The following is a 56,870-nucleotide window of genomic DNA, read 5'->3' on the forward strand; positions in this document are numbered from 1 at the left end:
CATCCTGCGGCAAGCGCTTCTCGGAGATATCGAGCCCCGCCACCAGCTTGAGACGCAGCACCAGCGCCTGGGCGATGCGCACCTCGTTCAGGATATTTTCGTGGAGGATGCCGTCGATCCGCTGGCGAATGCGCAGCACCTTTTCGTCCGGTTCGATGTGGATATCCGACGCCCCCACCTGCACCGCATCTTCGAACAGGGAGCGCAGCAGCTTGGCCACTGTCGCCTCCCCCTCGTCATTGGCCCCCAGATTGCTGGAGCCCAGCTCGAAACCGGAGTCCTGATACTCCTCCTGCAGCTGTTCGGCGAAGCTCTCGATCTCGCGGGTGCGGCGATAGAGGCGGTCGAAATACTCCAGCAGCTGCCCTTCCCGCGCCACTGCCAGCACCATGATGCGCGGGCTGAGCAGAGCGGCGATGGCATCCAGTGCGCTCAGATCCGCAGGATCCGACATCGCCACCGTCACCTTGTTGTCGGTGAGATTGACAGCCAGCGCCCGATAACGGCGCGCCTGCACTTCAGGTAGCAGCGGCACCGCGGCGGCGTCGATGGTGAGGTTGTTGAGATCGAAGAAGGGCACATCCAGCTGGCGGGCGAGGAACTGCAACAGCTGTACCTCGCTGATAAAGCCGAGATCGATGAGGGTGGTGCCCAGCTTGCGGCCGGTCTGACGCTGCTGCTGCAGGGCAAGCTGCAGCTGATCATCAGAGATGATCTGCTCTTGTACCAGCAGGTCGCCGAGGCGCATTTTCAGTCTGGGTTGTGCCATGTTTGCTCCGATATCTGTTACTTCACACCCGTTGCCGCATTCGATTAGGCTTCGCTAACCGAAATTGCGGTTTATCAAGGGGTTAGTTGGCCAATTCGTTGTTCCAGCCAGTTGGTCGACGCCTCGCCGAGGTTGCCGTGCAGCAGGGCGTTGCGATAGGCATCAAGCGCTCGCTGGCTATGGCCCTGACCATCCTCGGCCACGCCGAGGCCAAGCCACCAGCGGCCCTGATCCGGCTGCTGGCGCAACAGCTTCACATAGAGCACCGCCGCATCGGCATTCTGACCCAGCTCCTGGGTCAGCCCGGCCCAGGTGGCGTAGTAGTCCATGTTGCTGGCGAGATCCGGCTGATAACCGGACAACCAGCCAAGCGCCTGCTGCTGCTGACCCTCGCTGATGGCAAGGCGAGCCAGCAGCAGACGAAAATCGGCCTGCTGGGGATCGAGCCGGATCCCCTCCTCCAGCAGCTGACGCGCCTCGGTCAGGCGGCCCTCACCGTAGAGCAAACCGGCCAGCTGCTCGCGCGCTCCCTGGTTGTAGGGATCGTGGGCCAGCACGTCGTAATAGTTGTCCTGCGCATCCCGCAGGCTTCCCTTGGCCATGGCGGTGGTCGCCTTGCGCTCCGCCAGTGCCGCCAGCTCCTTGGCCGACAGCTCCACCGTCTCGATCTTCAATACGCCCGGTTTACGCGGCGCGCTAGCGACCGCCTGCTGCTCTGCCGCCAGTTCGGCGTAAAGCTCGGGCTGCAGCTCTTCATCGGTCGGTTCCGACTCGTCAACATCGCTGGAGGCATCAAAGGGCGCACCGTCGGCCGTGTCGCCAAATTCACTCTCCCCTGCCTCGTCATCTACCTCATCCTGACTTGGCAGCGGCAGCGCAGCGGTCACCTCAACCGGCTCGGACTGACTGACGGGCGCGGCGGCCCTTGTCACTACATCGGGAGTCACCGCATCAGGAGTGACCACTTCACTGGCGGCGACTACAGGGTGAGTTTGCTGCCAGTAGATCCAGGTTCGCCAACCGAGGATCCCCAGAGCCAGCCCGCAGATCAGGGTCAGCAGCAACATCCACCATCCCTGCTGGCGTGCAGGGGCAATATAGAGGGCAGCGCCATCGGATCCTTGTTGGCGCTGATCCAGATCTTTCAGCATCTGGTTGATAACGCTCATGGCCAGACTCCATAAGCCAGGGCGCACCCCAGCAACAGTAACAGGGGCCACCAGCGCCGTGGCGCAAAGCGGCTGGCATCGTCGGTATCGCGAATGGCGAGCCGCACCAGACGGCTATCGATCTGGCGCAAACCCTGACCATAGGCCAGCATCAGGCACTTCTGCGCCAATATATTGATAAGTCTCGGGATCCCTCGCGATGCCCGCCACAACAGGCGCATGGCTCGACCTGCAAACAGCGGTGCCCCGCGATACCCGGAGACAAGCAATCTGTGCTCCAGATAGGCACGGGTCTCGTCAAAGCGCAGCGGCCGCAGGCAATAGGAGAAGCCAATCCGCTGGCGCAGTTGGCGCAGATGTGGCTTGGCCAGTCTGGCATCCAGCTCGGGCTGACCGAACAGCACGATCTGCAGCAGCTTGCTCGATTCGGTCTCGAGATTGCCGAACAGGCGGATCGCCTCCAGCGTCTCGTCCGGCAGCGCCTGCGCCTCGTCGATCAGCACCACCACCCGACTGCCCTGCTGGTGCAGGCTGATCAGGTGACGATGGATGCGATCGGTGAGATCCAGCTCGCTCTGATCCCGCACCGCCAACCCCAGCTCCAGTGCCAGCGCGATGCGCAGCTCGGCTGGCGTGAGGTGGGGATTGGGCAACCAGGCCAGGCGCACCGGGCGCGCTTCCGAACCCAGCTCGCTGAGCAACTTGCGGCAAAGCAGGGTCTTGCCGGTGCCCACCTCGCCGGTCACCTTGATAAAGCCCTCCCCCTGCGCCAGCGCCCAGTTCAGCACCTGCAGCGCCTCTTCGTGAGGCGGCAGACCGTAGTAGAAGCCGGTATTGGGGGTGAGGCCAAACGGCGCCTCCTGCAGGCCGAAGTGGGTCAGGTACATGAGACCTCACCTGCCACGGCGAGCACGCGGCCTGTGCTGGCAAGGCCGCACAGGCCGTTCGGGATAAGGGTGACCGTATCTGGTGTCATGGGTCAGCCCTTGGCCGGATACCACTTGTCGAGCAGCTCGGAGGAGCGTTTCAGCTCGTTTTGCCAGGTGTCTTTCTCCACCACGGTCGGTTTGAGCATGATCACCAGCTCCACCTTCTTGGTGCTCTCGCGGCGGTTGGTAAAGGCTTCGCCCACCCAGGGGATATCACCGAGCAAGGGCACCTTGCTGACAATCTCCTGCTTGTCGGTCTTCATCAGACCGCCGATGACGATGATGTCGCCGTTATTGGCCTGCACCACGGTATCGGACTCGCGGATCGAGCTCTTGGCGAGCGGCAGCGTCATCTTGCCCCCCGTGGTGCCCAGATCGATGGTCTTGTTTTGTTCTTCGGTATCAATCACTGACGGATGGATATGAAGCAGCACCTTGCCCTCTTCATCAATCTGGGGAGTCACATCAAGCGCGATCCCGGAGAAGAAGGGGGTCAACTCAACATTTGGCGTCCGCTCAGTCCCTGTGGTGGTTGAGGTAATCGTCGTCGTCGCGTTGGTGACGAAGTACTCGTCCGTCCCCACCTTGATAACCGCCTTCTGATTGTTGGTCGCAGTGACACGGGGGCTGGAGAGGGTATTCACATCCCCCTGAGTCTTGAGCAAGTTGACCGCCACGTTAAAGTTGCCGTCAGTAATAGTGAAACCAGCCCCCCCACCAATTGCGTTAAAAATCGGATTTACTGCACCAACCAGACTCTCGCCAAGGGATCCTCCTCCATTCAGCAAGTTGTACTCTGGAGTAGCCCCGGGAGCCACCAGCTTAGGTTGAGCAACCTTGGGAATACCTTTATTTCCATCCCAACTAGCTGTCAAACCGCTCCAATCTACCCCCTGCTCATAACCTTCACTAAGAGCTACTTCCATAATTCGCGCTTCGAGTACGACCTGACGTTTTAAATGGCTTTCGGATTGAGTCAGGAATTCACGGACTGCTTTTAGCTCTTTCGGATAGGCGCGAATAGTGACCAAGCCTGCCTGTGGGCTGGTGATGACAGCCCGACCATCACCATTTCCAATCAGTGTTTGCAAAGTGTCACGTAGGTCGGTCCAATAATCACTGTTGGTATCAGTTTCAATCTGGGTACCATTCGATGTGGTTTGAGTATTGGAATTACTCGAAATACCTGTGCCATTCTGGCTAGATGATATTTCGGTATTGCTGTTGGAATTCAACCCGCTGTTGTTTGAGTTGTTCTCACTAGAAGTCACCCCGCCGGTACTGACCGAGGTACGGGAGAGGCCACGACGGGACATCATCAAGTAATTGACAGGAATGGTTTCGGTGCGCAGACCCGCCGGATAGATGTGGAAGACATTGCCCTTGCGCTGCACGTCAAAGCCGTACATGTCGCCCACCACCGCCAGCACTTCCGGCAGGGTCACATCCTTGAGCTCGACGGAGACCAGCCCGGCCACCCCGGGGTGCACCGCCACGCTGTAGCGGGACCCCTTGAACAGGGAACCGAAAAACTCCACCGCCTCCACATCGTGAGCCGCGATCCGCAGCCGCTTCTCCGGCATGCCAACCGGCATCTGCGGCCGGTTCAGCTGCAGCAATTCACTTTGCACCGATTTAGGCAAAGCGGTCAGAGGGGCAGCCTGTTTCTGCTGTTCGTTCATGGCCTGTTTGAGCGCATCCTTGGCCTGGGTCGGCTCGGGGTGCTGATACGTGGTACAGCCTGCGGCCATCATGGCCACGGTGATCAGACAGAGACGGTGTTTTTTCATGTAATTAGGGCACCCTGACTTGCAATTAAACTCGATAAAGCCGGCTCACCTGCCAACGGGCAGCTGCGACTCAAACCCGGATCTTGCTGGCAAACAGTGTTACCGCATGGCGTTTTCCCGCCTTTTCCAGCACCACGGCATCGGCATTGATGGTCACCAGCGTATAGCCGTCCACCTGTTGTCCGACCTGATAACTCTTGCCATTGAGCACCGCCAGTGCCGGGCCATTGCCCAACACCACGCTCTGCAGCTTCGGCAAACCGGCGCTGCTCTCGCCGGTCGCACGGGCGCCAACCGCCACATCCGCCAGCGGCGCGGTGGGATCCTGCAATACTTCGGCCTGCTCCGCCTGTACCAGCACGCTGAACAGGCAACAGCACAACGCAAACACTCTAGCCACGGATAAACTCCTTGCTGGTACTCAGGGTGTAGATCTCCATCTCCACCACCGCGCCGGGATAGGCTTTGACCTGATAGTCGAACTGCTTCCAGTAGAAGTGGCGCGGCAAGGCTTCCAGCGCTTTAAGATATTGATACACATCGAAATAGCCGCCTTCAAGCTGAAGCCGGATACCGTGCTTGTAGAGATTGACCTTCTGTTCTCCCGCCATCAGCGGGGTCGGCTCCAGCGAACTGAGCGCCAGCATATGAAGGTTGGCGGAGCGGGAGAGCAGCGCCTCCAGCACCAGCGGCATCTCGTGCGCCGGGATCAGATCGACGGTCTGGGCCTTCAGCTCATCGTCGATCCGGGCCAGATCCACCTCGACCTGCGCCAACTGGTCACGCACTCCCTGATTGGGATCCCGCTTGAGCCGAGCCTGTTTGCCGAGGTTTTCCAGCTCCATGATCTCGAGGTCGCGCTCGGCGGCGCTCAGGGCCATGCGATCCTGTTGCAGACGGGTATCGGCACCATCGATCCAGCCGTAGAGTCCGGCCGCACCCAGCAGCACCAGACCGGTCAGCAGGATCAACACCCGCTCCCGCTGGCTCAACACGGCGATACGCTGGCCCCATGCCTGCCATTGTGCTTTCAGGTTCATCAGGGTTTCTCCCGCGCAATGCCGCTCAACTGGAAGGTCAGGCGACCCTCCTTGTCACGGCTCAGGATCAGTTCACCAAACTCCTTGCCCACCAGACTCGGGGTCTGCTTGAAGCGGTTGACCCAGGCCGGCACATCCTGACTGCGGCCAGCAAAGCCGGAGAGGTTGATCCGCCCTTCGTTGATCTCGATGCGCTGCAACGAGAGGTTGCTGTTGCGAATGCGGGAGAGATCCGCCATCACGCTGGCGTAGCCCTGGGATTTTTGCAGGGTCAGACTGCCCAGCTGGCGCATCAGTCCCTGCTTGGCCGTCAGTTCATCCTGCTTGTTAACCAGTTGCTGTTGCAATCGGGGATCTGCCTGATGGCGCGCCAGCTCGGCATCGAGCCGTTGCGCCTCGCTGCGCTTGAGCTCCAGCTCGGCATGACGCTGTGCCAGTGACCGGCTGACCTGTTGCTGTTGCCAGCCGTAACCGACTCCCACCAACAGCATCAGCAGCAGCGCAAAGCCCCATACCAGCGCCATCTGGTTGAGGCTGGCCCACTGCCGTTTGGGGCGAAACTCGGCACCATAGAGGTTTATCTGACGTTTCATCACGCATCCTCCCCGATGGCGGCGGCATAGGCCGAGAGGTATTCGACACCGGCCAGCACCGCTTTGTTAGCCATGGCGGAGACGGCAAAACCAAAGGTCTGCTCCATGTGGCGCACCAGAGTACCGATAAAGGGCGAGGCGACGGCAAACTGCATCTGCCCCAGCTCGGGCAATTTCAGCTGGCCCGCCAGATAGTCGAGGGAGCGCTGGATCTCCAGCGCCAGTGAATCGAGTTGCATGCTGTCCGGCTCATGCTCACCGGTCAGGCTGGAAAAACCGCGCAGCTGGCGAGAAAAACAGAGCCCCCCCTGATGAAAGACCAGCAGTTGCAGATCCAGCCCCTTGGGCTGCCACAGCAGCATGCGCACCACATCATCAGACTCATAGAGAGAGGTGAGCGCCAGCTCGTCGCTGATGATGGATTGCAGGGTAGCGATGCCGTTGATAGCATCGGCCAGCTGTTGCACCCGGCTCTTGGGCAGGCAGACCACATTGATGCGCGGGCGACCGGCCGGCGGGGTGGGCAAATCCACATAATCCATCGCCAGTTGCAGCACGGGTTCGCTGACATAATCCTTGACCGCCCAGGGGAGTGCCCCCGCCATCTCGGCGTCAGGCACGGCAGGCTTGTCGATCTGGATCTGCTGATAAAGGCTGGCGGCGAGGGCCACCCGCACTCTGGACTTGGCCAGACCATGGCGGCTGAACAGCTCGTTGATGGCCACCGCCCACTCCTGCGGGCCGTTGATGGTGCGCGTTGCGAAGACGGGGGGATTGCCCACCGCGGCCAGCATGATCCTGTCATTGGCCAGCAAGAGCCCGACCTGGCGGCTTGGCATCGACCGTCTGAACAGTTGTTTCATGTAAGCCCGCCCATCATAATTGGTTAAATGATTGAAATATTAACATAAACAGCAGATTAGCCTCCAGATAAAAGACGGACTCACCATTGCAAGCCAGCCTTTCAAGCGCGCCGGATGGCCATGCCACCCTGCCCTCCCCCCTGCAACGCCTCCACCACCCGTTGCTGACCCGCTATGGCGTCGAGCTCTGGTGCAAGCGGGATGACCTGATCCATCCGGCCATCTCCGGCAACAAGTGGCGCAAGCTCAAGTACCACCTGCTGCATGCCAGAGAGCACGGCAAACAGCACCTGCTCTCGTTCGGCGGTGCCTACTCCAACCATATCCACGCCCTGGCTGCCGCCGGATATCAGACCGGTCTTCGCACTACCGGTATCATACGGGGCGAAGCCGATGCCGTCAGCAACACCACCCTGAGGGATGCCAGACGCTGGGGCATGGATCTCGTTTTCGTCGATCGCCAGAGTTATCGGCGGCGGCAGGATCCCGACTGGCTGGCCCAATTCGATGCACCCGATACCCTGATCGTGCCGGAAGGGGGTAGCAGCCCGCTGGCTATCCCCGGGGTGGCCGAGCTGGTCGGCGAAGTGCCCTTCTCGCCAGATCTCTGGGTACTGCCCTGTGCCAGCGGCGGCACTCTGGCGGGCCTGATCGCCGGCAAGCGGGATCGGGAGCAGATCCTCGCCATTGCGGTGCTGAAGGGGGGCGACTTTATCACCGACGAGGTGTACCGCCTCCATCCTGCGGCCGCCAGCATCCCCGGTTGGCGCATCGCGCTCGATCATCACGACGGTGGCTACGCCAAATTCAGCCCGGCCCTCTGGCAGTGGGTACAGAATTTCAGCGCCGACACCGACCTGCCGCTGGAGCCCATCTACAGCGGCAAGGCGATGTGGGGGCTGTTTCGCGAGCTGGCGGCAGGCCGCATCGCCCCCGGCAGCAAGATCGTCTTTATCCACACCGGCGGCATGCAGGGGCTGGCCGGGCTGCGGGAGCAGGGGCGGCTGTGAGCCCCGCCTGACGGCAACCGCAAACGAGAGAGGGTCGCCCCAAGGCGACCCTCTCTCGTTTATCTCACGCGCCAGCCGGTTCCGGCACCAGCCGCTGGGGTTCGGCAAACCAGGGTCCCTGCCCGGCATGCACCCCGAGGTGGCGCAACATCTTCCACTCGTCGCCACTCTCCACCCCCACCGCCAGCACCCGGGTGCGGGTATTGGCGCAGCCCCCCACCAGACTGCGCACCGCCATCTGGTTGACCTGACGGGCGTGGATCTCCCGCACCAGACTGGGGTGCAGCTTGAGGAAGTTGATCTCGAACTCCTTGATGTACTGGGTGCTCACCACATCCTGACCGGCATGATCGATGGCCAGCTGACAGCCGAGCATCCGCAGGGAACGCAGCGGCCGCTTGAGCGCCTCGAAGTGACGGGTCACCTGGGATTCGGAGAGTTGCAGGATCAGCCGCTCGTTGGTGCTGCGCGGCAGCTGGAACAGGGCGAAAAAGAGCCAGCGCTGGAACTCGCGGTTGAGCAGGCTCTGGGCACTCAGGGTCAGGCTGATGGGGCAGCTCTGCTCGGAGCGCTGGCGCAACAGGGCGAGGGTCTGTTCCGCCACCAGCCGATCCAGTTGCAACAACAGCCCGACCTTCTCCGCCATCGGCATGAAGATCCCCGCCTGCAGGGCTCGCCCCTGTTCGTCGTGCAGGTAGGTGAGCAGCTCCAGCTGCAACACCACCTGTCCCCGATCCTGCTGGATCGGCTGGGTGTAAAATTCGATGCCGTGCTCTTCGAGGCGGCGGCTGATCAGGGTACGCCAGCGCACCGTGCCCTTGCTGCTCTGCTCCTCATCCAGCTGCTTCTCGTAGAGGAACCAGCCGTTGTGCCCCTGCAGACGGGCGCTCTTGAGGGCCAGCTCCGCCTCCTCCTGCACCTTGAGCAGGCTGTCTTCGGCCTGATAGCAGACGGCGCCGAGATAGACCGCCGTGTCGGGATTGATCTCTTGCGGCCAGTGCAGTCGTTGCAGGCTCTTGAGCAGCTGGCTGGCACTATCCACCATCTCGCTCTCGGACATATTGGGCAGCAGCACCGCAAAGACCTGACCGGCGTAGCGGGCCTGCAGGGCGCCGTTATGCTTGCGCACGAAGGCGCCGATGGTGGCGCTCGCCTCCAGCAGCAGGTCGTGCCCCAGCAGCTCGAACTGTTCGGCCTCCAGATCCTCCAGACAGGCGAGATCGATCAGCAGCACGCCGCCGCTCATCACGCTCGCCTCCATGATGGCGCTCTCCAGCCGGTTGTCGAAAAACAGCCGGTTGCCGATGCCGGTCATCTTGTCGACGAAGGCGTTGCTGCGAATGAAGTTGTCGAAGCGGCTGCGCTCCTTGCGGGCATCGGCCAGCTCGGCCAGCAGATGGTCGAGGGCCTGACTGGCGGCCACCGGCCACTCTTCGGCGGGGTCGTGGCTCAGCTTGGAGAGTTTGTCATCGAGGATCAGCTGGGCGCGAATACCCAGCAGTTCGGCACCGCGCAACTGCTGACGCAGCCAGCGAATGGAGTACCAGAGGCCGAACACCACGATAAAGACGCCGAACGAGATACCGGACATCGCCCTGATGGAGTATTCCGCCTCCTTGAAGGGACGCTCCAGCTTGAAGTTGGCCTGCATGCCGGTCTGATGCGGCAGCGGGTGGCTGTATGGTTGCAGCAGCTGTTCGTCGACCGGATTGCGCACATCGCGGAACCAGTAGACCCGCTGGTCGTTCTGGCGCACCTCCAGCTCCACCACATGAGCCGCCCGCAACAGGGTGGGCAACCAGCGACTCATATCCTCCATGTCGTGAGCGACATCGAGCTGCTTGTCGATCACTTCGACCAGCGCATCGACCTTCTTTTGCTGCAACTCCATGCCCAGCTCGCGAAAGCTGAACACCCCGCCAATCAGCACGGTCGCCATGGCCGCGATCACGCACAGGGTGATAAATGAGACAAGCTGTGTTGTGAGTTTCATGCGCCTTTCCGTATGCCCGGCATCATCCATTGGAGCTCATGGTAGCAGCGGCGGAGTCACCATCACTATGGACGGGGATCGCGCTTCTGCAATTTAAGCGGGCAAGCATACCCCAAAGCAGAGGGAGAATACCAAGGATGACGGGCTGCGAAAGCAGGAGAGGACGAAATGACGGGCAGAAAAATGGTCCCTCAACGGGGACCAAAAGGAACACTCATATCAAAACTAACACTCTGTGCTACTGACAAAAAACAGATACAGGAGTATTGAACACACGGTGAGTCAAACCGCAGGGCTACTCTAATGCAGTTCGGATAAGCTGGGCAATTGTCATTTATGACAGGTCAGCGATTGAATCTAGCCAAAGTTAATAATAAACACATTTAAAATCATGTAGTTAAAAAATCAATCAACAAGTGTGACAACTCGGACTCAAATTGATTGCACTAATGCTCTATGATGGCTAAGTCCATTTGTGTCTCATGAAACTGGCAGGTACTTCCTTTGCGTAAATCACCCGTCTGGATCGCTCTGTTGCTGTTCGTCCTGCCTGTTGTGGGCAGCCAGTTTCTCGGCCTGTGGTTTGCCAAGCCGATGGCCTTTCATCTGCTGGAAGAGAAGGTTGCCGAGCTCAAGGGAGCCATGGCAGTACGCCACCGGGAGCTGGATGCCGCCATCAACAAACAACTGGCACAATTTGAGTTCAACTGCGGCGCCAAAGACATGGAGCTGCTGCGCGATCCGCGCTTCTACAGCGCTCATATCCGCCTGCAAGGGTTGGAGCTCGCTTCCGGCAACAGCTGCTCCAGCCTGGGGGTGGAGATCCCGCTGATCAAAGAGCTCCAGAACAGCGGGCAGAAGTTTGGCAAGTTGGGGATCACCGCCACCGTGGCCAAATACAATACCGAGCAGGAGCTGATGGCCTTTTACCGATCCGGCGACAACCTCGCCTACTGGGTGCTGGATAACAGCTGGAGCCACGACCTGCTGCAACACCCCTGCAGCCACTGCTTCTATCTGGAGTTCAGCCGACAGGATAACGATGCAAGCACAGTCCACTTTCCCCGTGGCGACAAGGAGATCAAACAGGAAGAGAGCAATATCAGCCTGAGTTTCTTCGATCCCAATGAACTCACCAAACAGACGGTCTGGGCGGGTAAAGCGCTGGAGCAATATGCCCATGACCAACTCAATCACTACGGTCTCTGGTTCGGTATCGCGCTCGGTGCCCTTTTAAGCGTCACATACTGGCTGCTGCGCAGCTATCGGCGCTCCCTCAAGGGACTGCTGCAAACAGGGTTGATCCGCAAGGAATTTATTCCCCTCTACCAGCCGATAGTGGATGCCCGTACCCACCAAGTGGTGGGATTCGAGGCGCTGCTGCGCTGGCAGCGGGGAAACGAGCTGATCCCTCCGGGCACCTTTATCGAATATGCAGAGGAGCAGGGGCTGATCCTGCCGATGACCGAGCAGTTACTGGAGCAAGTGATCAGCGACCTGCCACTGCTGGCGCCGGAGCAGTGGGTCAGTGTCAATCTGGTAGCAGCCCATATCGAGCCCCCCTTGCTGCGTAACCTGCTCCATCACAACCACAACCCCTCACCCGCCCAACTCACCTTCGAGCTGACCGAGCGCAAGCCGATCCTCGACATCAAGGCGGCCACCGAGGAGATCTCATTGCTGCAGCAGATGGGTTATCACTTCAAGCTGGATGATTTCGGTACCGGTTACGGCGGCTTTGCCTATCTGCAAAGCCTGGGGATCCGCCAGATAAAAATCGACAAGATGTTCGTCGATACCATAGGCACCAACGACCTCAAGCGCAGCGTGCTGGATGCCATCATCGCCTTTGGCCGCGAATCAGCTATGGAGATGATCGCCGAAGGGGTGGAAACCCAACAGCAGGTCGACTATCTGAGGCAGCACGGCGTCTATCTGATCCAGGGTTACGTCTTCGGCAAGCCCATGCCGCTAAAGATGTTGCCGCGCTGGCAACAGGAGTGGCAGCTGCAATCCCGCGAGGCCAGCTAGCGCAGATATTGCAGGATCTGACCGCGAAACGGCTGGGCAAGTTGCTCGACATCATCAGGCTGGTGCTGGCTGTGCCGGTAACCCAGCCCGGCCATCAGCCGGGTAAAGCGCCCCTGCTGACCTCGCCCCGGTTCCACCGTGATGATCTTGCTGCTCGGGTTGGCGTGCAGCCCGATAAAGGCCCCCTCCCTTCCACCCCTTATTTACATTCAGCAACAAAATGATCTGCCCTGACGGGGATAACAGCCTTTATCATAAGGCGCCGGTTATCGCGCAATCGATAACTGCGCAACCTGTTTATGTCGCCCGGTCGTCAAGACCCCCAATAGAGAACCATTGCCTATGAAGACAGTTATCCGGCAAGAGATTGCCCTGCCCGTTGGCCTGCTGACCCTGCTCTTTTTCAAGACCCTGGGCAGTGACCTGCTGACAGAGACAACTCCGCTCGGGATCTATCTTCCGGTATCGGCGGCACTACTGGCCATCGTCACCTGGGCCATCTTCTCGGTGGTACGCCACTCCGATGCCCTCGCCATCAAGCTGGGCGAGCCCTTCGGCACCCTGATCCTCACCCTCTCGGTCATTTCGCTGGAGGTGGTGATGATCTCCTCGGTGATGCTGACCGGCGAGCCCAACCCCACCATGGCCCGCGATACCATGTTTGCGGTGGTGATGCTGGTGAGCACCGGGCTGGTGGGCTTCACCCTACTGTTTGGCGGCTGGCGCTACCACACCCAGAGCTTCAATCTGGACGGGGTCAAATCCTATCTGGTGGCCATCATCCCGCTGGCGCTGCTCTGTCTGGTGCTGCCCAACTTCACCCGGGGCGGCACGGTCGGCAGCATGTCGAGCGCCATGTCCTGGATGCTGATCATCATCTCGATCCTGCTCTACGGGGTCTTTCTGCTGATCCAGACCCGCAGCCACAGCCACTTCTTCGTCGACAGCGATCACGAGGATTACGAGGAGCACCACGGCCCGCTGCAGAGCAACATCTACCACACCATCCTGCTGCTCGCCTACCTGATGGTGGTGATCCTGCTGGCCAAGACCCTGGCCGTGCCGATCAACTTCGGCGTGAAGATCATGGAGGCGCCTCCTGCGCTGGGGGGCTTTATCGTGGCCTGCATCGTGCTGGCGCCCGAAGCGGTCGGGGCCATCAAGGCCGCCTTCAACAACCAGTTGCAGCGGGCGATGAACCTCTACTTCGGCTCGGTGCTGGCCACCATCGCCCTCACCGTGCCCGCCGTGCTGTTTATCGGCGCCATGCTGGGTCAGGAGGTGCGCCTCGGCCTCTCCGCCGCCGACATGGTACTGCTGGTCACCACTCTCATGGTCTGTAAAGTGACCTTCAGCAGCGGCCGCACCAATGTGCTGCACGGCGCTACCCATCTGGTGTTGTTCGTGGTCTATCTGTTCCTGATGTTCGAGCACGAATAACCACAGAATCATCAACCACAGCAACGAAAAGACCGCCCGATGGGCGGTCTTTTGTCATGGGCTGGATGGCCGCTTAGAGGCTCGGCAGCACCCCGGCCGGGATCAGGTCGTTGTAGCTGGCACGGCCCAGCAGGGCGGCGGCCGCCTCGATGTCCGGCGCAAAGTACCTGTCCTTGTCGTAGAAGCTGACCTGCTCCCGCAGCCGGCCCTTGGCCAGCTCCACCAGCTCGGTGGAACGCAGTGGCGCACGGAAATCCAGGCCCTGTGCCGCCGCCAGCAACTCGACCGCCAAAATGCCGCGGGTGTTCTCGGCCATGTCCGCCAGCCGACGACCGGCGAAGGTCGCCATGGAGACGTGATCCTCCTGGTTGGCGGAGGTGGGCAGGCTGTCCACCGAGGCTGGGTGGGCCAGCGTCTTGTTCTCGGAGGCGAGCGCCGCCGAGGTGACCTGAGCGATCATAAAGCCGGAGTTGACCCCGCCGTTGTTGACCAGGAAGGCCGGCAGGCCGGACATGCGCGAGTCGATCAGCAGCGCCATGCGCCGCTCGGAGAGGGAGCCGATCTCGGCGATGGCCAGCGCCAGGTTGTCGGCGGCGAAGGCCACGGGCTCGGCGTGGAAGTTGCCGCCGGAGAGAATCTCCTCATCCTCGGCAAACACCAGCGGGTTGTCGGAGACAGCGTTGGCCTCGCACACCAGCACCTCGGCGGCGTGGCGGATCTGGGTCAGACAAGCCCCCATCACCTGCGGCTGGCAGCGCAATGAGTAGGGATCCTGCACCTTCTCGCAGTTGTGATGGGACATGCCGATCTCGCTGCCATCCACCAGCAGGTGGCGATAGCAGGCGGCCGCGTCGATCTGGCCACGCTGACCGCGCACCGCGTGGATACGGGCATCGAACGGACGGCGGCTGCCAAGGGCGGCCTCCACACTCATGGCACCAATGGTGATGGCACCGGCGAACAGATCCTCGGCGTGGAACAGCCCCTCCAGCGCGAAGGCGGTGCTCGCCTGAGTGCCGTTGAGCAGCGCCAGCCCCTCTTTCGGTGCCAGCGCGATGGGCTCGAGCCCGGCAATTTTCAGCGCCGTGGCGGCATCGATCAGCTCGCCGTTGTGGCGCGCCTTGCCTTCACCGATCAGCAGGCAGCTCATATGGGCCAGTGGCGCCAGATCGCCGGAGGCACCGACGGAGCCCTTCTTTGGCACCAGCGGATAGACTTCGGCGTTGATGAGGCGCATCAGCGCCTCAAGCACAGTTAAGCGGATGCCGGAGAAGCCGCGTGCCAGCGAGTTGAGCTTGAGCACCATCATCAGCCGCACGGTAGCGTCATCCATATAGGTGCCGATGCCCGCAGCGTGGGAGAGCACGATGGAACGCTGCAACTCGTCAAGCTGCTCCACCGGAATGCGGGTGTTAGCCAACAGGCCAAAGCCGGTGTTGATGCCATACACCACCCGGTTCTGCTCGATCACCTTGGTGACCACCGCAGCGGAGGCGTGGATCCCCGGCAGGGCGGCCGGATCCAGTGAAACATGTACCGGCTCGCGGCTGACGCGGCGCAGAGTGGCGAGATCCAGCTCGCCCGGAGTAATAGTCAATTCAAACATGGTGTTACACCTTTCCTTTGACACCGTGGGCGCCGTCAATCATCGGCAGATCCAGTTTCGCCTCGTGGGCACAGTTGATGGCAATCTCGTAGCCGGCATCCGCGTGGCGCATCACCCCGGTGGCCGGATCGTTGCGCAACACCCGACCCACGCGGCGGGCCGCATCGTCGGTGCCGTCACAGACGATCACCACGCCGGAGTGCTGGGAGAAGCCCATGCCGACCCCGCCGCCGTGGTGCAGGGAGACCCAGGTCGCGCCGCCAGCGGTGTTGAGCAGGGCGTTGAGCAGCGGCCAGTCGGAGACGGCATCGGAGCCATCCATCATCGACTCGGTCTCGCGGTTCGGGCTCGCCACCGAGCCGGAATCCAGATGATCACGGCCAATCACGATGGGGGCTTTCAGCTCGCCATTTTTCACCATCTCGTTGAAGGCCAGACCGAGCCGCACCCGATCCTTGACCCCGACCCAGCAGATCCGCGCCGGCAGTCCCTGAAACGCGATGCGCTCGCGGGCCATGTCGAGCCAGTTGTGCAGGTGAGGATCGTCGGGGATCAGCTCTTTCACCTTCTGATCGGTCTTGTAGATATCTTCCGGATCGCCGGAGAGGGCCACCCAACGGAACGGGCCGATCCCCTCGCAGAACAGCGGGCGAATATAGGCCGGGACGAAGCCGGGGAAGTCGAAAGCGTTCGCAACCCCCTCCTCCAGCGCCATCTGGCGGATGTTGTTGCCGTAATCCAGCGTGGCGGCGCCACGGGCTTGCAGGGTCAGCATCGCCTCTACCTGACGGGCCATGGAGCGGCGGGCAGCCAGATTCACCTCCTGCGGGGCGCTTTGTTGCAGCTCGCGCCACTTGGCAACGCTCCAACCCTGCGGCAGGTAGCCGTGGATCGGGTCGTGGGCAGAGGTCTGGTCGGTCACAACGTCTGGCGTGATGCCGCGGGCCACCAGCTCGGCAAAGACATCGGCGGCGTTGCCGAGCAGGCCGACCGAGACGGCGCTGCCGCTCTGCTTGGCCTCCTCGACCATGGCCAGCGCCTCATCCAGGCTGTGGGCCTTCTTGTCCACGTAGCGGGTCTTGAGGCGAAAATCGATGCGGGTCTCGTCGCACTCCACGGCGATCATCGAGAAACCGGCCATGGTGGCGGCCAGCGGCTGGGCACCGCCCATGCCACCGAGACCACCGGTGAGGATCCAGCGCCCCGCAGGCGAGCCGTTGAAGTGCTGGTTGGCCACCGCGAAGAAGGTCTCGTAGGTGCCCTGAACGATCCCCTGAGTACCGATATAGATCCAGGAACCCGCGGTCATCTGGCCGTACATCATCAGGCCCTTCTTATCGAGCTCGTTGAAGTGTTCCCAGTTGGCCCAGTGCGGCACCAGATTGGAGTTGGCGATCAGCACCCGCGGTGCATCCTTGTGGGTCTGGAACACCCCGACCGGCTTGCCGGATTGCACCAGCAGGGTTTCGTCTTCCTCGAGCCGGGTCAGCACCTCGACAATCTTGTCATAGCAGGCCCAGTTGCGGGCGGCACGGCCGATGCCGCCATAGACCACCAGGGATTGGGGATGCTCGGCGACTTCCGGATCCAGGTTGTTCATCAGCATCCGCAACGGCGCCTCGGTGAGCCAGCTCTTGGCGGTCAGTTCGGTGCCGCGCGGGGCACGGATCACGCGGTTAGGGTCAGTTCTGGAATCAGCGCGGGGCTCCTGCTGTTGCACAGACATACACACTCCTTGTTGTATCAATAGGGGGCCTTCGGCGACGTGCGGCCAAAGGGTTAACGGGTTAACGGGTCAACAGATGAACCAGCCGCGCGGCCACGCGGGCACTGCGGTTGTCCTGATCCAGCGTCGGGTTGTATTCGGCCAGATCGGCGAGCCTGAGCTTGCCGCTGGCCCGGATATGGGCGATCAGCGGTTCGATCACCGCCAGCTCCACGCCGCGAGCGGCTGGAGCGCTCACTCCCGGCATCACGGTGGCCGGCAGCACATCGAGATCGATGGTCAGATAGAGGTGATCACAATCGGCGATAAAGGCATCCAGCCCGCTTAGCAAGGCTGGCAACTCGGTCTGAGTCATCGCCTCGTCCAGCACATGCCACACGCCCAGCGCCTCGGCACGGGCAAACAGGGCTTGGGTATTGGCGGTCTCGGCCACTCCGAGGCAGGCGTAGTGAAACGGCGTGCCCTCGGCGGCACACTGCTCGGCGATCTGGAAGAAGGGGGTGCCGGAGCTGGCCTGCTCCTGCTTCATCCGCAGATCGAAGTGGGCGTCGAAATTGATAATGCCGACCTTGCCACTGCCGCCCAAATGGCGGTTAAGGCCACTCCAGCTGCCGAACGCCACCTCGTGACCGCCCCCCAGCACCAGCGGGAAGTGGCCCAGATCGAGCGCGGCGGCGACCCGTTCGGCCAGTCGGCCGTGGGCAGCGTCGAGATCGCCATCGGGGCAACTCACGTCCCCGCCATCGTAGACGGGGCGATTCAGGTGCCAGGCGGTGTTGGCCAGCAGCTTGCGCACCGCTTGCGGCGCACCGGCAGCACCAATGCGCCCCTTGTTGCGGCGTACCCCTTCATCGCAGGCAAAACCAAGCAGCACTACACCAGCTACCTCTTTTGCCCCGGCGGCCCAGGGCTGCACCTCTTGCCAAGGCAGAACTTTGTCGTGCCAGCGCAGTGCCAGTTCACCATCTTCCGGATCCAGGCGCCCCTGCCAGAGCGACATGTCGCTCGGGTTGAACTTATCCATGTAGGGTCTCCTTGCCGTTGAAGATGCGGCCCGCCAGCTGATCGACGCCGACCATGTAGCTCAGCTCGGCCGGATGGGCGCAGTGCCAGATCAGGAAATCGGCCGCCATCCCCACCCTGAGCTGGCCAAGATGATCCTGCTCGCCGAGTGCTTTGGCGGCGTAGCGGGTCACCCCGACCATCGCCTCCACCGGCGTCAGGCCAAACAGGGTGCAGGCCATGTTCATCGCCATCCGCAGCGAGACGATGGGGGCGGTGCCCGGGTTGATGTCGGAGGAGACCGCCATCGGCACACCCGCCTTGCGCAGGGCTGCGACCGGCGGCAGCTTGGTCTCTTTGAGGAAGTAAAAGGCGGTGGGCAACAGGGTGGCGACCACCCCACGGTGGGCCAGCGCCAGGATCCCTTCCGGATCCAGGTACTCCAGATGATCCACCGAGAGGGCGCCAAAGTTGGCAGCGAGCGTGCTGCCCCCCAGATTGGAGAGCTGATCCATGTGCCCCTTCACCGGCAGGCCGTACTGATCCGCCGCCAGATAGACCTGCTCGGTCTGGGCCAGCGAGAAGCCGATATGCTCGCAGAAAACGTCCACCGCATCGGCCAGACCCGCCTCGGCGGCGGCCGGGATGATCTCCTGACAGATGGTCTCGACCCAGCTGTCGGGATCGTCGCGATACTCCGGCGGCACCGCATGGGCTGCCAGCAGAGTGGTCTTGACCCGGATCGGCAACGCCTCACCCAGTCGTCGGGCGACCCGCAGCATCTTGAGCTCGTCCGACAGCGTCAGGCCATAGCCAGACTTGATCTCCACCGTGGTGACCCCTTCGCGGATCAGGGATTTCACCCTCGGCAACGCCAGCTCGAACAACAGATCCTCACTGGCGGCGCGGGTAGCGCGCACCGTGCTGATGATGCCACCGCCCCGGCGGGCGATCTCGGCATAGGGCACCCCCTGCTGACGCTGCTCAAACTCCTCGGCACGGCTGCCGGCGAAGATGAGATGGGTGTGACAATCGATAAGGCCGGGGGTGACCAGCTTGCCCTGCATATCCAACCAGTGGATGGAATGGGGACCCTTCAACTCGGCCATCGGCACCAGCGCGTGGATCTTGCCTTCCTTCACGCCGATAGCGTGGAGCGGCAACAGGCCGTAGTCGGCCAGTTCGTCATTCAGGGTGGCGGGCGTCACGTTGAGCCAGACCCGCTCGCAGTTCAACAGTTCCTTGTTCATAGCGACCTCAAATGTATATACATATCCTTATAGTCGATCTCTATGATGAAAGAAAGAGCGAAGTTCACATCCTGATAACAGCATCAAACTTAGAGTTTAAGCACAAAAAAAGCCCACCAGGAGGTGGGCTTTGAAAAACAGATCTGTATAGACATTTACTCTAACTGAGTCTTGGAGCTGAGCTTGTAGCGGGAACCGGGGGAGAGCAAACGGGCATAGGAGACCAGATGCCCCTCCGACCAGGTACGCCGGTGCAACAATAGGCAGGGGGAATCTACGCGGATCTGCAACAATCCCGCCTCACCGGCACTCGGCAACACGGCTTCCACCACGTGCTCCATCTCGGAGAGGGGGCAGACATCCATCAGATAGCGGTTGGGAGTTTGCTGCGTGAAATCCTGCTCGCCATAGCCCGGCAGGCGCCCGGCATCGACGAAACGCTCCTCCAACTGCAACGGCTCGCCATCGGCCTGATGGACGATCAGGCTGTGAAAGATGGGGGCGCCAACCCGCAGGCCCAGCTGCACCGCCACCTTCTCGTCAGCGGCCAGTCGCTGTAGCCGGATCACCCGGGCACTGTATTCGCCGCCGCGCTCGGCAATCTCGTCGGCAATGTTGCGAATGGCCAGCAGCGGCGACTCGGTGCGCCGGTCCGCCACGAAGCTGCCGGAACCGGCGGTACGCACCAGCCACCCCTCGGCCACCAGTTCGCGCAGCGCCCGGTTAACCGTCATCCGACTCACGGTGAACAGCTCGCACAGGGCCGCTTCGGTCGGGATCCTGTCCCCCGCCTGATAGTGGCGTTCGCGGATCCCGTCCAGAATGTGCTGCTTGATCTGCAGATAGAGGGCTGGCGCCACCATGAAGCTCCCTAGCGCCGACGATGGGGCGGACGCATGTCCGGCCAGGCGCGATAGACATCGGGGATCTGATCCGGCCCGCTGATGCAGAGATCGAGATCGTGCAGCAAGCCATCCTTGATCCCGTAGATCCAGCCATGCACCGCCAGCTCCTGCCCCTTGCGCCAGGCGTTCTGGATGATGGTGGTGTGGCAGACGTTGGCGACCTGCTCGGCCACGTTCAGCTCGCACAGGTAGTCGAAGCGCTCATGCTCATCCTCGATGGCCTCGAGCTCTTCACCGTATTTGAAGTAGACATCCTTGATGTTGCGCAGCCAGTTGTCGATGAGACCCAGCTCCTGGTTCTGCATCGCGGCCTTGACGCCACCGCAACCGTAGTGACCGCAGACGATGATGTGCTTCACCTTGAGCACTTCTACCGCGTATTGCAGCACGGAGAGGCAGTTGAAATCGGTATGCACCACCAGATTGGCGACGTTGCGGTGGACGAAGACATCCCCCGGCAGCAAGCCCATCAGCTGGTTGGCGGGGACCCGGCTGTCGGAACAACCGATCCAGAGGTATTCGGGGGCCTGCTGGGCAGAAAGAGTGGCAAAGAACTCGGGATCTTCGGCCTTGATCCGTTCGGCCCACTCACGGTTGTTGGTAAACAGGTCGTTCAACAGTTTCACTTCTGCTCTCCCTAATGTGGCAGTGGCGGCAACATAACACACTCAAGGGTAACCAAAGCAAGGCCGACCAGATCCTTGCGAAACAAAAACAGGGCCATCAGGCCCTGTTTTTATGAGAGAAAGCATCAGGCTTCCATGGCATCTTTCAGCTTCTTGAGTGCGTTTTTCTCAAGCTGACGCACACGCTCGGCAGAGACACCGTAGGTATCGGCCAGCTCCTGCAGAGTGGTCTTGCTGTCATCATCGAGCCAACGGGCACGGATGATGTGCTGGCTACGCTCATCCAGCGTAGCGAGGGCCGAGCTCAGGCGACGGGTCGCGTGATCGTCCCAGTTATCGTTCTCGATGGTAGCGGCCAGATCGGAGGATTTGTCCTCCAGATAGTGAACCGGAGCGAAACCGCCCTCTTCCTCATCGTCACCAACCAGATCGAACGCCTGATCGTAGTTGGCCATCCGCGCTTCCATCTCGGTCACATCGCTTGCGGAGACGCCGAGATCGGCAGCCACGGCCTGAACCTCTTCGTGGTTCAGCCAGCCCAGACGCTTTTTGGATTTGCGCAGATTGAAGAAGAGCTTGCGCTGGGCCTTGGTGGTGGCCACCTTGACCATGCGCCAGTTGCGCAATACATATTCGTGGATTTCGGCCTTGATCCAGTGCACGGCAAAGGAGACCAGACGCACGCCGACCGTCGGGTCGAAGCGCTTGACCGCCTTCATCAGGCCGATATTGCCTTCCTGTACCAGATCGGCCTGAGGCAGGCCGTAACCGGCATAACTCTTGGCGACATGAACGACAAAGCGCAGGTGCGACATAACGAGCTGACGGGCAGCCTCGAGATCGCCATCCTGCTGCAAACGCTCAGCCAGTTCACGCTCTTCCTCTGCGCTCAGCACCGGAATAGAGTTTACTGCCTGGATATAGCCTTCCAGACTACCTTGCGGAATCAGAGCCATAGTGCGCTGCAATGAAGTTCCCATCTGTTACCTCTTACTTTTCAATCGAATCAGTCTAACACCCTGAGAGGGTCTGTCTACTGACCGGATGCCATTCTGCGGCGTGTATCAAAGAACATGCCCAGTTTTAGACCGGCTTATCTTAAGCCTGCAGGATGAATCATGAATGAACAGTCAAAAAAAGGGGGTCACAATGAAGGACCCCCGAAAAGTAGCATGCTAAGTCCATTGTTGCGGAGCTCGCAACCTTCACATGCTTGCCAAGTCTGACGAGCAAGGCAGAGGGGCCACACTCGTATAAATGCTTCAGCTTAATAGACTGCTTATAAATCAGAAGGTTCCACGGATCCAGCATAGATCCGGAAGATCATTGTTATTCAGAATACTCTGACTATGGGGGCCAAGCCAGAAACGGCCCCTTTTTTACTTGATCCACCTCGCAAAATCCAGCGATTTACCCTGATGATAAAGTAATCAGGATGGTTCGATATCGCGAATGTGGCGATGCACCGAGAACCAGGAGGCGATCAGCCCCAGCAGGGCACCCAGCAAGATCAGATTGATCCCGTCTACCGCCCCCATGCCGACCAGCCGGAAGTTACTGTTATACAAGCCCGCCAGCTCCTTCACCACCCCTTCGCTCCAGATCACCATCACTTCGGTCAGCCACCAGGCCAGCATGCCGCCGATCACCCCGAACCAGATGCCGGTATAGAGGAATGGACGATGAATAAAGGAGTCGGTCGCCCCCACCAGCTTGAGCACTTCGATCTCGGAACGCTGGTTGAGGATGTTCAGACGCAGGGTATTGCCGACGATCAGCAGCACGGCAGAGAGCAGCAACACCGCGATACCGGTGATGGTGTGGCGCAGCAGGTTCATGATCCCCTGCAATCGGGTCAGCCACTGCAGATCCAGCTTGCCCTGCTCGACCCCATCCTCGTTGTTGAGCTTGCCGAGCAGCTCGGCGGCCCCTTCCGGGTTCTGCCAGCGCGGATCCGGAATGACGCTCAACACCGGCGGCAGCGGGTTGCTGTCCAGATAATCGAGGGCATCGCCGAAGCCGGAGATCTCGCGAAACTCCCGCAGGGCATCGTCACGGCTCAGGTAGGTGACCGAATCCACCTCGGGATAGAGCAGGATCCGGTGCTGCAGATCGAGAATGCTCTGCTCCGGCAGATCCTTGCGCAGGTAAAGGGAGATCTGGGAGCTGGTCTGCCAGCTCCCCTCCACTACCTCGGCGTTTTTCAGCAGCACGTGGAAGCAGGAGGGCAGCGCCAGACTGACCCCGAGCACCGCCAGTGTCATCAGGGAGGCGAGCGGATTGCGCCACAGCTCCCCGAGACTGGCAAACGCCTGCCGCACATGGTCAACCCCGTACATCATCAGACGGCGCAGCGGCGGCTGTTTATGACGAACGATAGCCATCAGAGCTCCTCCCCGGCCGAGTACATGCGGCCCGCCTTGAGGGTCAGGGTGCGATAGCGCATGCGGGCGATCAGCCCCAGATCGTGAGTGGCAATCAACACCGAGACCCCAAAATTGTTGAACTCCTGAAATAGCCGCATGATGTCCATGGAGAGCTGGGGATCCAGGTTACCGGTCGGTTCATCCGCCAGCAGCAGCGGCGGCTTGTTGACGATGGCACGGGCGATGCCGACCCGCTGCTGCTCACCACCGGAGAGCTGGCGCGGCTGGTAACGCTCCTTGCCGAGCAACCCCACCTTGTCCAGCGCCGCCGCGACCCGCTTGTTGATATCGGCGTGGCTGTAGCCATCGATCACCAGCGGCAATGCCACGTTGTCGAACACGGTGCGGTCCATCAACAGCCGGTGATCCTGAAAGATCATCCCGATCTGGCGGCGGACATAGGGGATCTGGCTGCGCTGGATATGGCTGACATCGTCGCCATGAAAGAAGACGCGACCATCGGTCGGGCGCTCCATCACGCTGATCAGTTTGAGGAGGGTACTCTTGCCCGCCCCCGAGTGCCCGGTCAGAAAGGCCATCTCCCCCTTGCGCAGGTGAAAGCTGACCTTTTGCAGCGCCTGATGGCCGCCGCTGTATACCTTGCTGACCTTGTCAAAACGAATCATAACGGTTCCCTGAAATTGACAAACCCCGACCGGAGTCGGGGTATGGAACACTTACTCATCACGGCTGAGCTGACTCATCGCGGCCGGACTTATTCATCGCGGCTGAACAGCGCCTCGATGAAGTCGTTGGCAACGAAGGGACGTAGATCGTCGATCCCCTCGCCCACCCCGATGTAGCGGATCGGGATCTGGAACTTGTCGGCCACCGCGAAGATGACGCCGCCCTTGGCCGTGCCATCCAGCTTGGTCAGGGTGATACCGGTCAGGCCCACCGCCTCGCTGAACAGCTTGGCCTGGCTCAACGCATTTTGCCCAGTGCCAGCATCCAGGGTCAGCATGACCTCGTGAGGGGCCTCTTCGTCCAGCTTCTTCATCACCCGCACCACTTTCTTGAGCTCTTCCATCAGGTTGCTCTTGTTCTGCAGGCGACCGGCGGTGTCGGCGATCAACACATCGGCACCGCGGGAGCGGGCAGCCTCGATGGCGTCATAAATCACGGAAGCGGAGTCGGCACCGGTATGCTGGGCGATCACCGGAATATTGTTGCGCTGACCCCAAACCTGCAACTGCTCGACCGCAGCGGCACGGAAGGTGTCACCCGCCGCCAGCATCACACTCTTGCCTTCGGCCTGGAACTGCTTGGCCATCTTGCCGATGGTGGTGGTCTTGCCGACGCCGTTCACGCCGACCATCAGGATCACGTAAGGCTTCTTGCTGGTGTCGATCACCAGCGGCTGTTCGACCTTGGCCAGCATCTCGCCCATGTCCTGTTTGAGCAGGCCATAGAGCGCCTCGGCATCCTTGAGTTGCTTGCGATCCGCATGCTGCACCAGGCCTTCGATGATGCGAGTGGTGGTATCCACGCCGAGATCGGCGGTCAGCAGCTGGGTCTCCAGCTCTTCGAACAGCTCATCGTCAATCTTCTTGCCACGGAACAGACCGAAGAAGCCGGAGCCAATATTCTCCTTGGTGCGCACCAGACTGCGCTTGAGACGGGCAAAGAAGCCCTCCCGCTGCGGTTTGTCCTGGGTGTCATCGTCTACCTTGGCAGCCAATGGCAGGGCAGCCAACGCGGCGGCCTCAGCCTCCATCGCGGCGACCAGGCGCAGATCTTCCGCTCGCTGGGCCTCTTTGGCGATACGTGCCTCTTCAGCAGCTTGGGCTTCAGCGGCAATGCGAGCCTCTTGCGCAGCACGGGCTTCGGCAGCAATACGGGCCTCTTCCGCAGCACGAGCTTCGGCAGCGATACGCGCCTCTTCTGCGGCGCGGGCTTCGGCAGCAATGCGAGCCTCTTCCGCAGCGCGGGCTTCGGCAGCAATGCGAGCCTCTTCCGCAGCGCGGGCTTCGGCTGCAATACGGGCCTCTTCCGCGGCGCGGGCTTCGGCAGCAATACGGGCCTCTTCCACAACACGGGCTTCGGCAGCAATACGAGCCTCTTCTGCGACGCGAGCTTCGGCGGCAATACGAACCTCTTCCGCAGCCTGAGCTTCGGCGGCAATGCGGGCAACTTCGGCAGCTTGCGCTTCTGCTGCGATACGAGCAGCTTCGGCAGCTTGCGCTTCTGCGGCAATACGAGCAGCTTCGGCAGCTTGCGCTTCTGCCGCGATACGAGCAGCTTCGGCCGCTTGCGCTTCTGCTGCGATACGAGCCGCTTCGGCAGCGTGCGCCTCTGCGGCAGCACGCTCCTCTTCGGCGAGCAGCGCTTCGTTGACGATCACCGGCTCCAGATCGGAGGCGCACTCCTCCACCACCAGCGGACCGCGGTCGTCCAGCTCGGTCGGCAGGCAGCAATCATCTTGCAAAACGGTATTGTGTGCGCTGGCAGGCACTTCGGGGGCAACGGCCGGCGTACTATCGGAAACAGTTGTATCGGAAACAGGAGCGGGGGTAGCAGTGACCTCGGGCTCAACGGTAACGGGGGTGGCTTGGGGTGTCTGTGGTTGGACAGCCTCAGCCTCTTCTTTCTTGCGGCCGAAACCCAGCCAGGAAAACAAACCTTTTGCCATCTAAAAATACTCACATCAAAGGCTGACTGCTAAGATAGCCGTCCCTTGGCGGGTCGGCATAAAAATGAACCGCCTTATACTACCACTTTATTTTCTGACGATGAAACGCGATGCCCAGAGTGAAATCCAGCCGTAGCAACCCGAGCAAGAGTCCCGCCCCGCAAGGAAAATCGGGCTTTGTAAGAATCATCAGCGGCCAGTGGCGAGGCCGCAAATTGCCGGTCAAGGATGTGGAAGGGCTCAGACCCACCACGGATCGCGTCAAGGAGACCATCTTCAACTGGCTGGCACCCCACATCCGCGGCACCCGCTGCCTCGACCTGTTTGCCGGCAGCGGCGGCCTGGGACTGGAGGCGCTGTCGCGCTATGCCGAGCAGGTGACCCTGATCGAAATGGACAAGGGGGCCGCCGACCAGATCAAGAAGAACCTGGCCGCCCTCGGCAGCAGTCAGGGTCAGGTGATCCAGTCTGATGCGGTGAGCTGGCTGCAAGGCCCTGCAACCCCTTTCGATCTGGTGTTCCTCGATCCGCCGTTTCGCCGCGAGCTGCTGCCGCAAGTTTGCGAACTGCTGGAGCAGCGCGGCTGGCTGGCAGCGGATGCCCTGATCTATCTGGAGCGGGAAAAAGAGATGGCCGATCTGGCGCTGCCTGCCAGCTGGAAGTTGCTCAAGGACAAACAAGCAGGCCAGGTCTGCTACCAACTCTATCTAAGGGAGGTAAACAATGAAGCGAGTCTTTAATCTGCTAGCGATGGGGCTGGTACTGTTCTTCTGGTTTGGCGTGCTGGTGAGCCTGATTGCCCCGCTGCCCGGCAAACTCAACGGCTTTCTGCCGGTCTGCGGCGTGATTGTCGCGCTGCTGCACTGGCTGCAGGCCAGCATGATCAAAGCGGCTTGCAAACGCTACTTCGCGGTCACCAAGACCGAGTTTGTCACTGTATTGATATTTGGCGTGTTTGGCATGGTCGACATTCGCCAACGCCTGCAAGAGATCGTCAACGCCGCCCAGCGCGGCAATATCTCGGGCAAACCATAAAAGAAAAGGGGACGGCGGTAGCCGTCCCCTAGAGTCGTGTCGTCCTGTCCGTAGAACTGCAATGCTCCCTGCAATCCCTGACGTTATCCTAATCCTTTGGAATATCCCCTTTCCAATCCGTTGGCGTGTCCTGCGGCGTTCCTGGCCTGGCAATTCATCCTGAACTGCTTCACTGTCTCCATCCTGGAGGTGTCCATTACCACGTCCTGTGGGGGTCCTTGCGTCTTCCTGACCGATAACCATCCGGGTTATCTCACTTCATCCTGAAGTATTCCTCTCGCATCCGGCGAGGTCCTGTTCATCCTGAAGAACGAGGTTCCGTTCGTTCTGCTCTCATCCCGAGAGTGTCCTGCCGCATCCTGCGGTGTTCCTTTATTCATCCGTGACGATAATCATCCTGATTATCGAGCTCATCCTGAGGTGTCCCTTGTCCACATCCTGCGGACTATTCCATCTTTATGCGCTGCCCTGCATCCTGCCGGACCAGCTCCGTCCTTGTGAGACCCATAGTAAGGAAATGCGCACCCCGAACAAGGGCCATCCGATGATAAAGATCTGATGTCGCTCCCATTTCAAAAAACAAACTTAAAAACTAACCCTTTAATATCAGCCAGTTAATTAGTTTCACAGGAAAGCTCGATCATTCTGGCATGGCTTCGCGTACGGTTCAAAGCGCCAGCCTCTTACAGTGGCTATGGCAGATCTCTTACACGGGTTTCGCCCCCAAAAACGGGGCAGGAAAACGGTTCAATCCTGTCGTTAAGACTTAAAAATTAGTTGAATAAATATGCTTAAAAAAACAGCAAAAAAAAGAGCCGAGACCAGGCTCGACTCTTCAACATGCAATTTCTTAATCAGCTCAAGCGGTTGGCCGGATTGAGATAGGCCTTGCGCAGCGATTCCGGTGCCAGCACCTCCAGTTCACCGCTGATGTTGTTCAACCAGCTGCGAAACTCCGGGGTGTCCTGTACTTCGGTCTCCACCACCACGCTGCGCTTGTCATAGCGGGTCATGCGCGGATTGTTGCCGGGGATCTGGTTATCCACCAGCGACTGGCTGTTGGCATCGATCCGGCCGACGAAGCGGATCGGGCCGCTCACATCCTGATAGCCCTGATCGCGGATCAGCTTCTGGATATTGAAATCCTTCGGCTGGGTGGCGCTGAAGTTGGTCAGCTCCACGTTCTTGATATGGTCAAACGGGATGCCGTAGACCTTGGGATCCAGCTCGGACAGGGTGCAGAGCAGGATCGGACCGTCCGGCTGATTGAGAATGCCGAGCGGGTTGATACGGTCGTAGCAGAGCCACACGGTGCGCTCTTTGATCACGCGCTGGATCTCGGCACTGAACTTGCGACCACGCCAGAGCGCATCGCGGATCAGGGTGCTGCGGCGGATCTCCGGATTGCCGGCAAACGGACGCGGCGACTGGTGGACACTCTCCAGCCAGCGCTCGGCCAGTTCACTCTGGCTGTCGCGGATCACCTGGCTCGCCTTGTCGACCAGCGGGTTCAATTCGGTCAGTACACTCGCCGGCAACAGTTGGCTCGCCTGATCACTCCAGGTTTTCAGGGCCACCGCCAGCGAGAGCGGCATGATATTGGCAAAGTCGTTGAGGCCGTGGCGCTCGAAGCACCAGCCATGGGGTTTGCTGCGCTCGTCCGAGGTGAGGTCGAACAGTCCCATGCCGGACATCTCCTCCAGGTCCCGTTGCACGGTACGCAGACTGACGTGGATGCCTTCCTCTTCCAGTTTTACCTGGAGTTGGCTGGCGGTCAGCTTGTAAGGGCGGTGCGGGATGCAACGCGCCAAGGTCAGTTGTCGTAACAGCTTCTTGCTCATGGTGCTTGCCTTCACTGGTTTAGCGTTGACTGTATGCTAGTCGTGACTTGCGACAGTCTATGTCGCAAGTTTTGCTGCGACAACTGTCGCCATTTTCATACAAACACAACCATGATGTTGATATACAAGAAAAAAGATGAAAAAAGCAGGGGTGAAGAGGGATAAAATCAGCAACAAAAGCATCAAATTAAAGTTCTAGGGGATGAACTTACGACAGGTAAACAATCCAAAATAAAATAATTAAACAGAATAATATCTCGATAGGGGGAGGCGTACCTCCCCCGACTCATTTACAGCAGCCACGACCAGGCTGACTTGGTGACGGCCGCACCGACCATGTATCCAAACACCGCCAGCGCCGCCACACCGGCCACCAGCTTCTGAGCGCGGGCCGGGCGCTTGAGCGCCATGACACCCAGACCGATATAGAGCACCAGTGCCATCAGCTTGGTCATCAGCCAGGGTTGTTGGCCGGGGCTCAGTTGCAAGGTCACCGCCAGCAGCACGCCAAACAGCAGCAGGAAGGTGTCGTTGATATGGGGCAGGATCTTCAGCCACTTCTGCTGCAACCGATCGCTGCCGGCCAGCGCCAGACCCCAGCGATAGATAAAGAGCAGCAGACTGACCAGCGCCAGCGTCATATGCAGGTGTTTGAACATGGGGTAATAGGCAATCATTTTGCTTCCTTGTCGTCGTCGGGTAGCCCGCTGTTCCAGTTGTGGGCATGGATACGCTCCTGCCCCTCCTCGTCGTCTTGCAACAGATCGGAGAGGATCTCCCGGTATTGCAGGCTCTTGTTGATATAAGTGTGTTCGTCGTCGAGATAGTTGACCTGCTCGCGCAACAGCCAGTTATCGTGCTGCTTGAAGGTCTGCCCCGCCCGCCAGGCCTGGTTGGCCCTAAACCCGAGCTGGGTCAGGGCTTCCACCCCCAGATCGACCGCCGAACCTAGGGTTTCCCGGTGCACGCTCTCGACCCCGTGGCGCAGGATCTCGTGGGCATGGGGTCGATCCAGCGCTCGCGCCAGGATCTTCAGGTGCGGGAAGTGCTTCTGCACCATCTCAATCACCGCCAGCGAGGTGGCGGGATCGTTGATGGAGAGCACCAGCAGCTTCGCCTTGTGCGCCCCTGCGGCATGGAGCAGGTCGATCCGGCTGGCATCGCCATAGAAGACCTGATAACCATACTTGCGCAGGGTCTCTATCTGGCTGGCATCCTGCTCGAGGATGGTGGTTCCGATGCCGTGGCCGTGCAGCAGACGCCCCACGATCTGACCAAAGCGGCCGAAGCCCGCGATGATCACCGGATGCTCCACCAGCTCAGGTTGCTCATGCTGCGGTGCGTCGCTCTGGTTACGGTAATCGAACCAGGGCTGGATCACCCGATCATTGAGGATCAGCAGCAGCGGGGTCAGCGCCATGGAGAGCGCCACCACCAGCGTCAGCAGCGAGATGGTCTCACCGGGCAGCACCCGGTTCTGGGCGGCAAACGAGAAGAGCACGAAGGCAAACTCGCCCCCCTGCGCCAACGCCAGTGCGAAGGTCCAGCGCTGACTCGGCGAGATACGGATGGCAAAGCCGAGCGCCATCAGCACCAGCCATTTGAGCGCCATCAGACCAACCACCAGCGTCGGGATGAGGAAGGGGTGCTCGGCAAACAGCCCGAAGTCGATCCCCGCCCCCACCGACATAAAGAACAAACCGAGCAGCAAGCCCTTGAACGGCTCAATGTCCGCCTCCAGCTCGTGGCGATATTCACTGTCGGCCAGCACCACCCCGGCGAGGAAGGAGCCAAGAGCAGGCGAGAGGCCCACCGACTCCATCAGCACCGCGATGGCGATCACCAGCAGCAGGGCGGCGGCGACGAAGATCTCCCGCATGTGGGACTGGGCGATGGCACGAAACACCGGCCGCATCAGGTAATGGCCACCCAGCACTATGCCGGAGATCGCCGCGACCACCAGCAGACCATGCTGCCAACCCGCCAGCTCGGAGCCGCCATTGCTGGCGACCGGCGCGATGGCCAGCAGCGGCAACAGCGCCAGGATCGGAATGACCGCAATATCCTGAAACAGCAGCACGGCAAAGGCGGAGCGGCCGCTCTCGCTCTGCATCAGTTTGCGCTCCTGCAGGCTCTGCAGAACGATGGCGGTGGAGGATAGCGCCAGGATCAGACCGATAGCCAGCCCCTGTTGCAGCGGCAGACCGATAATATGCGCCACACCGGTCAATGCCGCCGTGGTGAGCAGCACCTGCAGGCCGCCGGTGCCGAGGATCGGCCCCTTCAGCTGCCACAAGAGGGCCGGACGCAATTCCAGCCCGACCAGAAACAGCATCAGCACCACGCCAAACTCGGCGAAGTGCATCACATCCTTCTGTTCGCCCACCAACCCCAGCAGGAAGGGGCCGATGATGATCCCCGCCAGCAGATAGCCAAGCACCGAGCCCAGCCCCCAGCGCTTGGCGAGCGGCACTGCGATAACGGCGGCAGAGAGGTAGATAAAGGCATCAAACAGGATCCCGTGGCCCATCAGTCAGCCCTCCGCTTGAACGTCTGGTCCGGCTTATAAGCTCGGCCCAAAAGCTGCCCGTTTTTCATCAGAGCACCTCCAGCAAGTCGCGCAGATAGGGGCGCCCGGCCAGCTGCGCCGGGGTCAAGTGATCATCACGCAAGGCGCAAAGCAGCTGGCGGTAATCCTGCCCACAGCGGCGCAGGGCGGCGGGATCCTTGATCTTGTGAAAGGAGTGCAGCACGAAGGGGGGCAACCAGTTCATGCCGCACAAGGTGGCAGCCTGTTGAAAGGGCAGCAGAAAATCGAGCAGCGGTCGGCTGTTGTAACCCTCGCTACAATAGGACTCCGGCGCCCCGCCGGTGGTGATGGCGCTTAGCCACTGCTTGCCCTTGAGGGCGTGGGCTTCGGGGCCGTAGGCGTAGCCATACTCCAGCACCAGATCCATCCACTCCTTCATGATGGCCGGGCAGGAATACCAGTAAAACGGGTGCTGAAAGACGATGATGTCGTGTTCGGAGAGCAGCGCCTGCTCCCGCTTCACATCGATGAACATGTCGGGATAGTGCTGGTAAAGGTCGTGAACCGTGACCCCTTCCAGCCCCTCAATCGCCTGCAACAGCTGCTTGTTGGCCCGCGAGCTCTGCAGAGCGGGATGGGAAAAAATAACCAGAATGCGTTTCATGACAACATCACCCGAAAAAGCGCCAGAGCTGGCGCGATAAAAGAGAAAAGGGGTGTGACAGACGCATCGTAAAGATGCACAGGAGAGCGACCTTATCAGGAAGCGCCATAGCCTGCCAACTCGGGGATCAGCTCCCGCAGCGCCGGATTGAGGGTCTGGTGGGCGGGGTAGCAGAGCCCGATCCGGCGAAACATCCTCGGTCCGCTCACCGGCAAGGTACAGAGCCCTGCCTCATCTTCCACCAGCCCATCCGGCAGAAAACTGATGCCAACCCCCGCCAGCACCAGCGCCATCACCAGCCCCTTGCTCTCGGCCTTGGCCACCAGATTGAGGGTAAGCCGGTCACAGGCCAGCAGGCCGATGGTCTGCTGGTGGGCCTCGCAGGGCGGGCACTCAATAAAATCATAATGTTGCAGCTCGGCCAGCTCGATCCTTTCACGACTGGCCAGAGGATGGTCGACTGGCACGCAGAGCACGTAATCCTCCTCCCACAGCGGCAGGAAGATCTCGTCCTCCCGGCGCAGGGCATCCAGCGTCAAGCGGCAGTCGGCGGGCGTAGCGTAGTCGGAGAGGGTGAGATCCAGCTGCGGCAACACGCGCTGTACTTGCTGCAGCAGCCCGGCCACACGGCGGCGACTCAAGTCCGGCATGATGGCGATATTGAGCCTCGCACGCGTCGCTTTCTGGCGAAACAGCTCCGGCAGACGACGCGCCTCCTCCACCAGCTTGACCGCGTGAGGATAGAGATAGTGGGCCGGATCTTTCGCCACCACCCCCTTCTTGCCCCGGACAAACAGGCTGTCACCGAGCGCCTCTTCCAGCTGGCGCAGTCCCGCCGAGAGGGAGGGCTGGCTGACGTGGCAGCGCTCGGCCGCCGCCGTGATGTTCTTCTCTTCATAGATGGCGATGAAGAAACGCAGCAATCTCAAGTCCAGCATACGCCCAACCATAGTTTTTTCAGATGATAACCAGCGGAAAACAATATTTATCACTTATAGATGCAGTGACTATAGTGATTGGGTTCCGTGCTGGCCAGCCACCCGTTTGCTCAAACCGACTCTTGAATCAGAAGGAAAGACCCATGTCCAAATCTCTCGTCGTGATCACCGGCGCCTCCGCCGGGATCGGTGCCGCCATCGCCCGAGCCTTCTCTGCCACAGGTCATCCGCTGTTGCTGCTGGCCCGCCGGGTCGAGCCGATGCAGGCACTGAATCTGCCCGATACCCTCTGCATCGGGGTCGATGTGACCGACACCGCCGCCATGAAAGCCGCCGTCCAGCAGGCAGAAGCCAAATTTGGCCCGGTGGGCTGCATGGTCAACAACGCCGGTGTCATGCTGCTGGGTCAGGCCGATGTGCAGGATCCCGCCGAGTGGCAGCAGATGCTCAACATCAACGTGATGGGCGTGCTGAACGGCGTCCACGCAGTGCTGGCAGGCATGAAAGAGCGCCGCAGCGGTACCATCATCAACATCAGCTCCATCGCCGGTCGCAAGACCTTCCCGAACCATGCCGCCTACTGCGCCACCAAGTTCGCCGTGCACGCCCTGACCGAGAACATCCGGGAAGAGGTGGCCGATGTGGGCGTGCGGATGGTGACCATTGCCCCGGGTGCGGTCGAGACCGAGCTGCTCAGCCACACCACTGACGAGAACATCAAGGCCGGTTACCACGACTGGAAAGATCAGATGGGCGGCGTCATTTCGCCGGAAGTGATCGCCGATGCAGTGCTCTACGCCTGGAACCAGCCTGCCAACGTCTGCGTGCGCGAGATCGTGCTGGCGGCGACCCGTCAGCAACCTTGAATCCGGGCTGACTGACATCATGGGGAGGGCTTGACCCTCCCCCGGGGCACAGGGTTACCATGTGCCCCTTGTTTCTTCCGAGTCATTCCATGGTTCTCACCCGTCGCCAACTCGCTCACGCCCGTCGCTGGCTCCCCTTGTGGAGTCTGGTGCTGGTGTTGATGTCGTTTGGCAGCAGGGCCGCAACCGACCTCTGTACCCTGACTACCCACTGCAGCCAGAGCGAGCGCACCCTGGAAAAAGCGATGCCCTGCGGCAGCTTTACCACCGCCCTCTCGATGACGCTGGTAGGCAGCGACAGCCTGACGGTCGCCGTGCTGGAACAGGATACCCCCGACTTCGCCTCTCCCTCTCTCTTTATGCCGGACGCTCCGTGCGAGCGGCTCGAACGTCCCCCACGCACCCGGATCTGAAACGCATCCCGTATCGGGCATCTTTTCTTTCAATCTGAGGTGAGTGATGTACAAACCCCTGTTACTGGCCATGCTGGCCGGTACCGTCAGCTTTTCGGCCCTCGCGGCCGAGAAGATGACCGTCTACAAATCCAGATATTGTGGCTGCTGCCAAAGCTGGAACGAGCACATGGAGCAGAATGGCTTCGAACTCGAAGTCATCGAAACCGAGCAGCTCGGCGCAGTGAAGCAGCAATACGGTATCGCGCCGGAGCTGGCCTCTTGCCATACCGGTATCGTAAATGGCTATGTGATCGAGGGGCATGTACCGGCCGCCGATGTGCAGAAGCTGCTCAGGGAAAAACCGGCGATCCGTGGCCTGACCATTCCGGGTATGCCCCAGAGTGCGCCGGGCATGGATATTCCGGGCCATCCCTATGAGGTACTGAGTATCAGCAACGAGGGCGTGACCACCCGCTGGTCGAGCTACCCCGGCTGACGAACACTGGTCATGAGAGGGCACTCCCATATCATGTGAGGCACACCTGAGCGGACTCTTGCCGCTCATGGCCAGAAAGAGGGCCGCTATCGCGAGATAGCGGCTTTTTTTGATTACATTTCCTGCAATAACAAGGGATTGCTTGCAACCACCGGCAACAAGGGGCAGATTTAATGCCAATTCATGGAGCCGATGCTCAGGTCTACCAACCCTTTCCAGCGCCAAGGATGCGACATGTTTACCTTTTCCCGAGGAGTTCTGCTGCTAGCCTTTCTGACAGTTCTCCCCCCCACTTATGCCAATGAAGAGCCCGCCATGCTGACAAGCGAACATCCAATCCAGCCGCCCGTGGCCGCCAAACATCCCCGCACACTGAAAAAACACGGGGATACCCGCATCGACAACTACTACTGGCTGCGCGACGACCAGCGTCAGGCGCCGGAAGTGTTGCAATACCTCGAGGCCGAGAACGCCTACACCGAGGCCATGCTCAAGCCGACCCAGCCCCTGCGCGAACAGCTCTACAAAGAGATGGTGGCCCGCATCCCCCAACAGGATGAGTCGGTGCCCTATGTGAAGAATGGCTACCGCTACCAGACCCGCTATGAGCCGGGCAAGGAGTACGGGATCTATTCGCGCACCAAGCTCGGCGAAGAGCAGGCGAGCCTGCTGCTCGACAGCAACCAGCGGGCTGAAGGGCACGAGTTCTATGCCCTCGGCGCCCTTGAGGTGAGCCGCAACAACCGCTGGCTGGCGGTGGCGGAAGATTTCCTCTCCCGCCGTCAGTACCAGATCCAGTTCCTCGATCTGGAGAGCGGCCAGTGGGCCACCGACAAACTGGAAAATACCTCCGGCAATCTGGTGTGGGCCAACGACAACAAGACCGTCTTCTATGTGCGCAAGCACCCGCAGACCCTGCTGCCCTATCAGGTCTATCGCCACACGCTCGGGACGGATCCGGCCACGGACAAACTGGTCTACGAGGAGAAGGATGACTCCTTCTACGTCAGCCTCTACGCTACCACTTCGGAAGATTTCATCGTCATCGCCCTCTCCAGCACCACCACCGGCGAAGCGCGGCTGATCGATGCCAACCAGCCGGAACACGCACCCCGCCTGTTCCTGCCCCGTCAGGTGGATCACGAATACAGCCTGGATCACTACCGCGGCCGCTTCTATGTGCGTTCCAACAAGGACGGCAAGAACTTCGGCCTCTACGAGACCAAAGAGAGCCCGGTCGATCGCTGGAAGGCGGTGATTGCCCCCAATCCGGACGTGCTGCTGGAGAGCTACGCCCTGTTCAAGGATTGGCTGGTACTGGAAGAGCGCAACAAGGGGCTGACCCGACTGCGCCAGATCAACTGGCAGAGCGGTGACGAGAAGGAGATCGCCTTCGACGATCCCGCCTATGTCACCTGGCTCGCCTACAACCCGGAGCCGGATACCAGCGCCCTGCGCTATGGCTACTCCTCAATGACCACCCCCGCCTCTACCTATGAGCTGGACATGGCGAGTGGCAAGCGCACCCTGCTCAAGCAGCAGCCGGTGGCCGGCTTCAAGGCCGACCAGTACGCCAGCGAGCGACTCTGGGTGACCGCCCGCGACGGTGTATCGGTGCCGGTGTCGCTGGTCTATCGCAAGGACAAGTTCAAAAAAGAGCAGGCTGATGCGCCCAAGAATCCGCTGCTGGTCTATGGCTATGGATCCTACGGCGCCAGCATGGATCCCGACTTCAGCAGCTCGCGCCTGAGCCTGCTCGATCGCGGCTTCGTCTACGCCATCGCCCATATCCGGGGTGGTGAAGAGCTGGGCCGTCACTGGTACGAAGATGGCAAGTTGCTGAAAAAGCAGAACACCTTCAATGACTTTATCGATGTCACCAAGGCGCTGGTTGAGCAAGGCTACGGTGCCAAAGATCAGGTCTACGCCATGGGCGGCAGCGCCGGTGGTCTGCTGATGGGGGCGGTCATCAATCAGGCGCCCGAACTCTATCGCGGCGTGGTAGCGCAGGTGCCGTTCGTCGATGTGGTCACCACCATGCTGGACGAGTCGATCCCCCTCACCACCGGGGAGTATGACGAGTGGGGCAACCCGAACCAGAAGCGCTACTACGACTACATGAAGAGCTACAGCCCCTACGATCAGGTCAAGGCGCAAGCCTATCCCAACCTGCTGGTCACCACCGGACTGCACGACTCGCAAGTGCAGTATTGGGAGCCCGCCAAGTGGGTCGCCAAGCTGCGCGAACTGAAGACGGATGATAACAAGTTGTTACTGAACACCGACATGGACGCCGGCCACGGCGGCAAGTCGGGCCGCTTCAAAGCCTACGAGGATATCGCGCTGGAATACGCCTTTATCCTGGATCTGGCCACCACGACCAACTGATCTCCCATGACTCCGGCCCTTGTCATTCAAGGGCCGCATAAGAATCCTCTCGTAGTTTTTCCCTCTTCCATTTCCCTCCATATCAAATTAATCTGCGGCTAGAAAATGAATGATCGAGGTCATGTTTCTCAAGATTTAACTCCGTGATTTTGCCATTTCGTTTGATTTATGTTGGGTGAATGTGCTTAATCGGAGTGCTTGCAACTTTTTATTTGGCCCCTGAGGGGCCAATTTATCTTCGACCGACAGGAGGTCGGTAGCCTCACCACAGGATGGGGGTGACTGCCGGAAAGGGGTGATCAACTCCCCCACTTTCGTGCAACGAGAAGAGTGGGCAAGCCCGGCGCAGAACGGGGTTGCCATCAATTTATCCGGGGAACGGATAAACAAAATCAAAGAAAAGGGAGAAAAAATGAAAGGATTAACTTTGGCGTGCGCCCTGTCGGCGGCTCTGGTCGGTGTCTCATTCGGTGGTCCGGTACAAGCGCAGGAGCGCTTCGTGACCATCGGCACCGGCGGTCAGACCGGCGTTTACTATGTCGCTGGCCAGTCCATCTGCCGCTTCCTCAATCGCGGCGCAGCCGATCACCAGATCAAGTGCAACGCCCCGGCCAGTGGCGGTGGTGTTGCCAACGTCAACGGCATCCGTAGCGGTGAATTCAACTTCGGCATCATGCAATCCGACCACCAGTTCAAGGCGATGAAGGGGCTGCCACCGTTCCAGGCCGAAGGGGCTATGGACGATATGCGCGCCGTCTTCTCCCTGCAGAGCGAGGTGTTCACCATCCTGGCTCGCCGCGATGCCAAGATCGCCAGCTTCGACGATCTGAAAGGCAAGCGCGTCAACATCGGCAACCCGGGCTCCGGCCAGCGTGACACCATGGAAGAGATCATGGCGGTCAAAGGCTGGAAGAAGGGTGACTTCGGTCTGGTCTCCGAGCTGAAACCGGCCGAACAAGCCTCCGCCCTCGGTGACAACAACATCGACGCCATGAGCTACTTCGTGGGTCACCCGAACGGTGCCATTCAGGAAGCCTCCACCACCACAGATGCAGTACTGGTACCTGTGACCGGCGCCGACATCGACAAGCTGCTGGCCGAGAAGAGCTACTACAGCAAGGCCGAAATCCCGGGCGGCATCTACAAGGGCAGCGACAAGCCGACCCCCTCCATCGGTGGCAAAGCGGTGCTCTCCACCAGCGCCAAAACCGATCCGGAAGTGGTCTATCAGTTGGTCAAGTCGGTGTTCGACAACCTGGATCGCTTCAAGCGCCTGCACCCTGCCTTTGCCGACCTGAAAGAGGCCGACATGATCAAGGTGGGTCTCTCTGCACCGCTGCATGAAGGGGCTGCCCGCTACTACAAAGAGCGCGGCTGGCTCTGATTGAAGGCCACTGGGCCTTTGTCACTCTCTTCGACACCCGTCTGCCGCCTGATTGCGGGGGCGGGTGTCGCTCTTGTTGTACTCGTTGGCACAAGTTAACCCTATGCAAGATAAACAACTCTCTACCGAGGAACTGATCGCCCAGGATGTGGGCGCTCGCCTGCCGCTGGGCATCATGGGCTGGCTCATCACAGCTCTGGCGCTGGCCTGGTCCCTGTTCCAGCTCTGGATCGCCTCGCCACTCCCCTTCATGGTGGGGTTTGGTGTACTCAATGACACCGAAACCCGCTCCATTCACCTCACCTTTGCCCTGTTGCTCGCTTTTCTGGTGTTCCCGGCATTTCGCTCCTCGCCGCGGGATCGGGTTCCCCTCGGCGATATCGCCCTCGGCCTGATCGCTGCTGGCGCCGCGTCTTACCTGTTCGTGATGTATGAAGCACTGGCGCTGCGTCCCGGCACCCTCACCACCGCCGATCTGGTGACCGCCTGCATCGGCATTCCGCTGCTGCTGGAGGCGGCGCGCCGCGCTCTGGGGCCGGCACTTGCAGTCATCGCCATCGTCTTTCTGATCTACAGTCTGGCGGGCCCCTGGATGCCGGGACTGCTGGCACACCGTGGAGTAGGCTTCACCGCGCTGGCCAACCACCAGTGGATCACCACCGAAGGGGTGTTCGGCATCGCCCTTGGCGTCTCCACCAGCTTCGTGTTCCTGTTCGTGCTGTTCGGCGCCCTGCTGGAACGGGCCGGCGCAGGTCACTACTTTATCCAGCTCGCCTTCAGCCTGCTCGGTCACCTGCGCGGCGGCCCGGCCAAGGCGGCAGTGGTCGCCTCCGGCCTGACCGGCCTGATCTCCGGCTCGTCGATTGCCAACGTGGTGACCACCGGCACCTTCACCATCCCGATGATGAAGAAGGTGGGCTTCAGTTCAGAGAAAGCGGGGGCGGTGGAAGTGGCCTCCTCGGTCAACGGCCAGATCATGCCGCCGGTGATGGGGGCTGCGGCGTTCCTGATGGTCGAATACGTGGGCATCCCCTACGTAGAGATCATCAAGCACGCCTTCCTGCCTGCCGCCATCTCCTACATAGCGCTGCTCTACATCGTCCATCTGGAGGCGCTGAAACTGGGCATGCAGCCCATCGGCAACCATCAACCCAAACCCTGGCTGCGTCGCCTGACCGGCTTTGCCTTTGGCGCGGCCCTCATCAGCGGCCTGTCACTGGCGGTCTACTATGGCCTCGGCTGGCTCAAACCTGCTCTGGGTGACTACGCCCTGCCGGGGATCTCGGTACTGCTGGCTGCCACCTATGTGGCCCTGTTGAAGATCGCCGCCAGCAATGAACCGCTGCCTGCCGAAGATCCCGACAAGCCGCTCACCGAGTTGCCCAACACCCGCGCCGTGCTGCTCTCCGGCCTGCACTTCCTGCTGCCGGTGGTAGTACTGGTATGGTGCCTGATGGTGGAACGCCTCTCGCCGGGGCTGTCGGCCTTCTGGGGTACCGTGATGCTGGTGATCATCCTGCTGACCCAGCGCCCGCTGCTCAACTGGCTGCGCAAGGACGGCAAGCACGACTACGGCACCGTCGCTGACGGCGTGGTGGATCTGCGGGAAGGACTGGTTGCCGGTGCCCGCAACATGATCGGTATCGGCATTGCCACCGCCACCGCGGGGATTATCGTGGGTGCTGTATCCCAGACCGGGGTTGGTCTGGTGCTGGCGGATCTGGTGGAGTTCCTCTCCATGGGCAACCTGCTGCTGATGCTGCTGCTTACCGCACTGCTGAGCCTGATCCTTGGCATGGGGCTGCCCACCACTGCCAACTACATCGTCGTCTCCAGCCTGCTGGCACCGGTGGTAGTGACGCTGGGGCAGCAAAACGGGCTGATCGTGCCGCTTATCGCAGTGCACCTGTTCGTCTTCTACTTCGGCATCATGGCGGATGTGACGCCACCGGTGGGACTGGCTTCGTTCGCGGCTGCGGCTGTCTCCAAGGGCGATCCCATCAAGACCGGGATCACCGCCTTCTACTACAGCCTGCGTACCGCGGCGCTGCCGTTCCTGTTTATCTTCAACACCGATCTGCTGCTGATCGACGTGGACTTCGCCCACGGAGTGCTGATCTTCATTGTGGCGACCATCGCCATGCTGATCTTCGCCGCCGCCACTCAGGGCTGGTTCCTGGTGAAGAGCCGCTGGTACGAGAGCGTGCTGCTGTTGCTGGTCGCCTTTACCCTGTTCCGCCCGGGTTTCTGGATGGACATGGTGCACGACCCCTATCGCGAGACCCCGCCTGCCCAGCTGGCCCAAACCATGGGTGAAGTGGAGGCGGAGAGCACCCTGCGGCTGCGGATCCTCGGTGAAGATGCCGTAGGCAAGCCACGCAAGTTTACCCTGCTGGTCGCCGTACCGGATGGGGCAAATGGCGAAGAGCGGCTGGCCAATCTGGGGCTGAGCCTCTATGAGCAGGATGGCAAGACGCTGATCGACAACGTCGCCTTTGGCAGCCCGGCCGCCACCATGGGGCTGGAGTTCGATCAGGAGATCCTCACCGTCAAGGCGCCGACCGAGCGATGGACCAAGGAGTGGATGTGGATCCCGGGCTTCCTGCTGTTCGGGGCGATCGTCTGGCTGCAGCGTCGCCGCAGCGTCAAGGCTGGTTAATCCGCCAGGCAGATGAGACCGAGGGCCGCTATTGCGGCCCTCTCTTTATTGCCTTGCCCTCTGCAGCTCTTGCGATGAGCAACAGTCATGGAAAAGGTAAACGGTGGCGAGCGGCCAAAAAAGTGGGGTGACATGTCCATGTCACCCCCTCGCAAATAGCATGTTCCATATTGGAGTCCGGCCGCGCCGGGTCTCTGTTTCACTTTCCGATAGTTCGCGACCCATCTGAAGTGCGCGCCAATTGCAGCGATGCAACTGGCCAGCTACCCGTTACAACCTTCGTCCACACGGCAGACAAGCCGCCGTGTTTGTCCTTGCAACTGAAATATTACGCATAAAAACAAAATAAAAAACGTTTTTATGCCAATTCCATTCACATTGGAGTACAAAAAACAGCCTTATCACCACCATTAACTGGTTATAAAACAGTTAGATAGACTCTATCATGGCTATTCACCCGCGATGTGCATCGGCAAAGGCCTACACGCCTTTGCGAGATCTCGCACAAAAAATGGCCGCCTCACAGCCAACGGCGCAGTGGCAACCAGTCGCTCAGGCGGGCTATCAGTCGCCTTGACCACCCTTCGGGTTTGCGCGGCAATCCACCCGCCTGCTCCTGCCAGCGAGCCAGCCACATTCGCAGCGCCTCGCAGATCGGCGGGCAGTGCAGATGCAGCATCAGCTCGGTATTGAGAAACAGCGAGCGGGGATCGAGGTTTAGGCTGCCAAACAGCGCCCGCTCCTCCCCCAGCAGGATCAGCTTGGCGTGCAGGCTGCCGTGGCCGTGGCCGTGGTCAAACTCGGCAACACGGATGCCGCGCCGCAGCAACCAGCCGAGATAACGCTGATAGGCGCCATAGACCAGTGGCACATCGGTGCTGGCTAGCGAGTTGGTGAGAATGTCGATGGCGACCCCCTGCTGGCGCAGCCGCGCCAGACGGTGCCGAAACCCGCGAGTAAGGATGAGGTAAGGGGTCACCAACCCCAGCGAGCCAGGATTGTCAGCCAGCTGGCGCCAGAGCTGACGGGCAGTGGTGGGACGGGAGATAAGCCCCTTGCCGGGACGGTCGAACCACACCTCGGCCCGCCCCTCATGCCATTGCAGCGGCACATCGCGCTCGTCAAACAGCGCCACAGGCAGATCGTAGACCGTCGCCACCGCCGGATCCGTCATGGTGAACAGGAAGTCGTTGACCACCTCTATTTCGGCGGGCAGCAGCTCGCGGCGCAGCAGATGGCGGATGGGGTGACTCCAGCGGCTGTGCCAGAACTGCTCGAACCCCTGCACCATCTGCTGGCACAGTCCCCCCTGACAGGCGAGATCGAGATCCACGAAGGGGGCTTGCGGATCCAGACCGAAGTAGCGATCGCCAATGTTGCGACCGCCGATCAGCGCCAGCTTGCCATCCACCAGCAGCAGTTTGTTATGCATCCGGTGGTTGATGCGGCGAAAGCTGAGCAGCCCCTCCAGCAGCAGTGCCAGCGGGCGCCAGCCCCGCAGCCAGAAGGGGTTGAACAGCCGCACCTCGATCCCCGGGTAGTGAGCCACCATCTCCAGAAAGCGGTTGTCACCGGCATAGAGATCATCCACCAGCAGCTGCACCTTGACGCCACGCCGGGCGGCGTGAAGCAGCTCGCTCAGCAGCAGCTTGCCGCTGCTGTCCTCCTCCCAGCTGTAGTACTGCGCCTGGATCCGCTCTCGGGCATGGCGGATCCAGTGGCAACGCACCTTGAGCGCCAGCAGGGGATCATCGATCAGGGCAAAGGATCCGGGGATCATGGTGTCATCCTGCTGTCATGGCCGGGTGTCATAACGCTGGCGAGCCTCTCACATACTCAAAAGGAGTTGCTGATGGAACTGCATGATACCCCGATGTTGCGCTATCTGGGCCAGCTCAGCCAGCCAGATCTCATCCCGGCCACCGGCCCCGCCCACTGGTTTTTGCAACACAGGGACGGTGGCTGGCAATTGCCGACCGTGCAGGCGACCCTGCCGGTCAACCGGCTCAGGGCTGAGCCGCTTCGATAGCGGCAGCCTTGCCCTCGATCTGGGGCAGGCTGAAACGATAGGCTACGTAGTACTTGTAGATGGTGCCGACATAGTTGATCGGCCCCTGCCCGACTTCGTTGGCCACCAGCTGATCCACGTTGCCGAACCAGACGTTGGGATCGAGCCCCAGCTTCTCCGCCTTGCCTCGCAGCGCCTGCACCCGGTTCGGCCCGGCGTTGTAAGCGGCGAGGGCAAACAGGTGGCGGTTGAGCCGATCCAGCTTGGGATCATTGAAGTAGGTATCGAGGATCAACCGCATGTAGCGACAGGCGGCCTCCACATTGCCCTCCAGCGTGGTGAGTCTGGCACCGTTGATGCCGACTTCCCGCCCCGTACTGGGCAGCAGCTGCATGAGGCCCACGGCCCCCTTGGGCGAGCGCGCCTTGGGATTGAGGCCGGACTCCTTGTAGCCAAGCGCTGCCAGCATCAGCCAGTCGAGATCGTATTGATTGGCGTACTTCTCCAGCACTTTGCGAATGGTCGCGAGGCGCCCCATAGGATCCGGCGCCAGGATATTGCTCATCTGATCGCTGCGAACCAGCAACCGGCGCAGGGTCATGTCACTGTAAAGGCTGTTGCGGCTGACACTCGCCAGATAGCCATTGACCGCCTTGAGCAGCTCGGGGCTGTTCTTGCGCAGCGCCCAGGCACTGGTGCCGTTGCTGCGCAGGGGGATCAACTTGTGAGCCTTGAGGCCGGAGATCATCCCACCCAGCCAGATCCGCCCCTTGTAGCTGTCGGTCACCGTCAGGGGAATAATGCCGGCGGCCACCATCTCCAGCAGATCGCCATCCTGCAGGTATTCGGGCACCGTTTCGATATAGACGGGGGGCAACCCCAACTCGCGAAACAACCAGTTGAGCTGGCGCAAACTCTCGTAGTAGCTGGAGCTGGCGCGCACCCAGACCCGCCTGCCGGAGAGCTGGGTAATGCGGCTGAAGGCGGGCAGGCTCTGCTGGCTCACCACCCACTCCTCTATGGATGAAATGAGCGGCCGGGAGAAGGCCACCTGTTCACGCCGGGTCGGGGTCACCGTCATGGTCGCAGCCACCAGATCGCCGCGTCCCTCGGCCAGATAGTCCAGCAGCTTGTCCTGGCGCACCGGGATGTAGACCACCTTGAGTTTGACCTTCTCTTTAGCGAGATAGGTCTTGTTCAGCCAGCGCTCGAAGCCTTGCAGCTGGTTGACCAGAATGCCGTATTGGGAGCCGCGATCGAGAAAATAGAAGCCGCGCTCATAGACCACCAGAGCCCTGAGTTCGCGTTTTTGCAGAATGCTTTCGAGGTCCCCGGGTTGGGGCAGACGCAGTGGCTTGAGTTCAGCCGCCAGCAGGGGAAAACAGCAGAGGGCCAGCAGAACCCAGATCCAGCGTCGCATCACGATGGCTGCCCCTGCACTGAGGTCACGCCTGCTGCGGGTTGGCAGCACGGATCACGATAGAAGGTGGGATTGGGGGCAGAGATCCATCGCTGCGTCATGATGTTTGCGCCTTCTGTTGGCCGACTCGCGCCGGGCAAAAACGTCTGTGGGATAGAGTAACTATAGAACGCCGACCCACAGCAGAAGGGTCAACACGGCAGGCAAACCTGCCGCGTTATCAGACCACTCAGATAGAGCGAGCCCGCATTTCGAAAATCAGTTTTTCGGCGGTGCAGGTGAATTGCAAGCGGGCTTTCAGGATCACGCCATTGGCGCCCTGGGTCAGTTCGCTGCTCACTTGAGCTTCGGCAGTGACCTGCTTGGCCAGTGCTTCATAGGCAGCCAGCTTGGCGCGGGCATCAGCCTCGGCCGCGGCTTCAATAACCAGATCCATCACATCGTCGCCTTCGCCGATGATGGTGCCGATCTCGGCAAAACAGCCGCAGCTGTCACAGGTTTCGTTCAGTTCAACTTTCTCGTCTACAGACATTTTCTACTCCTACTGCTTATTTCGGATGATTTGCGTCGTCACGCATCGCCTTGCGAAAATCTTTGATGGCGGTACCCAGATCCTCACCTGCACCGGCAAGACGCTTGCTGCCGAAGACCAGCACAACGACCAGCAAGAGGATCAGCATATGCCAGATATGAATTCCACCGAGTCCCATAGGGATACTCCCTCACAAAGAGATATCTGTTACTTGTATCAAAATAGAGCGCAGGGATTGTTGGGCAAAATCAAGGCAGGTGCAAGTGAGCAAATAAATCATAGCCAAAAAATAGGGCGACCCTGAGGTCGCCATATTGATTGTGCTACATGTCCCCTCAACCGCTACATCCTGTACCAGTGGTTCATGCGAACCTGAGACCATTCGAGGATAAGATCGCCAAGATATGAAAACAAATGGTATAAATTCATCTTAGAATTGAAGAGGATTCATATCATGCTGCTGGAACAACTGGGTCGCATCGACCTCAATTTGCTGATTATCCTGCAAGTACTGCTGGAAGAGCGCAACGGCAGCAAGGCGGCACGCCGCCTTCATCTGAGCCAGTCCGCCGTCAGCAAGGCCCTCGGCCGTCTGCGCGATACCTTCAACGATCCCCTCTTCATCCGCTCCGCCTACGGGCTGGAGCCCACCGGCCGCGCCCTTGCGCTGCAACAGCAGTTGCAACCCATCCTGCTGTCGCTGGATAACCTGATCCAGCCGCCCGAGTTTGACCCCGCCAGCTCCGAGCGGGAGTTCGTCATCGCCAGCATGGACAGCGCCTTTACCCTGTTTGCCCCGCTCTACCTGAGCGAGCTGAAACGACAGGCACCACGGATCCGCTTGCGCTATGAGGAGTGGACCGAAAACAGTCTGACCGAAATGAGTCAGGGCCAGGTGGACATCGCCTTCGCGGTGCGGGAGAACTGCATCAGCTCCGATTACCGGCTCGACACCCTGCCCGACAGCATCTGCCAGCGGGTGCTGGCGGTCGATGATCTCACCTGTCTGGTGCAGCAGCACCACCCCGCGCTGCGGGAGCCCAACTGGAATCTGGATCACTATCTCAGCTACCCCCATGTGCAGACCTATTGCGAGGGGCGGGACCGCTGGATGCTGGATCACAAGCTGGCGGAGCAGGATCTCTACCGACGTATCGAGGCGACCGTGCCCTCCTTCGAGGCGGCGCTGCGGATGGGGATGCACTCCGACATGATAGTGACGCTCTCCAAGCTCTACGCCCGCCACGCCACCCAGGTCTATCCGCTGTTGCAGCTGCCGCTGCCCATCGGGTTGGACAGCATCTCCCACCTGCTCATCTGGCATCAGCGTCACAGCGAGGATCCGGGCCACCGCTGGCTGCGGGAATTGCTGCTCTCCCTCATCATGAGCAAACTGGAACCCGCTGCGACCACTCACGGGTGACCGCCCCCCCTTCTCGGCGGCACAAAAAACGGGGCTCTGCGTAGCCCCGTTTCATTCACTTCAAGATGTAAACCGCTCAGCCCTGACCGGTCACCGCCAGATAGTGATGTACCCCGTCCAGCAACATCTGGACCGAGATCATCACCAGCAGCATGCCCATCAGCCGTTCCACCGCAGTGAGTCCCCGCTCACCCAGCAGCTTGTTGAATACCTCGTAGAACATCAGGATCACCGCACTGGCAGCCCAGGCCAGAAAGAGTGCCAGCGACCAGTCCACCATCCGAGTCGGCTCCTGATTGGCCAGCAGCATCAAAGAAGCGAGGATCGACGGACCGGCGATCATCGGGATCGCCATCGGCACCAGGAAGGGCTCCTCGCCCGCCGCCAGCCCGGTCACCCCCCCTTCACTCGGGAAGATCATCTTGATGGCGATCAGGAACAGGATAATGCCCCCCGCAATGCTGACCGCCTCCTGCCGCAGGTTGAGGAAGCCGAGGATCTGCTGACCGACGAACAGAAACAGCATCATGATGGCCAGCGAGAAGAGCAGCTCGCGCACCATCACCTTGCGACGTCGCTTGGGATCGATATGACGCAGGATAGAGAGGAAGACCGGCAGGTTGCCCAGCGGGTCCATGATCAGAAACAGCATGACTGCGGCAGAGAAAGTATCCATACAACGCCCGGGCTACGCCCTGAATAGGGAAAAGAGAGGGGGCGAAATATAGCAAAGGGCGAAGAATTGAGCGAGCGCCATGATGCGCTCGCAGCGGGATTAACCGTGGTTGCAGATCTTGTCGGCATGAGTCTGGAAGCCCTCTGCCGAGTCGATAAATTTGCCGCGAGCGGCCAGGAAGTCGATCAGCGCCTCCGCATCCATCTCGCTGGCGCTGCAGGTATGAAAACGGGCCTCGGCACCGAACCGCTCGGCCATCGCCTGTTTCAGGCTGGCACGGGTAAATTGCCCCCCTTGTGCCAACATCATCTCCATCACTTCGTGACCATGAACCGATTGCGACATCTCTCACCTCAATAATGAACATATTTAATGCCAATTAAATATCTCCCCGCCCGGGGGGATCTTGATATAGGCCAATAAATTGCGCATTTCCTGGTCAGGGGAGTGGTCACCGCCACCGCTTTGTCGATAATGTGGCAACCCGCGTCAGGGATCGCTACACTGGCGCCCCTTTTTGGCCATCGCAGACAATGTATAAGGATATTGGCGTCATGCTGTTCCATGGAGAGGCTCTCAAGCCCTGGCAGATCTGGACCCGCCGACCACTCTGGCTCAAGACCCTGATCGGCATGCTGACAGGGGTGGGTCTGGGCGTCGGCTTTGAAGAGCAAGCCCTGCTGCTCAAGCCCCTCGGCGTCCTGTTCGTCAACACCATCCAGATGCTGATGGTGCCCCTTATCTTCTGCTCGGTCATCGCCGGCCTCACCTCGCTGCTCAAGGGCAAGGCCCTCGATCGCATCGGCAGCAAGGCGATCTGCCTCTACTTCTGCTCGACCGCCATCGCCATCTGCATCGGCCTGATGATGGGCTGGCTGCTGGAGCCCGGCATGGGCGCCGACATGGGCCCCTATGAGCGGATCGGCATGTCGGAACCACCCACCCTGGCCAGCGTGCTGAGCCATCTGGTGCCGAGTAACCCGGTACAGGCGATGGTGGATGGCAAGATCCTGCAAGTGATCGTCTTTGCGGTGGCGCTGGCGGTCGCCCTCAACGCCAGCGGTCGCCGTGGCCGCCCCGCCATCCTCTTCTTCACCTCGCTGGCCGAAGGGATGTTCAAGCTGACCCAGATGGTGATGGCGCTCGCCCCTTACGGTGTCTGCGCCCTGATGGCCTGGATGACCGGCAAGTACGGTCTCGACCTGCTGCTGCCGCTGCTCAAGGTGATCGGCGCCGTCTACCTCGGTTGCCTGCTGCACGTACTCGGGGTCTACAGCACCCTGCTGCTCCTGCTGGCACGGCTCAATCCGCTGCACTACTTCAAGAGCATCGTTGACGCCCAGGCGGTGGCCTTCACCAGCAGCTCCAGCAACTCCACCCTGCCCATCAGTCTGGCCTGCGCCGAGAAACGGCTGGGAGTCTCTCCCGCCATCACCGCCAAGGTGCTGCCCATCGGCGCCACCATCAACATGGATGGCACCGCCCTCTATCAGGGAGTCACCGCGCTGTTCGTGGCTCAGGCATTCGGGGTGGACCTGCACATGGTCGATTACCTGACCATCATCAGTATCGCCACCCTGGCCAGTATCGGCACTGCAGGCACCCCGGGCACCGGGTTGATGCTGCTGACCCTGACGCTGACGGCGGTGGGCTTGCCGCTAGAAGGGGTGGCACTGATTGCGGGTATTGACCGGATCCTCGACATGGCGCGCACCACGGTCAATGTATCGGGGGATATTCTGGTGTCGGTGCTGATCGCCCGCAGCGAAAGCGAGCTGGATCTGGCGATCTATCACGATGCCAGCGCAGGGGAAGATATCGAGTTCCCGCCGCGCTAGCGGAGAAAGATCAGCTGTCGTGGGGATCGTGATGACAGCGCCAACAGACGTCAAAGTTGGCGCCGTTCTCCTCCCCGCACTGACCGCACAGCCAGCCGTTACCCTGACGCTGCTGGTAACGCTCGATGACCCGCCCCGCCCTGCTGCGATCCTCGGCCCGCACCATCAGGGTCACCTGCAGCATGTCGACCGGCAGTTCGCCAAGGGCGCCGGACAGCCCCTCGCCATTGAGCCGCACCAACACCCCTTCCGCCTCCAGCGCCCCTTTCAGGGCGTGCGCCTCCAGGGTATGAGAGGCGCGATAGAGATTGATCCAGTTATCCATAGCTCCCCCTTACAACAGCTTGTCGATGCCAAACTCGGCGCCGTTCTCAATCATGAAATCGATGAATGCCCGCAACTTGCGCGGCATCAACCGCCGCTCCGGAAACAGCAGGTAGATGGGCACCCTGGGTTGCTGCCACTCTGGCAGCAGGATCACCAGCTCGCCGCTCGCCAGCTCATCCTGACAGAGCATAGCGGGTAACGAGGCCAACCCCAGCCCCGCCTTCGCCGCCTCCCGGGCACAGGTAATATTATTGACCCGAAAACGGGATGGGGGGTCAACCAGCACCTCTCTGCCATCCAGCTCGAAGCACCAGTGAGAGGCGAGAAACCCGCTGCTCACCGTCACCCGCTCGTGATTGACCAGATCCTCCGGCCGCGCGATGACCGGACTGCGCGCCAGATAGTCCGGGCTGGCACAGAGCAGCCGTCCGGTGCTCCAGAGCCGGCGCGCCGCCAGATTGGAGTCGCTCATGTCGCCAATTCGCACCACCGCATCCAGCCCTTCGCTGATGGGATCCACCACCCGGTTGGTCAGCTCCAGCTCCACCTGCAGGGCAGGATAGGCCTGCAAAAACTTGGCAACCAGCCGCCCGACCACCAGTTGCCCCGTCTCGATGGGCACCGCCAGTTTGAGGATGCCGGTCACCTCCTGCTGGCTGGCGCTCAGCATCAGCTCGGCTTCGGTCAGGGCATCGACCGCCTTGCTGCAGTGCAGGTAGTACTTCTCCCCCTCCTCGGTCAACGTGAGCTGACGGGTGGAGCGATAGAGCAGGCGCACCCCGAGCCGCTGTTCCAGCTCGGCGATACGGCGGCTGACCATCGCCTTGGTCATTCCCAGCTCGCGGGCGGCTCCCGTAAACGAGCCTTTGTCGACGATACGCACCAGAATTAACGCGGCATTGAGATCCATTGTTGCACCAGTGAAACTGTATATCTCGTGAACCAATACTAATCGAAACAGTTGACCAGTGTTAGCCTGCGCCCCTTAAGTTCAGGAATCACAAAAATGAGTCAACACAAAAAAATTCCCCTGCTGGCAGCCATGATATTGGCGCTGCTCGGTCTGCTGTTCGCCGGTTACTGGTATCTTCACGGCCGCTATTTTGAAAGCACCGACAACGCCTATCTGCAAAGTGAAGTGACCGGGATCAGCTCCAAGCTGCCCGGCTATATCCGCGAAGTGCTGGTCACCGACAACCAGCCGGTCAAAGCGGGCCAACTGATAGCCCGTCTCGATGATCGCGAATACAAAACCAGGGTCGCGGAGGCCGAAGCCGACCTGCGCCTCAATCAGGCGACGGCCGAAAATCTGGCCGCCACCCGCACCCAACAACTGAGCCTGATCCAGCAGGCCGAGGCCAAGGTCGCCTCCGCCAATGCCGAACAGCTGCGCGCCAGCCAGCAGGTCAACCGGATCAGTCAGCTCAACCAGCGCCACTACAGCTCGCAAGACAGTCTGGACGAGGTGCGTGCCGGCCTGCAGGTCAATCAGGCGCAAGCCCGGGAGGCCCAAGCCGCCCTGCAAGCGGCCCGTGAGCGACTGCTGGTACTGGATGCCGAGCGCAAACAGAATCTGGCCAAGCTGGCATTGAGCGAAGCGCAACTGGAGCAGGCCAAGCTGGAGCTCGGCTACACCGAACTGCGGGCACCGGCCGATGGCATCATCGGCAAGCGCAGCCTGCGGGAAGGGCTCTACGTCCAGTCCGGCATGCAGGTCGCCAGTTTGGTGCCGCTGCAACAGGTGTGGGTCGAGGCCAACTTCAAGGAGACCCAGCTCGCCCATATGCAGCCGGGCCAGAAGGTCGAAGTGGTACTCGATGCCTACCCGGATCAACCGGTCGAGGGGATCATCGACAGCCTGGCCCCGGCCACCGGCGCCAAATTCGCCCTGCTGCCACCGGAGAATGCCACTGGCAACTTCACCAAAATCGTGCAGCGGGTACCGGTGAAGATCCGTATCCCCGAGCCAGGCCCGCTGGCAGGCAAGCTGCTGCCTGGTCTCTCGACCGAAGTGATCGTGGATACCCGCACTCCAGATCCCGTGGTGGCTGCCAACTGATGGAACCCATTCCACGTCGCAACTGGATCGCGGTCATGGGGGGCCTTATCGGCGCCTTCATGGCCATCCTCGATATCCAGATCACCAATGCCTCTCTGAAGGATATTCAGGGGGCCCTGTCGGCCACCCTGAGCGAGAGCTCCTGGATCTCCACCTCCTATCTGGTGGCGGAGATGATCGCCATCCCCCTGAGCGGCTGGTTGAGCCGGGGGCTGAGTGTGCGCCGCTACCTGCTCTGGACCACCGGCGCCTTTATCGCTGCCTCCGTGCTCTGCTCGTTCAGCTGGAACCTCACCAGCATGATCGTCTTCCGGGCGCTGCAAGGCTTCACTGGCGGGGCGCTGATCCCGATGGCCTTTTCCCTCATCGTCACCCTGTTGCCGTTACAGAAGCGGGCCACCGGCATGGCGCTTTTTGGCCTCTGCGCCACCTTCGCCCCCGCCATCGGCCCGACCCTCGGTGGCTGGCTCACCGAGCAGATGTCGTGGCACTACATCTTCTATCTCAACGTGCCGCCAGGATTGCTGGTGATGGCCATGCTGGCCCACGGGCTGGATAAAAAACCGGTGGACTGGGCCGTGATCAAGCGGGTAGACCTCATCGGCATCGTCACCATGGCGCTCGGCCTCGGCTTGCTGGAGGTGGTACTGGAAGAGGGCAACCGGGAGGACTGGTTCGGCTCAAGCTTCATCGTGCGACTGGCGGTCATCTCGGCGGTGGCGCTGGTGTTCTTTGTCATCAGCCAGCTGATCCGCCGTCACCCGCTGGTCAATCTGCGGCTGCTGCACAACCCGCGCTTCGCACTCGCCTGCTTCGCCTATCTGATCCTCGGCATGGCGCTGATGGGATCTATCTATGTGTTGCCGCTCTACATGACCCAGATCCACAACTACAACGCGCTGGAAATCGGCGAGGTACTGATGTGGATGGGACTGCCGCAACTGCTGGTGCTGCCGCTGGTGCCCAAACTGACCCACAAGATAGACCCGCGCTATCTGGTGAGCTTCGGCTTCCTGATCTTCGCCGTCAGCTGCTTTATGAACGTCAACATGAGTGCCGACTACGCCGGGCCGCAGCTGATCCAGTCGCTCATCGTGCGGGCGCTGGGGCAGCCCTTCATTATGGTGCCGCTGTCGCTGGTAGCGACCGCCAGCCTGAGCCACGACGAGATCCCCTCCTCCTCGACCCTGCTCAACGTGCTGCGCAACCTCGGCGGCGCGTTCGGTATCGCCATCATCGCGACCCTGCTCGACAATGATACCCGCACCCATGTGCTGCAGATTGGCAGCACTCTGGCTGCCAGCAGTATCGAGGGGCAGAGCTATCTGCTGCAGCTGGCCCAGAGCATGATGGCGCAGGGCTCAGGCCCCGAGATTGCCCAGCAGCAAGCGCGGGCCATGCTGGCCAATACCATCAACCGGGAGGCGGCCATCATGGCCTACAACCAGGTGTTCTACATCATGGGGATCTTCCTGCTGATCGCCAGCGCCCTGATGCTGTTGCTCAAATCCCCCGCCCCACGGGCAGCGGATGCCGAACCGCTAGAGGCGTGAAAAACCGCTAGGGCACAAAACGAAAAACGGGCCAATGCCCGTTTTTCGCTATCTGTTATCTGCACTCAACCAGATGGCGTTATCCCGCCAACGATCCTGCAATCAGGAATTGCGCGGCGAAGTAGCTGCTCATGACCCAGGCGCGGGCGTGGGGAAAGGGGCGGCGGAAGCGATCGAGCGCCAGCATGCTGTCGGAGAAGAGGAACATCAGCGCCCCAACCAGAGCGGCGGCAGAACCGGCGGTGAGAGAGGCATGCCAGGCACCGGCGGCCACCCAGGCCATGCCGATGATCACCAACATGTAGCAGAAGACCGGGATCCGCATCTCCCCCAGCTTGCCCCACAGCAGGCCAAAGACCATGCCGGCGATCAGCAACAGCAGCAAACCATCCAACAGATTGAGCACCAGCGGCCCCTGGGCAAAGCCGACGATATAGCAGAGATGTGCGACAAAAAACGCCGCCAATCCCTGAATGAAGCGATCGCTTGGCAGCATCAACAGCACATCGCCCGCCAGCGAGAGGCAGAGGCCGAGCAGGATCCAGGCGTGGGAACCGTCGTGGTCATAACTCTGGTAGCCGAACGCCAACGCGATGATAAGCAGCATGGTCAGCGGCTTGCTGATATAGAACTGGCGGCTGTCTGAACCATAGGCAGCACGGATATGCCACCAACCTGAAGCGATGATCAAGAAACTCAATAACATGCCCTGCTCCTCACCTGTTGCTCGCAGTCATACGGCAACCGTTTTTATCATGGTGCAGGGTAACAAATTCCCTCCCCCAGTGGCAGGGGTGCTTATCAAATGGACAGACTAAGCCTAAAGTCTAATTGCCGCCCCGAGTGGTTCAGGGCATAAGAGACGGGTCTGGAGGATCACCATGGAAGAAGCTATGAAAAACTATCTGCCCGCCATCGATATTATGATGTGCCATCTGGGGATCAGCTTTGAGCAGGCCTGCGAACAACTGGGTCTCAGCCAGCAGGAGCAACAGGCACTGAATCAATTGCAACAACAGCAGAGCCAAGCCAACTAGCCCTCCCGTTATTGGATATCATGATGTGCCATCCGGGGATCAGCTTTGAGCAGGCCTGCGAACAACTGGGTCTCAGCCAGCAGGAGCAACAGGCACTGGATCAGTTGCAGCAACAACAGAGCCAAGCCAACTAGCTTGAGTTGAATCATAAAAGAGAAGACCGCCAGCTGGCGGTCTTCTCTTTTAGTCTGTGTGATACCCAGGCAAGACATCATGCAATGCCTGCAAGCAGGCGACTCCAGTTACGTTTAGCTGCGATGAAGCCATCTCTCAGAGCGCGGTACTCCAGTTGCAGCTTGAGGCGGTCATAGCGCGCCAGCGCCTTGCGCTTGCGCAGCTCCAGCAGCCGTTTGCGAGTGGCATAGTAGTGTTGCAGCTGCTGGCTCAGCTTGTCGTACTCCTCCTGCAGCAGTGCCTGCCACAGTTCGCGATCTTCCTGCTTGCGCAACTTTGCTTGTGCCCGCTTCAGCTGCATCTGCAGCCGGGCCTGCTCAATACGCTCCTCCGGCGAGGATCTGAGATCCCCCGCCAGCCCACACCAGGAGGCAAGCCGGATCACCCACTTGGTCGGATCGAACTGCCACCAGTGAATGCCGTTGCGGTAGTCATTCTCGAACAGGTGGTGAAAGTTGTGGTACCCCTCGCCAAAGGTGAAAAAGGCCAGGATGCCATTATCGCGAGCGGTATTGCGGTCGGTATAGGGCTGACTGCCCCAGATATGGGCCAACGAGTTGATGAAGAAGGTGGTGTGGTGAGTCATCACCATCCGCAGCACGCCCGCCAGCAGCAGCATGCCGAGCAGATCCCCGTGCCACAGGCCAAGCAGCAGCGGCAGACCCAGATTGGTCGCCAGCACCAGCATCAGGTAGTGACGGTGCTGAAACGCGACCACAGTGTTGTTCTGCAGATCCCGCACATTGCTGTAATCGCCATAGCGATCTCCCTGATGCTCCCGCAACATCCAGCCGATGTGGGAGTACCAGAAACCGCGCCCCGCGCTATAGGGGTCTTTTTCATTGTCATCCACATGGCGATGATGACGGCGATGATCGGCCGACCAGTGCAGGGCCGAATTCTGCAGCGCCAACGCGCCGCCGATGGCAAACAACCACTGCAAAGCGGGGTGTGCCTTATAGGCCTTGTGCGACCAGAGTCGGTGATAGCCTGCGGTGATGGAGAGACCACTCAGGCAGAACAACAACAGGAAACTGGCCCACTGCCAGAGATCGTAACCGTGGCTCATGCCGTACCAAGGCACGACAATCAGCGCCACTATCCCGGAGAGGGAGAACAGCAGGGTATTGGTCAAAATAATCGGGGGTCTGGCCATCTCATTGCATCCTTTCAGCGAACAGCTGTTCACCATTTTCCATGGCGATTTCCTCAGGGTCAATGGTAAAAAAGTAGGATACAAACCTGATCCTGAGGCGCCTTCGGGTTATCATTTGGCCTCGATAAGCTGAAGGTGACTGATTCTGTGGGTATTCGCGCTCAACAAAAAGAAAAAACCCGGCGTACATTGATCGATGCTGCATTCAGCCAACTGTGTGCCAACCGGAGTTTCTCCAATCTCAGCCTGCGGGAAGTCGCTCGTGAAGCGGGTATTGCCCCCACCTCTTTCTATCGCCACTTTCGAGATATGGAGGAGCTGGGCCTGACCCTGGTTGACGAAGGAGGCCTCACCCTGCGCCAACTGATGCGCCAGGCACGCCAGCGCATTGCCGGTGGTGGCAGTGTCATCAGCACATCGGTGCAGACCTTTATGGAGTTCGTCGAGAACAACCCCAACATCTTCAGGCTACTGCTGCGGGAACGCTCCGGCACCTCGGCCGCCTTTCGTCAGGCGGTGGCGCGCGAGATCCAGCACTTCATCGCCGAGCTGACCGATTATCTGGAAGCCACCACCGAAGCGCCACGGGAAGATGCCTACATCCAGGCAGAAGCCATGGTCACCATCGTATTCAGTGCCGGTGCCGATGCGCTCGACATGACCAGCGAAGAGTGCCGGGCACTCTCCGACCGTACCATTAGCCAACTGCGGATGATCGCCATGGGCGCCGAGGTACAAAACCAGAAGCGCCATGCACCTCACCCATGACCACAGGATGGAGAACGACATGCCTGAACAGCTTATGATCCCGAAAAAACCGCTCGCCATGGCCATGCTGATTGGTATCTGTGGCGATGCCTCTCTGGCCGTGCTGACCAACCCGGTGGTGCCTTTCTCCTTCTTCCCGCTGATTGCCCTCTGGCTGGCGGCCTACCAGCTGTTCCAACACTATCGCCATGAACCTATGGTGGGTAATACCCCCATCTGTACCCTGCTCTGCTTCTTTATCGGTGCCTTCGGCCACTCCGCGCTGCTCAAGGTGCAATACCCGGAACTTGGCAGCAACTTCTTCTCCCTGATCATGATGCTGCTGCTACTGGCAGCCCTCTCCATCAAACTTGGCCTGAGCATTGGCAACAAAGAGAAGCCCTGATAAATCGGCCGATTGATGGCAATCACTGATAGATAAAGAAAAGAGGCCTTCCCAACGGGAAGGCCTCTTTGTTTGTGGTACACGCATTAATACAGCGGGGCGATGTCCAGATGAAGGAGGGGAAAGTATGAAGCACACCAGCACCCTGCCCCCGACAGATGCCGGTCTTGACCGATAGCAGAGCGGCAAATGGTTGAGGAACGACCAGAAAAGGGCGGGATTTGTAGAAAAAACAGCAAGGAGTGAGGGCTTTTTGGCCCAAGATGATAAAAACAAGACTTATAAATTGCGTATAGCAAAAAGGCCTTCCCAATCAGGAAGGCCTTTCAAATTAGTGGCGGAGCGGACGGGACTCGAACCCGCGACCCCCGGCGTGACAGGCCGGTATTCTAACCAACTGAACTACCGCTCCGCTATTTGGCTAGCTTTTCGCTAAATCTTTTGCCGCTTATCAGAGGTGTCATCCTCGCAGCCGGTTATATGATTTCTCACATCACCGTTTAATTGGGTGCCTGGCA

At 60.3% G+C, this 56,870-nt stretch carries 54 protein-coding genes and 1 tRNA gene (1 of these 55 only partly in view); 19 read left to right on the forward strand and 36 right to left on the reverse strand.

Translation table 11 applies throughout. The features are described from left to right. The 8 genes from mshE to BN1115_RS17355 form a co-directional block, all read right to left on the reverse strand. A protein-coding gene (mshE, locus tag BN1115_RS17320) for an MSHA fimbrial ATPase MshE (protein ID WP_042057133.1) crosses the window boundary here: on the reverse strand, positions 1-769 show its 5' end (the start). It extends 941 nt beyond the left edge of the window; the window shows 769 of its 1,710 coding nt (coding positions 1-769); its start codon is at positions 767-769; the stop codon falls past the left edge of the window. A 74-nt stretch (positions 770-843) separates the two neighbouring features. Then, complete coding sequence (locus tag BN1115_RS17325) at positions 844-1,938, reverse strand: tetratricopeptide repeat protein (protein WP_042658126.1); 1,095 nt, start codon at positions 1,936-1,938, stop codon at positions 844-846. Continuing rightward, entirely contained in the window at positions 1,935-2,825 is an 891-nt protein-coding gene (mshM, locus tag BN1115_RS17330; RefSeq protein ID WP_042658127.1) for an MSHA fimbrial biogenesis protein MshM, read from the reverse strand. The genes BN1115_RS17325 and mshM overlap by 4 nt, the downstream gene beginning before the upstream one ends. 92 nt (positions 2,826-2,917) lie before the next feature. Continuing rightward, positions 2,918-4,657, reverse strand: coding sequence for a pilus (MSHA type) biogenesis protein MshL (mshL, locus tag BN1115_RS17335; protein WP_042658128.1), 1,740 nt, complete (start codon positions 4,655-4,657; stop codon positions 2,918-2,920). A 70-nt stretch (positions 4,658-4,727) separates the two neighbouring features. Beyond that, positions 4,728-5,057 carry a SctD/MshK family protein gene (locus tag BN1115_RS17340; RefSeq protein WP_042658129.1) on the reverse strand — a complete coding sequence of 110 codons (330 nt, stop codon included), beginning with the start codon at positions 5,055-5,057 and terminating at the stop codon, positions 4,728-4,730. Then, positions 5,050-5,697 carry a type II secretion system protein M gene (locus BN1115_RS17345; RefSeq protein ID WP_042658130.1) on the reverse strand — a complete coding sequence of 216 codons (648 nt, stop codon included), beginning with the start codon at positions 5,695-5,697 and terminating at the stop codon, positions 5,050-5,052. Before BN1115_RS17345 ends, BN1115_RS17340 begins: the two co-directional genes overlap by 8 nt. Then, on the reverse strand, positions 5,697-6,290 hold the full coding sequence (locus BN1115_RS17350) for a PilN domain-containing protein (RefSeq protein WP_042658131.1): 594 nt from the start codon (positions 6,288-6,290) through the stop codon (positions 5,697-5,699). Before BN1115_RS17350 ends, BN1115_RS17345 begins: the two co-directional genes overlap by 1 nt. Next, on the reverse strand, positions 6,290-7,153 hold the full coding sequence (locus BN1115_RS17355) for a hypothetical protein (RefSeq protein WP_042658132.1): 864 nt from the start codon (positions 7,151-7,153) through the stop codon (positions 6,290-6,292). Before BN1115_RS17355 ends, BN1115_RS17350 begins: the two co-directional genes overlap by 1 nt. A gap of 86 nt (positions 7,154-7,239) precedes the next feature. Here BN1115_RS17355 and BN1115_RS17360 point away from each other — a divergent pair, with 86 nt between their 5' ends. Next, entirely contained in the window at positions 7,240-8,163 is a 924-nt protein-coding gene (locus BN1115_RS17360) for a 1-aminocyclopropane-1-carboxylate deaminase/D-cysteine desulfhydrase (protein ID WP_042658133.1), read from the forward strand. A 64-nt stretch (positions 8,164-8,227) separates the two neighbouring features. Here BN1115_RS17360 and BN1115_RS17365 read toward each other — a convergent pair whose 3' ends face one another. After that, positions 8,228-10,156 (reverse strand): EAL domain-containing protein, encoded by a 1,929-nt coding sequence (locus BN1115_RS17365; RefSeq protein ID WP_042658134.1) that lies wholly within the window; start codon positions 10,154-10,156, stop codon positions 8,228-8,230. Positions 10,157-10,660: 504 nt separating this feature from the next. Between BN1115_RS17365 and BN1115_RS17370 the strand changes: the two genes are divergently transcribed. Beyond that, entirely contained in the window at positions 10,661-12,187 is a 1,527-nt protein-coding gene (locus BN1115_RS17370; RefSeq protein ID WP_042658135.1) for an EAL domain-containing protein, read from the forward strand. Here BN1115_RS17370 and BN1115_RS22425 read toward each other — a convergent pair. Further along, positions 12,184-12,324 (reverse strand): hypothetical protein, encoded by a 141-nt coding sequence (locus tag BN1115_RS22425; RefSeq protein WP_156135283.1) that lies wholly within the window; start codon positions 12,322-12,324, stop codon positions 12,184-12,186. The genes BN1115_RS17370 and BN1115_RS22425 overlap by 4 nt on opposite strands. Before the next feature lie 205 nt (positions 12,325-12,529). Between BN1115_RS22425 and BN1115_RS17375 the strand changes: the two genes are divergently transcribed. Continuing rightward, positions 12,530-13,627, forward strand: a complete 1,098-nt coding sequence (locus BN1115_RS17375; RefSeq protein ID WP_042658136.1) for a calcium:cation antiporter — start codon at positions 12,530-12,532, stop codon at positions 13,625-13,627. A gap of 73 nt (positions 13,628-13,700) precedes the next feature. Here BN1115_RS17375 and hutH read toward each other — a convergent pair whose 3' ends face one another. The 10 genes from hutH to ftsY form a co-directional block, all read right to left on the reverse strand. Beyond that, the gene (hutH, locus tag BN1115_RS17380) at positions 13,701-15,233 is read right to left on the reverse strand and encodes a histidine ammonia-lyase (RefSeq protein ID WP_042658137.1); all 1,533 of its coding nucleotides are present in this window, start codon (positions 15,231-15,233) and stop codon (positions 13,701-13,703) included. Positions 15,234-15,237: 4 nt separating this feature from the next. Next, the gene (gene hutU, locus BN1115_RS17385) at positions 15,238-16,959 is read right to left on the reverse strand and encodes a urocanate hydratase (protein WP_042658138.1); all 1,722 of its coding nucleotides are present in this window, start codon (positions 16,957-16,959) and stop codon (positions 15,238-15,240) included. Positions 16,960-17,020: 61 nt separating this feature from the next. Next, on the reverse strand, positions 17,021-17,983 hold the full coding sequence (hutG, locus tag BN1115_RS17390) for a formimidoylglutamase (protein ID WP_042658139.1): 963 nt from the start codon (positions 17,981-17,983) through the stop codon (positions 17,021-17,023). Beyond that, complete coding sequence (gene hutI / locus BN1115_RS17395) at positions 17,976-19,211, reverse strand: imidazolonepropionase (RefSeq protein WP_042658140.1); 1,236 nt, start codon at positions 19,209-19,211, stop codon at positions 17,976-17,978. The genes hutG and hutI overlap by 8 nt, the downstream gene beginning before the upstream one ends. A 155-nt stretch (positions 19,212-19,366) precedes the next feature. Continuing rightward, positions 19,367-20,071: a histidine utilization repressor gene (gene hutC / locus BN1115_RS17400; RefSeq protein ID WP_042057221.1), complete on the reverse strand. Its 705-nt coding sequence runs from the start codon at positions 20,069-20,071 to the stop codon at positions 19,367-19,369. Positions 20,072-20,082: 11 nt separating this feature from the next. Then, on the reverse strand, positions 20,083-20,742 hold the full coding sequence (gene can, locus BN1115_RS17405; RefSeq protein WP_041206790.1) for a carbonate dehydratase: 660 nt from the start codon (positions 20,740-20,742) through the stop codon (positions 20,083-20,085). A 125-nt stretch (positions 20,743-20,867) separates the two neighbouring features. Further along, positions 20,868-21,722: an RNA polymerase sigma factor RpoH gene (rpoH, locus tag BN1115_RS17410; RefSeq protein ID WP_033137699.1), complete on the reverse strand. Its 855-nt coding sequence runs from the start codon at positions 21,720-21,722 to the stop codon at positions 20,868-20,870. A 450-nt stretch (positions 21,723-22,172) separates the two neighbouring features. Next, positions 22,173-23,126, reverse strand: coding sequence for a permease-like cell division protein FtsX (gene ftsX / locus BN1115_RS17415; protein ID WP_033137698.1), 954 nt, complete (start codon positions 23,124-23,126; stop codon positions 22,173-22,175). Further along, complete coding sequence (gene ftsE / locus BN1115_RS17420) at positions 23,126-23,794, reverse strand: cell division ATP-binding protein FtsE (RefSeq protein ID WP_042057091.1); 669 nt, start codon at positions 23,792-23,794, stop codon at positions 23,126-23,128. Before ftsE ends, ftsX begins: the two co-directional genes overlap by 1 nt. A gap of 89 nt (positions 23,795-23,883) precedes the next feature. Continuing rightward, complete coding sequence (ftsY, locus tag BN1115_RS17425) at positions 23,884-25,800, reverse strand: signal recognition particle-docking protein FtsY (protein WP_082034886.1); 1,917 nt, start codon at positions 25,798-25,800, stop codon at positions 23,884-23,886. A 110-nt stretch (positions 25,801-25,910) separates the two neighbouring features. Between ftsY and rsmD the strand changes: the two genes are divergently transcribed. Then, entirely contained in the window at positions 25,911-26,540 is a 630-nt protein-coding gene (rsmD, locus tag BN1115_RS17430; RefSeq protein WP_042658141.1) for a 16S rRNA (guanine(966)-N(2))-methyltransferase RsmD, read from the forward strand. Beyond that, positions 26,524-26,835 (forward strand): DUF1145 domain-containing protein, encoded by a 312-nt coding sequence (locus BN1115_RS17435; RefSeq protein WP_042658142.1) that lies wholly within the window; start codon positions 26,524-26,526, stop codon positions 26,833-26,835. Before rsmD ends, BN1115_RS17435 begins: the two co-directional genes overlap by 17 nt. Before the next feature lie 854 nt (positions 26,836-27,689). Here BN1115_RS17435 and BN1115_RS17440 read toward each other — a convergent pair. The 5 genes from BN1115_RS17440 to BN1115_RS17460 all read right to left on the reverse strand — a co-directional run bounded on the left by BN1115_RS17440 (position 27,690) and on the right by BN1115_RS17460 (position 32,808). Then, positions 27,690-28,676 carry a helix-turn-helix transcriptional regulator gene (locus BN1115_RS17440; protein WP_042057084.1) on the reverse strand — a complete coding sequence of 329 codons (987 nt, stop codon included), beginning with the start codon at positions 28,674-28,676 and terminating at the stop codon, positions 27,690-27,692. A 290-nt stretch (positions 28,677-28,966) separates the two neighbouring features. Continuing rightward, complete coding sequence (locus tag BN1115_RS17445) at positions 28,967-29,353, reverse strand: SirB2 family protein (protein WP_042658143.1); 387 nt, start codon at positions 29,351-29,353, stop codon at positions 28,967-28,969. Next, a complete protein-coding gene (locus BN1115_RS17450) occupies positions 29,350-31,206 on the reverse strand; it encodes a monovalent cation:proton antiporter-2 (CPA2) family protein (RefSeq protein WP_042658144.1) in 1,857 nt (618 codons plus the stop codon). The genes BN1115_RS17445 and BN1115_RS17450 overlap by 4 nt, the downstream gene beginning before the upstream one ends. 67 nt (positions 31,207-31,273) lie before the next feature. Further along, the gene (kefF, locus tag BN1115_RS17455) at positions 31,274-31,870 is read right to left on the reverse strand and encodes a glutathione-regulated potassium-efflux system oxidoreductase KefF (protein WP_042658145.1); all 597 of its coding nucleotides are present in this window, start codon (positions 31,868-31,870) and stop codon (positions 31,274-31,276) included. Between the two features lie 95 nt (positions 31,871-31,965). After that, complete coding sequence (locus BN1115_RS17460) at positions 31,966-32,808, reverse strand: LysR family transcriptional regulator (protein WP_042081422.1); 843 nt, start codon at positions 32,806-32,808, stop codon at positions 31,966-31,968. Positions 32,809-32,951: 143 nt separating this feature from the next. Here BN1115_RS17460 and BN1115_RS17465 point away from each other — a divergent pair, with 143 nt between their 5' ends. From BN1115_RS17465 to BN1115_RS17490, 6 genes are all read left to right on the forward strand, one after another. Further along, entirely contained in the window at positions 32,952-33,674 is a 723-nt protein-coding gene (locus BN1115_RS17465) for an SDR family oxidoreductase (protein ID WP_042658146.1), read from the forward strand. An 89-nt stretch (positions 33,675-33,763) separates the two neighbouring features. Further along, complete coding sequence (locus BN1115_RS17470) at positions 33,764-34,087, forward strand: hypothetical protein (RefSeq protein ID WP_042658147.1); 324 nt, start codon at positions 33,764-33,766, stop codon at positions 34,085-34,087. 46 nt (positions 34,088-34,133) lie between these two features. Next, positions 34,134-34,565 carry a DUF411 domain-containing protein gene (locus BN1115_RS17475; RefSeq protein ID WP_042658148.1) on the forward strand — a complete coding sequence of 144 codons (432 nt, stop codon included), beginning with the start codon at positions 34,134-34,136 and terminating at the stop codon, positions 34,563-34,565. A 234-nt stretch (positions 34,566-34,799) separates the two neighbouring features. Next, a complete protein-coding gene (locus BN1115_RS17480) occupies positions 34,800-36,953 on the forward strand; it encodes a S9 family peptidase (RefSeq protein ID WP_042658149.1) in 2,154 nt (717 codons plus the stop codon). A gap of 412 nt (positions 36,954-37,365) precedes the next feature. Further along, positions 37,366-38,337, forward strand: coding sequence for a TAXI family TRAP transporter solute-binding subunit (locus tag BN1115_RS17485; protein WP_005339950.1), 972 nt, complete (start codon positions 37,366-37,368; stop codon positions 38,335-38,337). A gap of 103 nt (positions 38,338-38,440) precedes the next feature. Further along, entirely contained in the window at positions 38,441-40,996 is a 2,556-nt protein-coding gene (locus tag BN1115_RS17490; RefSeq protein WP_005357644.1) for a TRAP transporter permease, read from the forward strand. A 520-nt stretch (positions 40,997-41,516) separates the two neighbouring features. Here the strand turns inward: BN1115_RS17490 and BN1115_RS17495 are convergent. Continuing rightward, complete coding sequence (locus tag BN1115_RS17495; protein ID WP_042658150.1) at positions 41,517-42,776, reverse strand: phospholipase D-like domain-containing protein; 1,260 nt, start codon at positions 42,774-42,776, stop codon at positions 41,517-41,519. A gap of 72 nt (positions 42,777-42,848) precedes the next feature. Between BN1115_RS17495 and BN1115_RS22590 the strand changes: the two genes are divergently transcribed. Further along, positions 42,849-43,025, forward strand: a complete 177-nt coding sequence (locus BN1115_RS22590; protein WP_005339947.1) for a hypothetical protein — start codon at positions 42,849-42,851, stop codon at positions 43,023-43,025. Here BN1115_RS22590 and BN1115_RS17500 read toward each other — a convergent pair. From BN1115_RS17500 to tatA, 3 genes are all read right to left on the reverse strand, one after another. Next, entirely contained in the window at positions 43,003-44,424 is a 1,422-nt protein-coding gene (locus BN1115_RS17500) for an MltF family protein (protein ID WP_082034887.1), read from the reverse strand. The genes BN1115_RS22590 and BN1115_RS17500 overlap by 23 nt on opposite strands. Positions 44,425-44,653: 229 nt before the next feature. After that, complete coding sequence (locus tag BN1115_RS17505) at positions 44,654-44,956, reverse strand: YfcZ/YiiS family protein (protein WP_005339945.1); 303 nt, start codon at positions 44,954-44,956, stop codon at positions 44,654-44,656. A gap of 16 nt (positions 44,957-44,972) precedes the next feature. Beyond that, positions 44,973-45,134 (reverse strand): twin-arginine translocase TatA/TatE family subunit, encoded by a 162-nt coding sequence (gene tatA / locus BN1115_RS17510; protein ID WP_042057064.1) that lies wholly within the window; start codon positions 45,132-45,134, stop codon positions 44,973-44,975. Positions 45,135-45,410: 276 nt separating this feature from the next. On the opposite strand from tatA, the gene BN1115_RS17515 reads away from it, so the two are divergent. After that, positions 45,411-46,379 carry a LysR family transcriptional regulator gene (locus BN1115_RS17515; RefSeq protein ID WP_042658151.1) on the forward strand — a complete coding sequence of 323 codons (969 nt, stop codon included), beginning with the start codon at positions 45,411-45,413 and terminating at the stop codon, positions 46,377-46,379. Between the two features lie 76 nt (positions 46,380-46,455). Here BN1115_RS17515 and BN1115_RS17520 read toward each other — a convergent pair whose 3' ends face one another. Together BN1115_RS17520 and BN1115_RS17525 are read right to left on the reverse strand one after the other, a co-directional pair. Next, a complete protein-coding gene (locus tag BN1115_RS17520) occupies positions 46,456-47,055 on the reverse strand; it encodes a YhgN family NAAT transporter (protein WP_013724175.1) in 600 nt (199 codons plus the stop codon). 99 nt (positions 47,056-47,154) lie between these two features. Continuing rightward, the gene (locus BN1115_RS17525; RefSeq protein WP_042057059.1) at positions 47,155-47,400 is read right to left on the reverse strand and encodes a YecH family metal-binding protein; all 246 of its coding nucleotides are present in this window, start codon (positions 47,398-47,400) and stop codon (positions 47,155-47,157) included. A 209-nt stretch (positions 47,401-47,609) separates the two neighbouring features. Between BN1115_RS17525 and BN1115_RS17530 the strand changes: the two genes are divergently transcribed. Further along, entirely contained in the window at positions 47,610-48,893 is a 1,284-nt protein-coding gene (locus BN1115_RS17530; RefSeq protein ID WP_042658152.1) for a dicarboxylate/amino acid:cation symporter, read from the forward strand. Positions 48,894-48,903: 10 nt separating this feature from the next. Here the strand turns inward: BN1115_RS17530 and BN1115_RS17535 are convergent, their stop codons facing one another. Both BN1115_RS17535 and BN1115_RS17540 read right to left on the reverse strand, forming a co-directional pair. Then, entirely contained in the window at positions 48,904-49,218 is a 315-nt protein-coding gene (locus BN1115_RS17535; RefSeq protein WP_042658153.1) for a putative signal transducing protein, read from the reverse strand. A 9-nt stretch (positions 49,219-49,227) separates the two neighbouring features. Next, positions 49,228-50,130, reverse strand: a complete 903-nt coding sequence (locus BN1115_RS17540; protein ID WP_042057053.1) for a LysR family transcriptional regulator — start codon at positions 50,128-50,130, stop codon at positions 49,228-49,230. Between the two features lie 96 nt (positions 50,131-50,226). On the opposite strand from BN1115_RS17540, the gene BN1115_RS17545 reads away from it, so the two are divergent. Both BN1115_RS17545 and BN1115_RS17550 read left to right on the forward strand, forming a co-directional pair. Next, a complete protein-coding gene (locus BN1115_RS17545; RefSeq protein ID WP_005348510.1) occupies positions 50,227-51,279 on the forward strand; it encodes an HlyD family secretion protein in 1,053 nt (350 codons plus the stop codon). Then, a complete protein-coding gene (locus BN1115_RS17550) occupies positions 51,279-52,832 on the forward strand; it encodes a DHA2 family efflux MFS transporter permease subunit (RefSeq protein ID WP_042658154.1) in 1,554 nt (517 codons plus the stop codon). The genes BN1115_RS17545 and BN1115_RS17550 overlap by 1 nt, the downstream gene beginning before the upstream one ends. Before the next feature lie 79 nt (positions 52,833-52,911). Here BN1115_RS17550 and BN1115_RS17555 read toward each other — a convergent pair whose 3' ends face one another. Further along, positions 52,912-53,538 carry a lysoplasmalogenase gene (locus tag BN1115_RS17555; RefSeq protein WP_042658155.1) on the reverse strand — a complete coding sequence of 209 codons (627 nt, stop codon included), beginning with the start codon at positions 53,536-53,538 and terminating at the stop codon, positions 52,912-52,914. 175 nt (positions 53,539-53,713) lie between these two features. On the opposite strand from BN1115_RS17555, the gene BN1115_RS22430 reads away from it, so the two are divergent. Further along, positions 53,714-53,869, forward strand: coding sequence for a hypothetical protein (locus tag BN1115_RS22430; protein WP_156135285.1), 156 nt, complete (start codon positions 53,714-53,716; stop codon positions 53,867-53,869). A gap of 211 nt (positions 53,870-54,080) precedes the next feature. Here the strand turns inward: BN1115_RS22430 and BN1115_RS17565 are convergent, their stop codons facing one another. Further along, on the reverse strand, positions 54,081-55,199 hold the full coding sequence (locus BN1115_RS17565) for a fatty acid desaturase (protein ID WP_042658157.1): 1,119 nt from the start codon (positions 55,197-55,199) through the stop codon (positions 54,081-54,083). Positions 55,200-55,346: 147 nt separating this feature from the next. Between BN1115_RS17565 and fabR the strand changes: the two genes are divergently transcribed. Further along, positions 55,347-55,967, forward strand: a complete 621-nt coding sequence (gene fabR / locus BN1115_RS17570; protein ID WP_042658158.1) for an HTH-type transcriptional repressor FabR — start codon at positions 55,347-55,349, stop codon at positions 55,965-55,967. Between the two features lie 19 nt (positions 55,968-55,986). Next, the gene (locus BN1115_RS17575) at positions 55,987-56,352 is read left to right on the forward strand and encodes a YijD family membrane protein (RefSeq protein ID WP_042658159.1); all 366 of its coding nucleotides are present in this window, start codon (positions 55,987-55,989) and stop codon (positions 56,350-56,352) included. A gap of 335 nt (positions 56,353-56,687) precedes the next feature. Here BN1115_RS17575 and BN1115_RS17580 read toward each other — a convergent pair. Beyond that, positions 56,688-56,764 (reverse strand) — tRNA-Asp (locus BN1115_RS17580). Positions 56,765-56,870: the final 106 nt, after the last annotated feature.

It is taken from the genome of Aeromonas allosaccharophila (assembly GCF_000819685.1).
Lineage (GTDB): Bacteria > Pseudomonadota > Gammaproteobacteria > Enterobacterales > Aeromonadaceae > Aeromonas > Aeromonas allosaccharophila.

Bases quoted from the DNA above. Each gene is read 5' to 3' on its own strand.
- BN1115_RS17325 (WP_042658126.1), bottom strand. From the start codon at position 1,938: ATGAGCGTTATCAACCAGATGCTGAAAGATCTGGATCAGCGCCAACAA.
- mshM (WP_042658127.1), bottom strand. From the start codon at position 2,825: ATGTACCTGACCCACTTCGGCCTGCAGGAGGCGCCGTTTGGCCTCACC.
- mshL (WP_042658128.1), bottom strand. From the start codon at position 4,657: ATGAAAAAACACCGTCTCTGTCTGATCACCGTGGCCATGATGGCCGCA.
- BN1115_RS17345 (WP_042658130.1), bottom strand. From the start codon at position 5,697: ATGAACCTGAAAGCACAATGGCAGGCATGGGGCCAGCGTATCGCCGTG.
- BN1115_RS17350 (WP_042658131.1), bottom strand. From the start codon at position 6,290: ATGAAACGTCAGATAAACCTCTATGGTGCCGAGTTTCGCCCCAAACGG.
- BN1115_RS17355 (WP_042658132.1), bottom strand. From the start codon at position 7,153: ATGAAACAACTGTTCAGACGGTCGATGCCAAGCCGCCAGGTCGGGCTC.
- BN1115_RS17365 (WP_042658134.1), bottom strand. From the start codon at position 10,156: ATGAAACTCACAACACAGCTTGTCTCATTTATCACCCTGTGCGTGATC.
- BN1115_RS17375 (WP_042658136.1), top strand. From the start codon at position 12,530: ATGAAGACAGTTATCCGGCAAGAGATTGCCCTGCCCGTTGGCCTGCTG.
- hutH (WP_042658137.1), bottom strand. From the start codon at position 15,233: ATGTTTGAATTGACTATTACTCCGGGCGAGCTGGATCTCGCCACTCTG.
- hutU (WP_042658138.1), bottom strand. From the start codon at position 16,959: ATGTCTGTGCAACAGCAGGAGCCCCGCGCTGATTCCAGAACTGACCCT.
- hutG (WP_042658139.1), bottom strand. From the start codon at position 17,983: ATGGATAAGTTCAACCCGAGCGACATGTCGCTCTGGCAGGGGCGCCTG.
- hutI (WP_042658140.1), bottom strand. From the start codon at position 19,211: ATGAACAAGGAACTGTTGAACTGCGAGCGGGTCTGGCTCAACGTGACG.
- rpoH (WP_033137699.1), bottom strand. From the start codon at position 21,722: ATGGGAACTTCATTGCAGCGCACTATGGCTCTGATTCCGCAAGGTAGT.
- ftsX (WP_033137698.1), bottom strand. From the start codon at position 23,126: ATGGCTATCGTTCGTCATAAACAGCCGCCGCTGCGCCGTCTGATGATG.
- ftsE (WP_042057091.1), bottom strand. From the start codon at position 23,794: ATGATTCGTTTTGACAAGGTCAGCAAGGTATACAGCGGCGGCCATCAG.
- ftsY (WP_082034886.1), bottom strand. From the start codon at position 25,800: ATGGCAAAAGGTTTGTTTTCCTGGCTGGGTTTCGGCCGCAAGAAAGAA.
- rsmD (WP_042658141.1), top strand. From the start codon at position 25,911: ATGCCCAGAGTGAAATCCAGCCGTAGCAACCCGAGCAAGAGTCCCGCC.
- BN1115_RS17435 (WP_042658142.1), top strand. From the start codon at position 26,524: ATGAAGCGAGTCTTTAATCTGCTAGCGATGGGGCTGGTACTGTTCTTC.
- BN1115_RS17440 (WP_042057084.1), bottom strand. From the start codon at position 28,676: ATGAGCAAGAAGCTGTTACGACAACTGACCTTGGCGCGTTGCATCCCG.
- BN1115_RS17445 (WP_042658143.1), bottom strand. From the start codon at position 29,353: ATGATTGCCTATTACCCCATGTTCAAACACCTGCATATGACGCTGGCG.
- BN1115_RS17450 (WP_042658144.1), bottom strand. From the start codon at position 31,206: ATGGGCCACGGGATCCTGTTTGATGCCTTTATCTACCTCTCTGCCGCC.
- kefF (WP_042658145.1), bottom strand. From the start codon at position 31,870: ATGAAACGCATTCTGGTTATTTTTTCCCATCCCGCTCTGCAGAGCTCG.
- BN1115_RS17460 (WP_042081422.1), bottom strand. From the start codon at position 32,808: ATGCTGGACTTGAGATTGCTGCGTTTCTTCATCGCCATCTATGAAGAG.
- BN1115_RS17465 (WP_042658146.1), top strand. From the start codon at position 32,952: ATGTCCAAATCTCTCGTCGTGATCACCGGCGCCTCCGCCGGGATCGGT.
- BN1115_RS17470 (WP_042658147.1), top strand. From the start codon at position 33,764: ATGGTTCTCACCCGTCGCCAACTCGCTCACGCCCGTCGCTGGCTCCCC.
- BN1115_RS17475 (WP_042658148.1), top strand. From the start codon at position 34,134: ATGTACAAACCCCTGTTACTGGCCATGCTGGCCGGTACCGTCAGCTTT.
- BN1115_RS17480 (WP_042658149.1), top strand. From the start codon at position 34,800: ATGTTTACCTTTTCCCGAGGAGTTCTGCTGCTAGCCTTTCTGACAGTT.
- BN1115_RS17485 (WP_005339950.1), top strand. From the start codon at position 37,366: ATGAAAGGATTAACTTTGGCGTGCGCCCTGTCGGCGGCTCTGGTCGGT.
- BN1115_RS17490 (WP_005357644.1), top strand. From the start codon at position 38,441: ATGCAAGATAAACAACTCTCTACCGAGGAACTGATCGCCCAGGATGTG.
- BN1115_RS17495 (WP_042658150.1), bottom strand. From the start codon at position 42,776: ATGATCCCCGGATCCTTTGCCCTGATCGATGATCCCCTGCTGGCGCTC.
- BN1115_RS22590 (WP_005339947.1), top strand. From the start codon at position 42,849: ATGGAACTGCATGATACCCCGATGTTGCGCTATCTGGGCCAGCTCAGC.
- BN1115_RS17500 (WP_082034887.1), bottom strand. From the start codon at position 44,424: ATGCGACGCTGGATCTGGGTTCTGCTGGCCCTCTGCTGTTTTCCCCTG.
- BN1115_RS17505 (WP_005339945.1), bottom strand. From the start codon at position 44,956: ATGTCTGTAGACGAGAAAGTTGAACTGAACGAAACCTGTGACAGCTGC.
- tatA (WP_042057064.1), bottom strand. From the start codon at position 45,134: ATGGGACTCGGTGGAATTCATATCTGGCATATGCTGATCCTCTTGCTG.
- BN1115_RS17515 (WP_042658151.1), top strand. From the start codon at position 45,411: ATGCTGCTGGAACAACTGGGTCGCATCGACCTCAATTTGCTGATTATC.
- BN1115_RS17520 (WP_013724175.1), bottom strand. From the start codon at position 47,055: ATGGATACTTTCTCTGCCGCAGTCATGCTGTTTCTGATCATGGACCCG.
- BN1115_RS17525 (WP_042057059.1), bottom strand. From the start codon at position 47,400: ATGTCGCAATCGGTTCATGGTCACGAAGTGATGGAGATGATGTTGGCA.
- BN1115_RS17530 (WP_042658152.1), top strand. From the start codon at position 47,610: ATGCTGTTCCATGGAGAGGCTCTCAAGCCCTGGCAGATCTGGACCCGC.
- BN1115_RS17535 (WP_042658153.1), bottom strand. From the start codon at position 49,218: ATGGATAACTGGATCAATCTCTATCGCGCCTCTCATACCCTGGAGGCG.
- BN1115_RS17540 (WP_042057053.1), bottom strand. From the start codon at position 50,130: ATGGATCTCAATGCCGCGTTAATTCTGGTGCGTATCGTCGACAAAGGC.
- BN1115_RS17545 (WP_005348510.1), top strand. From the start codon at position 50,227: ATGAGTCAACACAAAAAAATTCCCCTGCTGGCAGCCATGATATTGGCG.
- BN1115_RS17550 (WP_042658154.1), top strand. From the start codon at position 51,279: ATGGAACCCATTCCACGTCGCAACTGGATCGCGGTCATGGGGGGCCTT.
- BN1115_RS17555 (WP_042658155.1), bottom strand. From the start codon at position 53,538: ATGTTATTGAGTTTCTTGATCATCGCTTCAGGTTGGTGGCATATCCGT.
- BN1115_RS22430 (WP_156135285.1), top strand. From the start codon at position 53,714: ATGGAAGAAGCTATGAAAAACTATCTGCCCGCCATCGATATTATGATG.
- BN1115_RS17565 (WP_042658157.1), bottom strand. From the start codon at position 55,199: ATGGCCAGACCCCCGATTATTTTGACCAATACCCTGCTGTTCTCCCTC.
- BN1115_RS17575 (WP_042658159.1), top strand. From the start codon at position 55,987: ATGCCTGAACAGCTTATGATCCCGAAAAAACCGCTCGCCATGGCCATG.